Source organism: Brevibacillus daliensis (genome assembly GCF_021245735.1).
Lineage (GTDB): Bacteria > Bacillota > Bacilli > Brevibacillales > Brevibacillaceae > Brevibacillus_B > Brevibacillus_B daliensis.
Map to the genome: position 1 here is coordinate 57,672 of NZ_JAJISB010000012.1, position 57,494 is coordinate 115,165.

Annotated in this window: 61 protein-coding genes and 1 riboswitch (2 of these 62 cut by a window edge); of the genes, 36 read left to right on the top strand and 25 right to left on the bottom strand. The window is 41.0% G+C overall.

The genetic code is table 11. From position 1 onward, the window contains the following. Positions 1-629 carry the 3' portion of a TetR/AcrR family transcriptional regulator gene (locus LM917_RS11635; RefSeq protein WP_232697681.1) on the top strand. Its footprint begins 67 nt before the window's first position, so the window shows 629 of its 696 coding nt (coding positions 68-696); the start codon falls outside the window, past its left edge; it ends in the stop codon at positions 627-629. Between the two features lie 213 nt (positions 630-842). Here LM917_RS11635 and tatC read toward each other — a convergent pair whose 3' ends face one another. The 3 genes from tatC to LM917_RS11650 form a co-directional block, all read right to left on the bottom strand. Next, on the bottom strand, positions 843-1,595 hold the full coding sequence (gene tatC, locus LM917_RS11640; RefSeq protein WP_232697682.1) for a twin-arginine translocase subunit TatC: 753 nt from the start codon (positions 1,593-1,595) through the stop codon (positions 843-845). A 129-nt stretch (positions 1,596-1,724) separates the two neighbouring features. Next, entirely contained in the window at positions 1,725-1,958 is a 234-nt protein-coding gene (gene tatA, locus LM917_RS11645) for a twin-arginine translocase TatA/TatE family subunit (protein ID WP_232697683.1), read from the bottom strand. 51 nt (positions 1,959-2,009) lie between these two features. After that, on the bottom strand, positions 2,010-3,653 hold the full coding sequence (locus LM917_RS11650; RefSeq protein WP_232697684.1) for a PhoX family protein: 1,644 nt from the start codon (positions 3,651-3,653) through the stop codon (positions 2,010-2,012). 277 nt (positions 3,654-3,930) lie between these two features. Here LM917_RS11650 and LM917_RS11655 point away from each other — a divergent pair, with 277 nt between their 5' ends. The 10 genes from LM917_RS11655 (at position 3,931) to LM917_RS11700 (ending at position 13,450) form a co-directional block, all read left to right on the top strand. After that, positions 3,931-4,728, top strand: a complete 798-nt coding sequence (locus LM917_RS11655; RefSeq protein WP_232697685.1) for a GNAT family N-acetyltransferase — start codon at positions 3,931-3,933, stop codon at positions 4,726-4,728. A 223-nt stretch (positions 4,729-4,951) separates the two neighbouring features. Beyond that, positions 4,952-6,151, top strand: a complete 1,200-nt coding sequence (locus tag LM917_RS11660; protein WP_232697686.1) for an acetate kinase — start codon at positions 4,952-4,954, stop codon at positions 6,149-6,151. A 520-nt stretch (positions 6,152-6,671) separates the two neighbouring features. Beyond that, entirely contained in the window at positions 6,672-7,481 is an 810-nt protein-coding gene (gene pdxK / locus LM917_RS11665; RefSeq protein ID WP_232697687.1) for a pyridoxine/pyridoxal/pyridoxamine kinase, read from the top strand. Positions 7,482-7,985: 504 nt separating this feature from the next. Then, positions 7,986-8,312, top strand: a complete 327-nt coding sequence (locus LM917_RS11670) for a PadR family transcriptional regulator (RefSeq protein WP_232697688.1) — start codon at positions 7,986-7,988, stop codon at positions 8,310-8,312. A gap of 12 nt (positions 8,313-8,324) precedes the next feature. Continuing rightward, positions 8,325-9,242: a permease prefix domain 1-containing protein gene (locus tag LM917_RS11675; RefSeq protein ID WP_232697689.1), complete on the top strand. Its 918-nt coding sequence runs from the start codon at positions 8,325-8,327 to the stop codon at positions 9,240-9,242. Between the two features lie 233 nt (positions 9,243-9,475). Continuing rightward, positions 9,476-10,927, top strand: a complete 1,452-nt coding sequence (locus LM917_RS11680) for a right-handed parallel beta-helix repeat-containing protein (RefSeq protein ID WP_232697690.1) — start codon at positions 9,476-9,478, stop codon at positions 10,925-10,927. Next, positions 10,924-11,478, top strand: coding sequence for a nitrous oxide reductase accessory protein NosL (locus tag LM917_RS11685; RefSeq protein ID WP_232697691.1), 555 nt, complete (start codon positions 10,924-10,926; stop codon positions 11,476-11,478). The genes LM917_RS11680 and LM917_RS11685 overlap by 4 nt, the downstream gene beginning before the upstream one ends. A gap of 31 nt (positions 11,479-11,509) precedes the next feature. Next, entirely contained in the window at positions 11,510-12,328 is an 819-nt protein-coding gene (locus LM917_RS11690; protein WP_232697692.1) for an ABC transporter permease, read from the top strand. Further along, entirely contained in the window at positions 12,321-13,070 is a 750-nt protein-coding gene (locus LM917_RS11695) for an ABC transporter ATP-binding protein (protein WP_232697693.1), read from the top strand. The genes LM917_RS11690 and LM917_RS11695 overlap by 8 nt, the downstream gene beginning before the upstream one ends. Next, the gene (locus tag LM917_RS11700) at positions 13,067-13,450 is read left to right on the top strand and encodes a hypothetical protein (protein ID WP_232697694.1); all 384 of its coding nucleotides are present in this window, start codon (positions 13,067-13,069) and stop codon (positions 13,448-13,450) included. Before LM917_RS11695 ends, LM917_RS11700 begins: the two co-directional genes overlap by 4 nt. Before the next feature lie 82 nt (positions 13,451-13,532). Here LM917_RS11700 and LM917_RS11705 read toward each other — a convergent pair whose 3' ends face one another. After that, complete coding sequence (locus LM917_RS11705) at positions 13,533-14,027, bottom strand: GNAT family N-acetyltransferase (protein WP_232697695.1); 495 nt, start codon at positions 14,025-14,027, stop codon at positions 13,533-13,535. A 186-nt stretch (positions 14,028-14,213) separates the two neighbouring features. Between LM917_RS11705 and LM917_RS11710 the strand changes: the two genes are divergently transcribed. The 4 genes from LM917_RS11710 (at position 14,214) to LM917_RS11725 (ending at position 17,913) form a co-directional block, all read left to right on the top strand. After that, positions 14,214-14,438, top strand: a complete 225-nt coding sequence (locus tag LM917_RS11710; protein ID WP_232697696.1) for a FeoA family protein — start codon at positions 14,214-14,216, stop codon at positions 14,436-14,438. Beyond that, a complete protein-coding gene (gene feoB / locus LM917_RS11715; protein ID WP_232697697.1) occupies positions 14,438-16,459 on the top strand; it encodes a ferrous iron transport protein B in 2,022 nt (673 codons plus the stop codon). The genes LM917_RS11710 and feoB overlap by 1 nt, the downstream gene beginning before the upstream one ends. A gap of 46 nt (positions 16,460-16,505) precedes the next feature. Then, on the top strand, positions 16,506-16,661 hold the full coding sequence (locus LM917_RS11720; protein ID WP_232697698.1) for a FeoB-associated Cys-rich membrane protein: 156 nt from the start codon (positions 16,506-16,508) through the stop codon (positions 16,659-16,661). Between the two features lie 160 nt (positions 16,662-16,821). After that, a complete protein-coding gene (locus tag LM917_RS11725) occupies positions 16,822-17,913 on the top strand; it encodes an HD-GYP domain-containing protein (protein WP_232697699.1) in 1,092 nt (363 codons plus the stop codon). Positions 17,914-17,916: 3 nt separating this feature from the next. Here the strand turns inward: LM917_RS11725 and LM917_RS11730 are convergent, their stop codons facing one another. Beyond that, the gene (locus LM917_RS11730) at positions 17,917-18,738 is read right to left on the bottom strand and encodes a VanW family protein (protein WP_232697700.1); all 822 of its coding nucleotides are present in this window, start codon (positions 18,736-18,738) and stop codon (positions 17,917-17,919) included. A gap of 445 nt (positions 18,739-19,183) precedes the next feature. Here LM917_RS11730 and LM917_RS11735 point away from each other — a divergent pair, with 445 nt between their 5' ends. The 3 genes from LM917_RS11735 (at position 19,184) to motB (ending at position 23,119) form a co-directional block, all read left to right on the top strand. Beyond that, on the top strand, positions 19,184-21,388 hold the full coding sequence (locus LM917_RS11735; protein ID WP_232697701.1) for an exo-beta-N-acetylmuramidase NamZ domain-containing protein: 2,205 nt from the start codon (positions 19,184-19,186) through the stop codon (positions 21,386-21,388). Between the two features lie 152 nt (positions 21,389-21,540). After that, positions 21,541-22,344, top strand: coding sequence for a flagellar motor stator protein MotA (gene motA, locus LM917_RS11740; RefSeq protein ID WP_232697702.1), 804 nt, complete (start codon positions 21,541-21,543; stop codon positions 22,342-22,344). Continuing rightward, positions 22,337-23,119, top strand: coding sequence for a flagellar motor protein MotB (motB, locus tag LM917_RS11745; protein WP_232697703.1), 783 nt, complete (start codon positions 22,337-22,339; stop codon positions 23,117-23,119). Before motA ends, motB begins: the two co-directional genes overlap by 8 nt. 349 nt (positions 23,120-23,468) lie before the next feature. On the opposite strand, the gene LM917_RS11750 is transcribed toward motB, so the two are convergent. Further along, a complete protein-coding gene (locus tag LM917_RS11750) occupies positions 23,469-24,077 on the bottom strand; it encodes a LysE/ArgO family amino acid transporter (RefSeq protein ID WP_232697704.1) in 609 nt (202 codons plus the stop codon). A 119-nt stretch (positions 24,078-24,196) separates the two neighbouring features. On the opposite strand from LM917_RS11750, the gene LM917_RS11755 reads away from it, so the two are divergent. Together LM917_RS11755 and LM917_RS11760 are read left to right on the top strand one after the other, a co-directional pair. Further along, positions 24,197-25,720 (top strand): aminotransferase-like domain-containing protein, encoded by a 1,524-nt coding sequence (locus tag LM917_RS11755; RefSeq protein WP_232697705.1) that lies wholly within the window; start codon positions 24,197-24,199, stop codon positions 25,718-25,720. A gap of 86 nt (positions 25,721-25,806) precedes the next feature. Continuing rightward, positions 25,807-26,037, top strand: coding sequence for a DUF1450 domain-containing protein (locus tag LM917_RS11760; RefSeq protein ID WP_232697706.1), 231 nt, complete (start codon positions 25,807-25,809; stop codon positions 26,035-26,037). Between the two features lie 77 nt (positions 26,038-26,114). On the opposite strand, the gene LM917_RS11765 is transcribed toward LM917_RS11760, so the two are convergent. The 4 genes from LM917_RS11765 to sspK form a co-directional block, all read right to left on the bottom strand. Next, on the bottom strand, positions 26,115-27,317 hold the full coding sequence (locus tag LM917_RS11765; protein ID WP_232697707.1) for a site-2 protease family protein: 1,203 nt from the start codon (positions 27,315-27,317) through the stop codon (positions 26,115-26,117). A 60-nt stretch (positions 27,318-27,377) separates the two neighbouring features. Then, positions 27,378-27,677: an iron-sulfur cluster biosynthesis family protein gene (locus LM917_RS11770; RefSeq protein WP_232697708.1), complete on the bottom strand. Its 300-nt coding sequence runs from the start codon at positions 27,675-27,677 to the stop codon at positions 27,378-27,380. A gap of 247 nt (positions 27,678-27,924) precedes the next feature. Continuing rightward, positions 27,925-28,242, bottom strand: coding sequence for a DUF3905 domain-containing protein (locus tag LM917_RS11775; protein WP_232697823.1), 318 nt, complete (start codon positions 28,240-28,242; stop codon positions 27,925-27,927). Positions 28,243-28,321: 79 nt separating this feature from the next. Then, positions 28,322-28,453 (bottom strand): small acid-soluble spore protein K, encoded by a 132-nt coding sequence (gene sspK / locus LM917_RS11780; protein WP_232697709.1) that lies wholly within the window; start codon positions 28,451-28,453, stop codon positions 28,322-28,324. A gap of 90 nt (positions 28,454-28,543) precedes the next feature. On the opposite strand from sspK, the gene LM917_RS11785 reads away from it, so the two are divergent. Together LM917_RS11785 and LM917_RS11790 are read left to right on the top strand one after the other, a co-directional pair. Then, positions 28,544-28,825, top strand: coding sequence for a DUF3886 domain-containing protein (locus LM917_RS11785; protein ID WP_232697710.1), 282 nt, complete (start codon positions 28,544-28,546; stop codon positions 28,823-28,825). Next, positions 28,822-28,977: a hypothetical protein gene (locus tag LM917_RS11790; protein WP_232697711.1), complete on the top strand. Its 156-nt coding sequence runs from the start codon at positions 28,822-28,824 to the stop codon at positions 28,975-28,977. Before LM917_RS11785 ends, LM917_RS11790 begins: the two co-directional genes overlap by 4 nt. Before the next feature lie 437 nt (positions 28,978-29,414). On the opposite strand, the gene LM917_RS11795 is transcribed toward LM917_RS11790, so the two are convergent. Genes LM917_RS11795 through LM917_RS11805 form a run of 3 tightly spaced genes read right to left on the bottom strand, consistent with a single transcriptional unit; the run spans position 29,415 to position 32,602 of the window. After that, positions 29,415-30,605 carry an ABC transporter permease gene (locus LM917_RS11795; protein WP_232697712.1) on the bottom strand — a complete coding sequence of 397 codons (1,191 nt, stop codon included), beginning with the start codon at positions 30,603-30,605 and terminating at the stop codon, positions 29,415-29,417. Continuing rightward, complete coding sequence (locus LM917_RS11800; RefSeq protein WP_232697713.1) at positions 30,602-31,324, bottom strand: ABC transporter ATP-binding protein; 723 nt, start codon at positions 31,322-31,324, stop codon at positions 30,602-30,604. The genes LM917_RS11795 and LM917_RS11800 overlap by 4 nt, the downstream gene beginning before the upstream one ends. A 12-nt stretch (positions 31,325-31,336) precedes the next feature. Further along, the gene (locus LM917_RS11805; RefSeq protein ID WP_232697714.1) at positions 31,337-32,602 is read right to left on the bottom strand and encodes an efflux RND transporter periplasmic adaptor subunit; all 1,266 of its coding nucleotides are present in this window, start codon (positions 32,600-32,602) and stop codon (positions 31,337-31,339) included. Between the two features lie 216 nt (positions 32,603-32,818). Between LM917_RS11805 and LM917_RS11810 the strand changes: the two genes are divergently transcribed. The 3 genes from LM917_RS11810 to thiO all read left to right on the top strand — a co-directional run bounded on the left by LM917_RS11810 (position 32,819) and on the right by thiO (position 35,768). Then, positions 32,819-34,177 (top strand): glucose-6-phosphate isomerase, encoded by a 1,359-nt coding sequence (locus LM917_RS11810; RefSeq protein ID WP_232697715.1) that lies wholly within the window; start codon positions 32,819-32,821, stop codon positions 34,175-34,177. A 5-nt stretch (positions 34,178-34,182) separates the two neighbouring features. Beyond that, complete coding sequence (locus LM917_RS11815; protein ID WP_232697716.1) at positions 34,183-34,413, top strand: MerR family transcriptional regulator; 231 nt, start codon at positions 34,183-34,185, stop codon at positions 34,411-34,413. 21 nt (positions 34,414-34,434) lie between these two features. Beyond that, positions 34,435-34,547: riboswitch (TPP riboswitch) on the top strand. 93 nt (positions 34,548-34,640) lie between these two features. Then, the gene (thiO, locus tag LM917_RS11820) at positions 34,641-35,768 is read left to right on the top strand and encodes a glycine oxidase ThiO (RefSeq protein WP_232697717.1); all 1,128 of its coding nucleotides are present in this window, start codon (positions 34,641-34,643) and stop codon (positions 35,766-35,768) included. 143 nt (positions 35,769-35,911) lie between these two features. On the opposite strand, the gene LM917_RS11825 is transcribed toward thiO, so the two are convergent. The 4 genes from LM917_RS11825 to LM917_RS11840 form a co-directional block, all read right to left on the bottom strand. Next, on the bottom strand, positions 35,912-36,568 hold the full coding sequence (locus LM917_RS11825; protein WP_232697718.1) for a GAP family protein: 657 nt from the start codon (positions 36,566-36,568) through the stop codon (positions 35,912-35,914). An 11-nt stretch (positions 36,569-36,579) separates the two neighbouring features. Beyond that, positions 36,580-37,338 carry a MerR family transcriptional regulator gene (locus LM917_RS11830; RefSeq protein WP_232697719.1) on the bottom strand — a complete coding sequence of 253 codons (759 nt, stop codon included), beginning with the start codon at positions 37,336-37,338 and terminating at the stop codon, positions 36,580-36,582. Positions 37,339-37,378: 40 nt separating this feature from the next. Further along, positions 37,379-37,525 (bottom strand): hypothetical protein, encoded by a 147-nt coding sequence (locus tag LM917_RS11835; RefSeq protein WP_232697720.1) that lies wholly within the window; start codon positions 37,523-37,525, stop codon positions 37,379-37,381. A gap of 231 nt (positions 37,526-37,756) precedes the next feature. Next, positions 37,757-38,806, bottom strand: a complete 1,050-nt coding sequence (locus LM917_RS11840; RefSeq protein ID WP_232697721.1) for a glycosyl hydrolase family 18 protein — start codon at positions 38,804-38,806, stop codon at positions 37,757-37,759. Between the two features lie 232 nt (positions 38,807-39,038). Here LM917_RS11840 and LM917_RS11845 point away from each other — a divergent pair, with 232 nt between their 5' ends. Together LM917_RS11845 and LM917_RS11850 are read left to right on the top strand one after the other, a co-directional pair. Further along, positions 39,039-39,848 carry an NAD kinase gene (locus tag LM917_RS11845; RefSeq protein ID WP_232697722.1) on the top strand — a complete coding sequence of 270 codons (810 nt, stop codon included), beginning with the start codon at positions 39,039-39,041 and terminating at the stop codon, positions 39,846-39,848. 96 nt (positions 39,849-39,944) lie between these two features. After that, positions 39,945-40,820 (top strand): hypothetical protein, encoded by an 876-nt coding sequence (locus LM917_RS11850; protein WP_232697723.1) that lies wholly within the window; start codon positions 39,945-39,947, stop codon positions 40,818-40,820. Between the two features lie 67 nt (positions 40,821-40,887). Here the strand turns inward: LM917_RS11850 and LM917_RS11855 are convergent, their stop codons facing one another. Beyond that, positions 40,888-41,739, bottom strand: a complete 852-nt coding sequence (locus LM917_RS11855; RefSeq protein WP_232697724.1) for an arylamine N-acetyltransferase — start codon at positions 41,737-41,739, stop codon at positions 40,888-40,890. Between the two features lie 262 nt (positions 41,740-42,001). Here LM917_RS11855 and LM917_RS11860 point away from each other — a divergent pair, with 262 nt between their 5' ends. Next, positions 42,002-42,337 (top strand): toprim domain-containing protein, encoded by a 336-nt coding sequence (locus LM917_RS11860; RefSeq protein ID WP_232697725.1) that lies wholly within the window; start codon positions 42,002-42,004, stop codon positions 42,335-42,337. Positions 42,338-42,883: 546 nt separating this feature from the next. On the opposite strand, the gene LM917_RS11865 is transcribed toward LM917_RS11860, so the two are convergent. After that, positions 42,884-43,666 (bottom strand): undecaprenyl-diphosphate phosphatase, encoded by a 783-nt coding sequence (locus LM917_RS11865; RefSeq protein WP_232697726.1) that lies wholly within the window; start codon positions 43,664-43,666, stop codon positions 42,884-42,886. Between the two features lie 191 nt (positions 43,667-43,857). On the opposite strand from LM917_RS11865, the gene LM917_RS11870 reads away from it, so the two are divergent. After that, entirely contained in the window at positions 43,858-44,916 is a 1,059-nt protein-coding gene (locus LM917_RS11870; protein ID WP_232697727.1) for a CvfB family protein, read from the top strand. Positions 44,917-45,100: 184 nt separating this feature from the next. Here the strand turns inward: LM917_RS11870 and LM917_RS11875 are convergent, their stop codons facing one another. Genes LM917_RS11875 through LM917_RS11885 form a run of 3 tightly spaced genes read right to left on the bottom strand, consistent with a single transcriptional unit; the run spans position 45,101 to position 48,564 of the window. Then, positions 45,101-47,047 carry a TRAP transporter permease gene (locus tag LM917_RS11875; protein ID WP_232697728.1) on the bottom strand — a complete coding sequence of 649 codons (1,947 nt, stop codon included), beginning with the start codon at positions 47,045-47,047 and terminating at the stop codon, positions 45,101-45,103. 5 nt (positions 47,048-47,052) lie between these two features. Further along, a complete protein-coding gene (locus tag LM917_RS11880; protein WP_232697729.1) occupies positions 47,053-47,577 on the bottom strand; it encodes a DUF1850 domain-containing protein in 525 nt (174 codons plus the stop codon). Positions 47,578-47,586: 9 nt separating this feature from the next. Further along, positions 47,587-48,564 carry a TAXI family TRAP transporter solute-binding subunit gene (locus LM917_RS11885; RefSeq protein ID WP_232697730.1) on the bottom strand — a complete coding sequence of 326 codons (978 nt, stop codon included), beginning with the start codon at positions 48,562-48,564 and terminating at the stop codon, positions 47,587-47,589. Positions 48,565-48,767: 203 nt separating this feature from the next. On the opposite strand from LM917_RS11885, the gene LM917_RS11890 reads away from it, so the two are divergent. Continuing rightward, positions 48,768-49,832, top strand: coding sequence for a tetraprenyl-beta-curcumene synthase family protein (locus tag LM917_RS11890; RefSeq protein WP_232697731.1), 1,065 nt, complete (start codon positions 48,768-48,770; stop codon positions 49,830-49,832). Here the strand turns inward: LM917_RS11890 and LM917_RS11895 are convergent, their stop codons facing one another. Then, entirely contained in the window at positions 49,833-50,018 is a 186-nt protein-coding gene (locus LM917_RS11895) for a DUF5325 family protein (RefSeq protein ID WP_373688784.1), read from the bottom strand. A gap of 326 nt (positions 50,019-50,344) precedes the next feature. Between LM917_RS11895 and LM917_RS11900 the strand changes: the two genes are divergently transcribed. The 3 genes from LM917_RS11900 (at position 50,345) to LM917_RS11910 (ending at position 52,323) form a co-directional block, all read left to right on the top strand. Then, positions 50,345-50,785 (top strand): Rrf2 family transcriptional regulator, encoded by a 441-nt coding sequence (locus tag LM917_RS11900; protein ID WP_232697732.1) that lies wholly within the window; start codon positions 50,345-50,347, stop codon positions 50,783-50,785. 78 nt (positions 50,786-50,863) lie between these two features. After that, the gene (locus LM917_RS11905) at positions 50,864-51,505 is read left to right on the top strand and encodes an NAD(P)-dependent oxidoreductase (protein WP_232697733.1); all 642 of its coding nucleotides are present in this window, start codon (positions 50,864-50,866) and stop codon (positions 51,503-51,505) included. A gap of 203 nt (positions 51,506-51,708) precedes the next feature. Continuing rightward, on the top strand, positions 51,709-52,323 hold the full coding sequence (locus LM917_RS11910) for an immunity protein Imm33 domain-containing protein (RefSeq protein ID WP_232697734.1): 615 nt from the start codon (positions 51,709-51,711) through the stop codon (positions 52,321-52,323). Positions 52,324-52,554: 231 nt separating this feature from the next. On the opposite strand, the gene deoD is transcribed toward LM917_RS11910, so the two are convergent. Both deoD and LM917_RS11920 read right to left on the bottom strand, forming a co-directional pair. Beyond that, on the bottom strand, positions 52,555-53,265 hold the full coding sequence (gene deoD / locus LM917_RS11915; RefSeq protein ID WP_232697735.1) for a purine-nucleoside phosphorylase: 711 nt from the start codon (positions 53,263-53,265) through the stop codon (positions 52,555-52,557). Positions 53,266-53,446: 181 nt separating this feature from the next. After that, positions 53,447-54,157, bottom strand: a complete 711-nt coding sequence (locus LM917_RS11920) for a Crp/Fnr family transcriptional regulator (RefSeq protein WP_232697736.1) — start codon at positions 54,155-54,157, stop codon at positions 53,447-53,449. Between the two features lie 102 nt (positions 54,158-54,259). Between LM917_RS11920 and deoB the strand changes: the two genes are divergently transcribed. The 3 genes from deoB to LM917_RS11935 form a co-directional block, all read left to right on the top strand. Then, on the top strand, positions 54,260-55,450 hold the full coding sequence (deoB, locus tag LM917_RS11925; RefSeq protein ID WP_232697737.1) for a phosphopentomutase: 1,191 nt from the start codon (positions 54,260-54,262) through the stop codon (positions 55,448-55,450). A 300-nt stretch (positions 55,451-55,750) separates the two neighbouring features. Continuing rightward, positions 55,751-57,010, top strand: a complete 1,260-nt coding sequence (locus LM917_RS11930) for an NCS2 family permease (protein WP_232697825.1) — start codon at positions 55,751-55,753, stop codon at positions 57,008-57,010. A 327-nt stretch (positions 57,011-57,337) separates the two neighbouring features. Next, positions 57,338-57,494, top strand: the beginning of a protein-coding gene (locus LM917_RS11935) for a hypothetical protein (RefSeq protein WP_232697738.1). It continues 191 nt past the right edge of the window; 157 of the gene's 348 nt are visible here — the first part of the coding sequence; the start codon lies at positions 57,338-57,340; the stop codon falls past the right edge of the window.

A 57,494-nucleotide genomic window follows, 5' to 3' on the forward strand; every position in this document is an offset into this window, starting at 1 on the left:
AAGATGTAGAGGACATGACAGAAAAGCAGCGCAGGATCATGCAGGCTTCTGTTAAGCTATTTGCTTCAAAAGGATTTCATGCCAGTTCAACGTCAGAGATAGCAAAGGAAGCGGGCGTAGCAGAAGGGACGATTTTTCGTTATTACAAATCAAAAAAGGATATCCTGATCGCTGCTGTGGCACCTGTATTGATCAAGTTTGCCAAGCCCTTTATCTTTCGGGATATCTTTAAAATCTTGGAAGAAGCAAACAAGGATAACAAGCCATTTGAAGAAGTTTTAATCAAATTGATAAACAACCGATTTGAGCTACTAGCGATGAACATGAAACATTTTCGAGTTTTGCTACAAGAAGCATTTTTTCATGAAGAGTTGAGGGAAGCCGTTCTTACATCCATTAGTCTTGAAGCGAAGAAATTAGGGCAGCAGTTTGTGAAGCAACGAATTGATAGCGGTGAGTTGCGTAACCTGCCTCCTGAAATCATTATTCGGGTGGCTGTATCTAGCGTGATGGGAATTTTGCTGTTTAAGCATGTGGTGGACCCTGAGGAATACAGTCAGTACAGTGATGAAGAGCATATACGGATGACAGTCGATATCTTAATGAATGGTATCAAGGCAAGGTCATAACTAAGCCGTAGTGGAAACAAAATCGGATATCTGAATGCGGAAGAATTATGGGAATATACGAGGAAAGTTTTGAATCGGATACGATAAAAAATAGCGGTTGGCTTCACTGGCCAGATGCTAGTAGAAGCCAACCACAAAGTATCTAACGAATCAATTTACTACCTATATAAGACACCGCCCAAAAGTCCATTCAAATTAATGGCAACCCTCAACTTAACTCACATTTGCTTGTAACGACAGTTCTTCTCCCTCTTTCTCTTTTTTTCGATATATCATTTTAGAAATCCCCACACTAACCTCATACAACCCAAGTAAGGGTACAATCACCAGAATATCCGTCACCAGATCAGGAGGTGTAAGCGTAATCGAGATGATCGACAGGATAAAATAAGCAGGTTTGCGCCATTTGGCTAACCGATGAGGATTGACGATACCAAGATGGCTGAGAAAAAGCACGACCAGGGGCAGTTCAAACAAAAACGAAAAAGGAAAACAGAAAGCAAGCATGAACGAAAAGTAATCTTTTGCTGTTATGAGTAACTCAAAGTTATTATTGGACAAGCCCAATACGAACTTATATACCATTGGGAACAATACGAAGTAAGCAAACAGTGCTCCGCTTATAAACAACAGAAACAGCGCAGGTATGTACATCAGCGTAATCTGTCGTTCTCGTTTCGTTAAAGCAGGCACGACAAAACACCAAATTTGGTGGGCCGCGAACGGAATGGTAAGGGCAATGGCTGACCAGCTTGCCAGTTTCATATAAATAGAGAGAATGTCGGTAGGGCCCAATATAGCCAGTTTTTCTTCTGCACGGCTCGATAGGAACAGATAGATATGATCAACAAAGAGAAAGCTCACGATAAAACCAAGCACAAAGGCAATCACGACATGAATAATCCGCTTGCGCATGTCAGTGAGATGACCGATGATGTGGGTCTGATCAGACGTGGGCATAGACATAGGTCGAGACCTCCTTTAAATCGTACAGATACCAGGTACAAAGCTAATGTGTATTTCCTGCATATCGACACAACATACAGAAAAAGACAGTGACACTATCCCCTCACCGCCTTTTTCCTTTGTCACTTTTTACTTGTCAACGGTTGACGCTACCGCAACTTGCGAAGAGCTACCTTCTTGCTTTTGCCGGGCAGCATCCTGCTGTGGCTCCTCGTCTTTCGTCAGATCCTTGGCAGCTGATTTGAATTCCGTCAGTGTGCGCCCAAATGCTCGACCGATCTCTGGAAGCTTGCTAGGACCGAATATGACAAGGGCAATGATGAGAATCAGAATGAGCCCCGGTATTCCGATGGTTGATAGCATGTGTGTCCTCTCCTTTCGTGTCGAAAGCTAATCCGTATTGTAGGTTTTCTTTTAGAAACCTGTGATTGCGATAACGCCAGGAAGGGCATGAGCTGCCTTACCATGCGGCCATTTGCTGGTTGGTTTATCGTAGGAAGTCAGGTTTTCACCAGGATGCTGAACAGCCATGAATAACGTTTTTTCATCTGGAGTGAACCAAGGTCCGGTCATTTCTGCGCCGACTGGTGCGGAAGCGAATTGACTTGCTACGCCTTTTGCCTCTCCTGATGTTGGGATAAAGAATACCCCATTGTTACCAAAGGATTTATAAATACCCTCATTGGTTGAAGTAGAAGAAATGTCCGTTACAACCCATAGGTTACCAGCACTGTCGAATGCCATGTTATCTGGGGCTGCGAAGCCACTCTGTGGACCGCCGGTAGCAAAGATTTCAAAACTGAATGCTTCACCAGCATGGTTATTATCTTTTTCAAACATACGCATGATATGACCGTAAAAATTACTATGGTTCTTGTTATTAGTTAGGGCGATGAAAATGGAGCCATCGATTGGATGAACCTCTACATCTTCTGGGCGATCCATCGGTGTACCACCAACAATTTTAGCTGCTATACGACAATTAATCAGTACATCTGCTTGTGAGGTGAAGACTGTTTTTTTCTTGTCATCTACAGCTTTTTGTAAGGCTTCCGACTTGGTATAATCAAGAGCAATCCATTTACCTTTAGAGAAGTTGGCAACATAGAGCGTTCCTTCTTCCAGAAGCTTGGAGTTGGCTTTACCTTTTGCTGCATCATATTTCCCTTTGGAAACATATTTGTATACATATTGATCGGTAGCATCATCACCCATGTAGACAACCAATTGACCAGTAGTAGCAATCGTCATAGCGGTATTTTCATGAGAGAAGCGGCCAAGTGCTGTATGTTTTACAGGTGTAGATTTTGGATCGAATGGATCTACTTCGATCACCCAGCCATAATGAGTCGGATTAGTGAGCTTACAATCGCCAACGACGTCCATATAATTCTCTTCACAGGATAAAATGGTGTTCCACAGCGTCACACCGCCTGAGCAATTGGCGAAGGTTCCAATTACTTCTTTTGCAACGCCGGATGCAGGGCCAGTCAGCTTGAGAGGAGTAAGTCCGCTTACACGACGACCATACTTGGAGCTTTCTACCAGTTGCCATTTTCCGTTCTCATTCTTGATTTCAATAATGGAGCCGCCTAGCACATACAGGTATTTTTTGATCTGCTCGGCTGTGCGTAAATTTTTATCTGGATCACTCTTAAGTGCGTCATATCCATTTACATAAAACTCAAGCTCACCGCAATATTCATGGTTAACCCACAATAATCCGTGATCTTTTTTTCCTTCAAAAGGAAGAAAACAGGTGAAGTCTGCATTGAAACCGAATGTGTCGCCACTTTGATTGATTTTGTCCCCATATACGGCAATGACATCATAACGGTATCCATCAGGTAGGACTACATCATCCTTGTTGGTAGATGCAATTGGATTAAATTTTGCCTGAAAGGTTTGAGGTGCTTTATCTAAACCAAAAAGATGATCTGCCGTTTTACCAGAAATACTTTCTCCTTTTGCCAAGGCAGGAATACCTGTTGCTAAAGATGCAAGAGCTGCGGTTCCAGTACCGAGAAAGGTCAAAAATTGACGACGGTTTACTTCCATTTAGGGTATCGCTCCTTTTAATTAGAAGGATTGTTTTCAGTTCCATTCTAACTTTCCAAATTTTTAAAAGGGTTAAGCGAGGATGAAGAGTTGTTTAAAAGAAGACGATAATTACTAAGGAATGATGAAGGTAACTTTACGTAAGAATGGTAAATTTGACTAAAAAAACGGTAGTTTTTGTAGGTAAGTATTGGACCTATAATCTTTTACAAGGCAAAAACAATTTGTAAAGAATATTAAGAAACGTACCTTTAGTATGGAAAGGAAGAATAATCACATGAAATCGTGGTACTCCCAAAAACTAGCCCTTGATCAAGCATATAAAAATAGTATTTCCCAGCGAATTGAACGTGAGTGGGGAGCTATTTTTTGCAATGAAAGTAATCCTAGCTTCTATGATGCCAATCATGCTGAGATAATGGCGCCCGTAACGAACGCCGAAGAGGTTGTTAGGGAGGTTATTTCTTTTTTCGAAAGTCGCCAAATCATTCCACGTTTTTACATATATCATCCTGAACAATGTGCTGACTTACTTGGGAGCTTATCTTCCCGTCACTTTACATTTGAGGAATTCGAAGATAGATTACTGGTATGGAATGGGCTGGTAACGATTCAACCTCCAGATATGAGTGTGGAAATTGAGCGAGTAATTACTGAGAATGAACAAGCGGCGTGTCAGGTTATTAGCGGTACGCCAGAGTTAGGCAGTGAGGATATGCGTAAAATTGCATTTGCTGCCGAAAGAAGTAACCCAGTATATTCTCATTACCTGCTTCGCTATGAGGGAGAGCCTGCTTCTTGTGCTTGTCTGATACGTTCTGAGGACGCTATCAGTTTGGAAAATGTAGCCACTTTACCTGCTTTTCGGGGAAAAGGATTGATCCGGCACCTCATTTCTTACATGCAACAAGAGGTAGCGAAACAGGGAATAAACTCATTTTTTGTCTCACCAATTAATGAACGTGTGGGAAGGGTTTATGAGAAATGTGGATTTGAGCCAATAGGGGAGACTTTACGAACGGCGCATGCTTTCCGAGGTGGGAAAAGTGTGAGTGAAATAAGAGGGAATAGTTGAATAATAGAAGTAGCACGCTCATTCTACAGAAAAGTAGAGTGAGCGTATTTTTTTGGGCATACTAAAAGAGAGACTTATGGGAAAAATCTGAATAACTTGAGACAAATTCACATAATAACTATTTCGTGCTAATGTATATTAGGTTAGGTAATTATTAGTGTCTTTTTTGCTAATAAATAAGAAATGTTAATAAAAAGAAATTAGGATAGGTGAAGGTGATCATATGGCAATTGTATTATCAGTTAACTCTGGAAGCTCTTCTCTAAAATACCAACTATTCGACATGCCGTCTGAGCGTGTGTTGGCAAAAGGTCTAATGGAGCGTATCGGCATGAAAGACTCACTGTCTTCATTCCAAGTAGGGGAAGGCGAAAAAATTAAAGAAACGCTGGACCTAGCTGACCATAATGTAGCAGTAAAAAAACTGATCTCCCTTTTGACTGATCCAGAAAAAGGTGCGATTAAAGATATTAATGAACTAGATGGCGTTGGTCATCGTGTCGTTCATGGTGGAGAAACATTTAAAGATTCTGTTTTGGTAAGTGACGAGGTGTTGGCTGAACTTGATACGTTGTCTGAACTAGCTCCGTTGCACAACCCTGCAAATATCATGGGTATTCGTGCATTCCAGGCACTTATGCCAAATCTGCCAGCTGTAGCAGTATTTGATACAGCTTTCCATCAAACAATGCCAGAAAAAGCATATATGTACAGCATTCCTCGTGAATACTATGAAGAGTACGGTATCCGTAAATATGGTTTCCACGGTACTTCTCACAAGTATGTCATGCAGCGTGCGGCAGAAATGTTGGATCGTCCAGCAGAAAAACTGCGTCTGATTAGCTGCCACTTGGGTAATGGAGCTTCTTTGTCTGCGATTTATCATGGTGAATCTATCGATACATCCATGGGTTTCACACCGCTAGCTGGTCTTACAATGGGAACTCGTTCTGGTGATATCGACGTAGCGCTAATTCCTTACCTACAAACAAAAACAGGAAAAACTGTTGAAGAGCTTGTAGATGTATTGAACAAGAAAAGTGGTTTGTTAGCAGTATCTGGTCTATCCAGTGACCTTCGCGACATTGAGTCTGCTGCTGAAGAAAATAATGAACGCGCAGAGCTTGCGCTTCAAATTTTTGTAGAAAAAATCCGTAACTACATCGGTTCATATGCGATGCAAATGAACGGTGTTGATGCGATTATTTTCACTGCAGGTATCGGTGAAAATAGCTCTACCATCCGTGACCGCGTATTGGATAAGCTTGAGTGGATGGGTGTTTACTTTGATCGCTCTAAAAACAATGTTCGCGGTGAAGAGACTGATCTAACTTTCGATCACTCCCCAGTAAAAGCGTTCATCATTCCTACTAACGAAGAGGTAATGATTGCTCGCGATACAATGAAATTTGGTAATCTGTAAAACTAGCGTTAGGTAAAACAAAGCCTGAATACGGACATCACGTCTGTGTTTGGGCTTTTTTGTGTTGATACGTATGAAAAACAACCTTTAGTGGTCTTGCAAAAGAAGCACACTTTTTGTCTGTGAACTTGTTAAGGTCCCGCAAGGAACGAAGGCTGTCCGCTACACAATAAAGAGTGCGGAAAGTGCAAAATGATGGGAACGCTACGCAGTATCTCATAGGTTGCACTATTTATTCCGCACTCTTTATTGTGTAGCTAGGTAGGACCTTAAATAGTTCTGGACAAAAATGTGCTTCTTCTGCCAAGGGCTGTAGAGGATAAATAAAATCAATAGCTTTTAGAAAATAATCTACAGCATGAAAAGAGAAGCTGGTTTTCTCCACGATAGCAGGAAGAATTCGACCAAACTTCTAAACTGAAAAATTTAGACTTCTATGTTTTTACATTTAGGTTTACAATAAAGAGAAATTAGTTTACTTATTTTTGAGAACCAGCAGTTTGAGGAGGCCAATCACAATATGAACATGCACAAGGCACTAACCATAGCAGGATCAGATAGTAGTGGTGGAGCAGGAATTCAAGCGGATCTTAAAACGTTCCAAGAACGTAATGTATATGGAATGTCATCTGTTACTGCCCTGGTATCAATGAATGAGAACTGGGCCCACCTGGTTCACCCGATCCCTTTAGAAGTAATCGAAGCACAATTGGAAACGACTCTTCACTACATTGGTGTAGATGCGCTAAAGACAGGAATGTTAACATCCAAAGATGTAATTGAACTGGCTGCACGCAAGATCAAAGAATATAACGTAACGAAGGTAGTAGTTGACCCTGTTATGATTTGTAAGGGTGATGACACGGTTCTTCTTGATGAGGAGTCCATCAAGGCAATGCGCGAGGAGCTGATTCCAACAGCAATGGTAGTAACGCCTAACCTGCCAGAAGCAGCGTTTTTGAGTGGAGTAAAAATTACAACACTGGAAGATATGAAAGAAGCAGCGAAAAAGATTCATGAAATGGGTGCCAAGTACGTCTTGATTAAAGGCGGTGGACGTCTGGAAGACGCACAAGCAGTAGACTTGTTGTTTGATGGTGAGAGCTTCGAAATATTGGGGACAGAAAAAATCGATACTACTTATACACATGGTGCAGGTTGCACGTACTCTGCTGCTATCACAGCTGAACTAGCTAAAGGAACTGAGGTAAAAGAAGCAGTTCGTACAGCTAAAGCATTCATAACAGCAGCTATTAAAGATGCTTTCCCACTAAACGCACATGTTGGTCCTACTTGTCATGCGGCATATCGTTTAATTGGAACCAAATAAGAAACGAACAAAAGACTAATAAATGTGTACAAACCCTGTTTTCTCCCATTACGGAGGAAGACAGGGTTTTTTTACTGTATCATAGAAGTTTTTCTTACTGGTTCAGAAGGTTTCATTACTATTTTCAAAGAATGAGTGCAGAGAACTTTTTCTTTAAAGATATAGTACGTGATAAAAAATAGAAACTATCCCCCATATATAGGACATCTCGGCTGGGTGTCTATTCAAAACCCGCGTGAGGGAAACTGGGACGAACTGACCGAACTGATCCAAGAAGCATATTTACGCGCCGCACCAAAGCGTTTGGTAAAGGAATGGATTGAGCGTAATAAGAAGTGAGTTTTTACTAACTACGAGGAAGAGAGTCACTGATTGGTTACAATTTTATTTAACCCCGTCCTTACTTGGACGGGGTTATTCGCATTTGAGATTTTACCATTGATCATCACATTACTTTGACAGTAATAGTAATGTGATATATACTGTATTTCAGGAGGTGTAGTAATGAAGGGTAAGATATCCTCTGATCTATTAAGAGGACATACAGATACGATTGTTTTGGGCATATTAAAAAACTCAGATAGTTACGGCTACGAAATAAGCAAGATCATTACTGAAAAAAGTGAAGGTCAGTATGAGCTAAAGGAAGCGACCCTCTATTCAAGTTTTCGTCGATTAGAAAAGGACGGATATATAACTTCTTATTGGGGTGATGAAACCCAAGGTGGAAGAAGAAAATATTATAAAGTTACATCAGCTGGAGAAACACTTTATCTCAGAAATAAAGCGGATTGGGAATTTACCCAAAATATTATCAACAAATTATTATAGGAGGTGTACAACATGAATAAAAAAATTCAGGGATATGTGGATCAATTGTTTGATGGGTATCAAGAATCCCAGCAATTACATGAGTTGAAAGAAGAGATCATGGCGAATCTCTTGGCACGAATTGAAGAGTCAGTTGCTAACGGAAAAACGGAGGAAGAAGCTTTTCAACTTGCTATCAAAGAGTTAGGGGATATAAGTGAGGTAGCAGAAGAAATTAGCCTGAATAAAAAATACGAAGTAATTGATGAAATGTTTAATCGGAAACCATTAGAGAAAAAATTTGCATTTGGCTATACAGTGGCAACAGGAATACTGTTATTTGGAATGATCGTGAGCCTTGGTTTATATTTTCAGAAGGGCGAGCTGTTTCTCGCAGTTTCATCCCTGTTTCCATTTGCGGTTGTTTCGATCTCAGCATTTGTCTTTTTAGGATTAGTACAAGAAACAAGCCACCAATATGGTATGAAACCAATACGAGCAATCTTTTATACCCTTGCAGCAGCGCTGTTATCTGGAGGCGTCTTCATATCATTTATCGCCTACCTTGAAAAAATGGGCCTAAAGGGAAGGATAGACTCGTTACAGGACATACTGGCTTTTCATAATGAACCGTTATTTTTAGCTTTAGCTGTGTTAATGCCATTTGTACTACCAGCTATTTGTTTGCTGATCTTTTTAGGCTTAACAGAAAAAGATCGTACAAAGCCTTCCGTATTTACTTCTTATAACTCAAGTCACCACACCGATACGAAAGAAATGATGGTATATGGCAATTTATCAGGAGCGATTTGGATTTTCTCGGTCGGGATTTTTATCGCACTAGGCTTTCTATGGACCTGGAAAATATCTTGGATTGTATTTATCTTTGCTGTGGGTTTCCAGGTATTATTAGAAGCATATTTTTCAAATAAGCGAAAATCACATACGTAAAGGGTTCGTTATCAAAAAAATAAGCTGAGTGCGAAAATGCGATAATGTGTTTTCTCACTCAGCTTTTTTATGTAAAAATGTCAGATTTATCAATTTTTCGTGGTTTTTAGCACATTGGAGGCATGTTGTAGCCCTTTTGAGTCATGTTGGAGTGTAGTTGCAACCATATGATTAGGATTGAAAAAGAAAGAAGATCATTTCTATCTTCAAAAACCTCGAAAAGGAGGTAAAAAATGAACAAAAAACTGCGCTTGGGTAAAAGGCTCGGGCGAGTATGGGGAATAAGGTTCGGGCTTATCCTCTTTATCGGTGGGATCATCATTTCCTCTCCGTTTCTGCAAGAAACCGTCCATGCAAATGATGGTACTAAGAGTCGAGCTGCGAAAGATATTCTTGTACAAAATCAGGAACCTGTGATTCCAGCATCAGAAATTCAAAAGTTGATTGATCAGGCAGAAGAAGGATCTCATTTGCAATTGAAGTCGGGAGTATACAGAGGGTCTCTGAAAATATCCAAGACGATCCAATTGTCAGGTGGCAATCAGGTCATTCTCCAATCTGAGGGTGATACCCCATTACTTACGCTTACTGGAGATGGAATTCAAGTCGAGGGAATTCAGTTTCTGGATAATCGCACCAATGTAGAGACAGCAACTATTCAGGTTACAGGGAAACAAAATTCGTTACGCAATCTTACTATCCACACATTTGGAACAGGTATTGCTTTACGTCAGTCTACCAACAATCATATTGTAGATACCCAAGTTCTAGGTAGACAGACAGAAAAACCGGTTGCAGGAGCCATTAATGAAGAAAGAACTCCTGGTAAGAAAGGGAACGGGATTGACCTGTTTGAATCTTCCAATAATCAGGTGGCGGGTAATCTGGTTACGAACATGTTTGATGGAATCTATGTTGAGAACAGTCATAATAACATGCTTACTAAAAATGAGATCACGGATTCGCGTTATGGAATTCATATTATGTTTAGTGAAAATAATCAGCTTATGCACAATAAAGGTGATCGAAATGTAACGGGTGCGATGCTGATGGGGTCGGATGGAAGTATCGTAGCGGATAACCGTTTTACGAAACAGACAGAGAACGTTAATTCTCAAGGGATTCTTCTCTATGATGTGCAACGAACACAAATCCTTCGAAATCATGTAGAAGGGAATCGGGTTGGCTTGTATGTGGAGACATCAGAGAAAAATTATTTTACCGAGAATCAGGTGTTACAGAATTTTATTGGCTTGCAATTGATTGAATCAAAAAATAATAACTGGGAACATAATCAGTTTATCGGAAATGTTTCGCCTGCTCAGGCCAAGGATAGCGCTGATAACCAAATGAGCTATAACTACTGGGATACTGCTCAGGTGGTGGACGTTGATGGAGATGGTACGAGTGATATCACCTATCCAATCAATCCGTTTTTTATTGAGGTAACTGATCAAGTAGAGGCATTCCAGATATTCTTTCAATCACCAGGGATGGCTTTATTAGAAAGTATGTTTGAGGATCATGAGGGGACTTTCTTACGGGATACATCTCCTGTGGCCCAACCGAATGATCTTACGCAGTCTGAATCTAATTCACAAGTATGGATTGTTTTTGGCATAAGTCTAATCTTCTTAGCAGTCAGCACATCCATCATCTATATTATGGGGGTACGAAGAAAATGAAAAAACACAAAGGTATGTTATTGACAAGTTTACTTCTGACAATGGCACTAGTTACAGGCTGTGGTTCGAAGGAGGTTCAACCGGTAGCGATTCAAGAAGGCGTAGACAAATGTGCAGTATGTAACATGCAGGTTTCTGATGATCATAATGCTACACAAATCATTACAAAAGACGGTAAGTCTCTTAAGTTTGACGATATTGGAGACTTGTTTGTCTGGACCAAAGAGCATGGTACAGAAAATGTAGAAGTACAATTTGTACGTGATTATCATTCAAAAGAATGGATGTATTTAGATCAAGCCACTTTTGCATATGACAAAGACTTTAAAACACCAATGTCTTACGGTGTCTATTCCTTTAAAGATAAAGAATCTGCAGAAGCCTTTGTAAAGGAACAAGGTAAAGGGAAAGTCATGACCCAAGCAGATTTAACCAGCCATTCTTGGGAGCGTAACAAGTCCGAAATGCATCACTCGAAGGATGGAATGAAGAGTGGACATGGAGATCAAGGCAGCTCAGGTCACGGAGATCAAGGTAGCTCTGGTCACTAAAAAATAAATAAGGAAAAGAGGAAGTGGCTACATGCAAGCAATTCAGATTGCCAAGCGAGAAGTGCGTATCGGCTTTCGCAATCCGTGGGCTTACTCGTTTCTTGCCCTTTTCTCCGTCTTTAGTTTAGCGTTGTTGCTCATACAGGCGCAGGCTTATATGGATGGATATACGCATACGACGGGTGCCATGCTAACCTTGATTCTATACCTGCTTCCTTTGATGACAATATTATTGGGTTCTTTTTCGATTACGACAGAAAAAGAGGAAGGCAGCTGGCAATTACTCTCTACCTATCCGCTGTCTACTTCTTCCTTCTTGGTAGGAAAGTATCTGGGCTTAGCATTAGTATTACTCGTTATCATCAGTTTTGGATACGGTTTGTCTGGAGTTGTAGGGCTCTTATTTGGAAAAAGCTTTTCTTTATCCGTTCTGTTATTTTTCTTTATGTTTTCGCTTTTGCTTGTCCTCTTGTTCCTAGGCATTGCCATCTGGATTGGAACCCTTTGTCAAAATCGCTGGCAAGCCTTAACTGTTGGGGTGAGCGTATGGTTCCTATTCATTTTGGCTTGGCCGACCCTGTTGATTGCAATCCTTGGATGGTTACCTTATCCATTCATTAAGCCTGCTGTTCAACTCCTTACTATATTAAATCCGGCAGAATTAGTCCGCATTTTTATGGTAGTAAAAATGGGTGGAGGTTCTATTTTTGGTCCTGAGTATTATCAATGGGTAACATGGTTAAAAGGTGGTTTAGGTACATCTATGTTTTACCTGTTTTGCCTGTTGTGGGTATCCCTGATGATGGTAAGTGCGATCCTGGTTTGGGAAAGAAGGCGATACCGTGGATAATAACAGGCTTATTGTAAAAGAACTAAGTAAAAAGATTAAGGGCCAAACATTAGTGGAGCCTGTGAACATAGAGCTGCCAGCGGGTGAAATCATGGCGCTATGCGGTGGGAATGGTGCAGGGAAAAGTACTATCTTGCGGATGATTGTCGGGCTAATGCGTCCAACCACAGGAGAAATAACAGTAGACGGTATGAGCTGGCAAAAAAATCGTACCGAGTATGCCAATCTAATCGGGTACATGCCCGATCAGTTTCACTTCGGAACTGGTTTAACAGCGGATGAGACCTTGAGGTTTTTTGCATCTCTACGCAATCTTTCTTCTGACCGAGTAGATGAAGTATTAGAGCTGGTGGGACTTACTGATGTACGGAAGAAACGGGTAAATACGTTTTCAAAAGGTATGCAGCAACGTCTGCTATTCGCACAGGCGATCATTGCGAGTCCAAGACTTGTCGTACTGGATGAACCAACGAATGGGCTTGATCCATATTGGATGGACGAATTCGTTCAGCTCGTGAAAAAAATTAAACAGACCGGAAGCAGTATCATATTCTCCACACACCAGTTATCGGTTGCAGAATTAGCGTGTGACTCAGCAATTTTCCTGCAAAAGGGTCAAGTTGTACAGTCAGGAAGTATCGCTCATTATCGCGAAAAATATGGCGCCCAAGGATTGCAGGGTGCTTTTGATGAATGGTTTCTCATGAATAAACAACAAGAGAGAAAGGCGGAGATATCATGACAGCGACAGTGACGAGAAACCGATTGTTTGTCCTGCTCTTTTTGATTGTTGCGCTAGTGGTGACTTCAGGATGCACATTACAGAGAAAAATCATCGTTACGTCTGATTTTGCAAGTGAGCCCGCCACACCAAAAGTAGGAGAAGCGACCAAGCTAACAGCAAAATTGGGTGGTCTAGAGAGTTATGAAGAGGTATATGTGGATTTTGAGATGAAGATAAAGGACGAACGTAAACGTGAACTGGTGAAGGGAAAACAGACAAGCACGGCTTTCTATGAGGGAGTGCAAACATTTTCTAAGCCAGGAACGTATCTGATAGAAGTACACGTTTACACACCTAATGACCATGATACCTTTAGATCGGAGCTTGTGGTGGAATAAGCGTTTAAAAATAGCATCTGCTTGTTGGATGCTATTTTTTGTTGCCTCATTGTATTATTTGTTTTAGCTTGTCAGCCCTTCGTTAAGACTCTACCAAGGAAAACTCCACTTCATCTGTGATGGCTATGCCATTTTCTTCATTAATTAACGGGATTTCCGGCTTTATTTTACGTGCTTCCGTTATAGCATTCGGGTACACGGCAGTCATTGTAAAACCCAGCTTTCGATAAAAACTCATGGCATGCCAGTTATCATTGGAAGTAATAAGCCAGATACGTTTAAGATCTAATTCTTTCGCCTTCTTGATAGCGAGCCTCACCAAATTACTACCAATCCCTTTCCCTTCCTTAAGACTGTCCAGAGAAACGATCTCCATTTGCTCATCCTTGATTTGATAAGTAAGTAATCCAATAATGTCTCTCGTATCTTTTAGGGTACAGATATAGCCTGGAAGCTGATCAATCTGGTGAATGTGACCTCTTGATACCATCTGGGAGGAGCCCCAGTTCTTAATGATTAGCTCAGTTAACGTAGGCTTATCTTCATGAATCTCACTATATTTATAAGAATGTATCATGACAAAAACTCCCTTCTAAATAGGTATTTCTAGCTAAGCATATTTTCAGATAGAAAGGAAAGCATTTTGTTAAAAATGTGATTTATTTCACATTGATTTTACATATACATTTGATATAATTACATCAGATGAAAATGATTATCATTAGATTGATTTCAGTAGATTAATACACCGGAGTGATGAGAAGTGGTATTGACTGATGTGAAAAAGGGGCAGAAAGTACAAATCGTTGATATTACCAATGTAAATGCGTTAATACGCCGTCGTTTGATTGATCTGGACGTCGTGGAGGGCACGATGGTAAAAATCAAAAGAGTGTTGCCTTTTGGAGGACCATTTACTTTGGAAGCTGGTGGACAGCTCTTTGGTATACGTCGAAGAGAAGCTAAAATGATTGAGGTTTCTTATTAATGAATACTGTTGCCTTAACTGGAAACCCCAACACTGGAAAAACTACTTTATTTAATCTTTTAACAGGCTCTTATGAATACGTGGGTAACTGGCCAGGAGTTACGGTTGAGAAAAAAGTGGGTCGGCTAAGAGGAATGCAGGGCTTACTCGTTGACTTGCCTGGTATCTATTCCTTGACTCCCTTATCAAAGGATGAAGGAGTCGCGACAGGATATCTGTTGGAAGAGAATCCTGATCTTTTGCTTAATATCGTGGACGCTTCACAATTAGAACGTAATCTCTACCTAACATTACAGTTAATTGAGTATGGCAAACCTATGGTTGTTAGTCTGAACATGGTAGATGTTGCTAAGTCGAGAGGCTACGAGATTGACGCAAAAAAATTAGCGGATAAATTGCAACTGCCAGTCTTACCGATAGTGGCAAGAACAGGTAATGGCTGTGAGAAAGTAAGAGAAGCAATCAAGCACGGAGGTGTGACACCATCTGATTTACAAATCAACTATGGGGATATTATCGAACAAGCTATCGATAAGCTTAGTTTTGCACTTTCCTTTCAAACAGACCTTACTATGCCAAAGCGTTGGTTAGCACTACAATTCTTAGAAGGTAACGAAGTAGTTACCACTTTTTTGGAGAAGCGAATTGATATCGGTTTGCTGGATCAAATTTACCAGCAAACAGTAGAGCAGTGTAGAAAGACTGGACTTGTTAAAAATCATAGCTCATTGCAACCCTATATGAGGCAAATAAGAAGTAAAGTCATTTCAGAAATAATTGCTTCATGTCTTACCCAAAAACATCGGGTAGAAAAGACCTGGACGGATCGAATTGATAACATTGTTACGCATAGATTGTGGGGCCTTCCGATTTTCCTGCTGTTTATGTTTTTGGCATTCAAGCTGACGTTTGAATGGGTAGGTGTACCGCTTTCAGATCTGTTAGACGGATTCCTGGGAGGTCCATTCACGGATTGGCTTCGAGTTGGTATGGAGAGCATTAGCTTGTCTAGTTTTTTGCAAGCAGCAATATTGGACGGTGCTGTGGCAGGGGTAGGCGGAGTGCTTGTCTTTGTACCGCAGATATTCGTGTTGTTCCTGATCATTTCATTTATTGAAGACTCAGGGTATATGGCTCGTGTTGCCATGGTTATGGATAAAATCATGGAAATGATCGGGCTAAATGGGAAATCATTTATCCCGATGATTATCGGTTTTGGTTGTAATGTTCCTGGAGTTATGGCAGCACGTTCCATCGAACAACCTAAAGAACGATTACTTACAATCATACTGACACCACTTATGTCATGCTCGGCACGATTACCGATATATAGTTTGTTCGTGGGGACGTTTTTCGCACAGAATCAGGCAATCATTGTTTTGTCCATCTATGTACTAGGTATTGTGTTATCTCTCATTCTGGCAAAACTGTTCTCTATATTCCTGTTGCGGCATGAGAGCTCTGTGTTTTTCATAGAATTACCTCCTTATCGCATGCCACAGGGTAGAACGCTAATCCGAAGTACATGGGAAAAAGGAAAGGGATTTATCCGCAAAGCGGGTACATTCATTTTTGGTGGTTCGATTGTCATCTGGTTCCTCAGTTATGCAGGACCGGGTGGGTTAGATGTTAGCATGAATGACAGCTTCCTCGCCATGATTGGTGGTGTGATAGCTCCTTTGTTTACACCGCTTGGATTTGGTAGCTGGGAGGCAGGAGCAGCATTACTTACTGGTTTCCTGGCGAAAGAAGTGGTTGTCTCAACAATGAATATCATCTATGCTGCACCAGACGCATTATCTTTGCAGAGTTTGCTGGAAAGTCAGTTTACCGCATTAGGTGCCTATAGCTTCATGGTATTTGTATTGCTATATGTTCCATGTTTGGCGACGGTTGCAGTTATACGAAAAGAAACGGGTTCAGCAAAATGGACTTGGTTCTCGGTCGTATATGGATTGGCTATTGCCTATCTGGTTTCATTCCTTATTTATGAAGGTGGCAAGCTGCTCGGTTTTGCATAGTTCGCATATAGCATAATGGACGACACATAAGAATAGAGGCGAGAACATGCTAGGAATACTGTTAAATTGGCTGGTAGGCTTGCTTGTTTTCGGGTATGCCGGATGGTCTATCTATCGCTATTACAAACGAAGCAAGAAAGGCAAGTGCGCAGGATGTAGTGTAGAAAAAAGTTGTAGCTCCGGTTGCAAGCCGAAATCGTAATCATACAGAATCGAATTAAAAATTAGCAAAAATAAGAGCTCGAATCAACATGAGATGACATTCTTGATTCGGGCTTTTTTGTGTGTAAAAATAATAATATAAACAATGGTATTTTTTGCCGATATATGTAAGAGAAGAAATAATTAGGGGGGACGGGGAAGTGGCGCAGGTATACTTGGATTACACCCTTGAAGGAAAAGTTCTGGCTGAGGACGTTTTCAATAACTTTGGAGTCCTGTTGCTGTCAAAAGGTTCAGTACTGACAACACGGGACATCATCAAGCTAAAAAGCAGTGGTCTTCGTTATGTGGGAATTGTTGATAAGATGCCCTCTGGAAATGAAAGTATGATGAAAGAGCAATGGGAGCGTATTTCTGCAGATAAAAAGCTAGTCGCCAATTATATGGAAGCCACAGGTATGCTACGAGACATGTATGATACGGTATCGAGTCAAAACAAGATTCCAACTGTAGAGGCATGTGTAGAAGTGTATGAGAAGGTTTGTTTAAAAGAAGTAGGTTGTAAAGAGTTATTACGATCACTTTACCTTATTGAGGGTTCAGATCATTATACATATCGTCACTCTATTAATGTCTCTATGCTTTCTTCGACGATTGCTACTCTTCTGGGGTTACCGGATGAAGAAGTAGAAATCATTGGGTTAGCTGGGCTCATGCATGATATTGGCAAAATGAAAATCCCCGCAGAAATCATTCATAAGCCCGGTAAATTAACAGATGAAGAATTTGAAATCATGAAATTACACACGGTCTATGGATATGACCTGATTAAAAGGGCAGGTTCATTTCCCGAGATAGTAAGAGATGTTGCCTTGTTACACCACGAGCGATTGGATGGCGGTGGTTATCCTGAGAAGAGAAAAGGCGATGCCATTCCACTACCTTCTCAAATCGTGGCAGTAGCTGATATGTATGATGCAATATGCTCGGATCGGATTTATCGGGAGCGGACCTCTCCTTTTGAAGCTGCCAAAATTTTATGGGACGATGCTTGTTCAGGTAAGCTAAGCCCTAAAATTGTAGGTACGTTTATTTACTCCATCGTCTCGATGTATGTTGGTTCCAAAGCGTTACTTTCGAATGGTGAAAAAGTGGAAGTCGTAATGATCCACCAGGATGAACCTATGCGTCCGTTTGTCAAAAAGGATGACGGAACTTGTATTGATTTACGATTAGTAAGAAATCTTAATCTTCAAAAACTTATTTCAGAAAAGAATCACGCAGAAGTATGATCCTCATCCGTGATGTGGCAACAAGGGTTCATACATCATCAATGCATGATTTTCCGTAATAAACTGGTCATCGATTAAGAAGCCGTCGAAAGAGTAGAGGCGACGAAATAACTGATTAGATCGAATATATCCTCCCCAGAATGCTGGCTCGATAAGGTGGTTTTTTTCATATATTTCATATTGATAAGAAAGCGGTTGCATGGCTCTCCATTCGCCTACCAGATGACCGTCTGTAATGGTAAGGATGAGTTGATAAGGCTGATTAGTCTCATTTTTTATCCGCAAATCCAGATAATTAAATGCACAGGTAGCACCACTGCCAAAGGGCTGAGTACGATTTGCATCAGGAAATACATCGTAGCTGTGGCGGTATCGTTCTGTAACGGTGAGCGGTGTATGCAACGTCATCCAATAAATCAAATTGGATAGTTGACATAGACCGCCTCCGACACCAATTTTTACTTTTCCGTAGAATAACTGCATTCCTTCTACATAACCCCTCCGCCTTGAAGGATTCTTGATAAGCCTCCAGTATGAGAAAGTCTCCCCAGGTTGAATCACAATTCCATTCAAAGCTTGCATGGCAATGCGTAGATTATGTACTTTATTATGCTGCAGCCACATGTCGACGTTTTGTAGTTGTCGTAATAGCGGTGTGCGATGTGTGAAAATCAGGGCAGGCAGCTCGCTCTCTTCTTTTTGTAATGCGAATTCAATTTGACTAAAATACCATTCATAGTAACGTTTGAAACGATAGTATTTAGTCCCAAGCCAGATTCGCAGAGGGCTACGCTTAATCGGGCGAAGTGAAGGTGGGATCGACACGATGAAGTTCTCCTTTCCGGACAAACAGTCTTATTAGATCTAACGTTTATGGAGAGGAAAAGTTACTCATCCAAATAAAAGACCCCTAATATTTTCTTACTATTATGAACAAATTGCCTCCTTCTTTCGTATATTTTACCAAAGGAAAAAATGTTTCAGGAACCAAAAAAATTGCCTGCTTCCAACTAAGGAGGAACAAGTCGATGTTGAAGGAGCGATATGAACGTTTTGTCATTGTTTTTCTGGTGGTCCTATGCTGTATCCTTGGCGTTTAACTGCACGAAGGTACAAAAAAAGCGATTGCCACAACATGAATGGGGCAGTCGCTGGTTTATTTTATTGAATTAACAAATTTCATTACATTACGAAACATTTTAGACATATAAGAGTCTCACTTACTATAGAGATAATAGCGAAGAGACCACTGGGAAGGATACTGGAGCTAATGCGAAAAGGACTATTATTTTTTTCTTTATTACTTATGTTAATGCTTGTCTCCGATAAAAATTCATTTGCGAAACCATTAGCCGTTAAACTAGGCGACGATGTGTTACTTGCAAAGTATTCGCAGCTAATTGATGGGAAGCGTGTCGGACTCTTTACGAATCAGTCTGGATTAAATGGAAAAGGACAGAGTATGGTAGATGTCCTTTCGTCATATAAAAATGCAACGTTAACGACTCTTTTTGCGCCTAGATACGGTTTAGTTGGAAGTGTACCAACGGAAATATATGTGAAATCATATAATCATGAGCAATTGGGTATTCCTGTTTACGTTTTGGACGATGATACTCAGAAGCCTACTCCTGCTATGTTAAAGAACATAGATGTACTTCTGTATGATATCCAGAGTGCGGGAACAAGCTGGGATCCTAATCTATATAGCTTCTATGATGCAATGATGGCTGCGATGGAAAATAACAAGCCGATCATTATCCTTGATCGACCAAACCCAATTGGAGGAATTACGGTAGAGGGACCTATTCAACTTCGAGATGTGGATTCATATGGAAATATTGTAGGAGAAGTGACGAAACTTCCACATGCCCATGGGATGACAATTGGGGAATTAGCCCTTTATTTTAATCAAAAAATTGGAGCACAAGTAACAGTTGTTCCCATGGATTATTACGAACGTGGCATGATTTTTCAGGATACAGGATTAACATGGGCGCCGATTTCACCTAATCTTCCTGACATAGCCTCTGTCTTCAGCTACCCGGCTAATAGAGAAAGAATAGGAAGTGTATGGGGAAAAACGGATGCTAAGTGGATTGGTATTGAGGGAGCTAGTGGGAAGAACTATGCTGCAATGTTAAATAAGGCCGAGCTACCCGGAGCTACATTTTCCCCGGAAATACGTGATGGAAAAGAAGGCGTTACCCTGACGATAACGGATTACCATACCTTTAATCCGGCTCGAACAGGATTGTATACCTTCATGTATGCAAAAGAGCTCACAGAGCTACATAGGGTAGAGGGGAACTTAACTGTAGAGCAGGTAAATAGTCTCGCTCTAAACGCGAATAAACAAATACAAGAGATGGAAGAATTGTATGCCAAAGATCTGGAAACGTTCAAACAGGATCGTATGAAGTATTTGATCTATAGTAATAAGGGAAAAGAGAATCGTGCAGCCATTGTTAGTACGGGACCAGTTGAAAAGGAACAGGTTAAAGAAAAACCTGTAGAGACTGGTAAGCCTTCACCTTCAACGCCAGAGCTGGCGCCCTTACCTACTTACCCGTTTCCAGTTCCAAAATCAGACCTAGAACCGGTGCCAACTCCCAATCCTGCTATACCTGGCAAGGAGTCAATAACTAAGCCAGATACTACACAGACGCCTGGGATAACTGATCCAAAACCAGAACCGAAACCAGAACCAAAACCGAAACCAGAACCGAAACCAAAACCGAAACCAGAACCAAAACCAAAACCGAAACCAGAACCGACGCCAACACCAACACCTAAACCAACGCCAACACCTGCACCTAACCAAAAAGTAGCGTATCTGACGTTTGATGACGGTCCATCTGCCATCACACCACAGATTTTGGATACTTTGAAGGAACATAATATAAAAGCTACTTTCTTCCTTTTAGGAAAAAACGTAAAAGGGAATGAAGCGATTATAAAGAGAATGGTCCAGGAAGGGCACGCTATTGGCAATCATTCTTATTCGCACAATTACAATCAGATTTATAAGAGTCCAGAGGCTTTTTTTGCAGATTTGAAAAAAGCAGAGGATGAGATTAAGCGAGTCACGGGTCAAAAAACCCTCCTTGTTCGTTTTCCAGGTGGAAGCAATAACAATGTGAGTAAAGATGCACAAGACCCCAAACGATACAATGCGAAAAAATGGATTATGCCTGAATTGGTTAAAGGGGTGAAAGAACGCGGGTACAGCCATTTTGACTGGAATGTTAGCTCAGGGGATGCGGAATCCAAGACATACTCCGTTTCACATGTATTAAACAGGGTAAATAACGGGATTGGCAACAAAAAAGAGATTGTCGTACTCATGCATGATGCCGGTTCAAAGGCAAATACAGCTAAGGCGCTTCCACAGATGATTGCTAATCTGAAAAAACAGGGCTATACCTTTGCAGCACTGCAACCAACCAGTATACCTGTGCAGTTTATAAAATAAGTAAAGTGATACCGTCAGCCAACGAGAGTGATATTTTGTTGGCTGACGGTTTTTTGTCAGTAATCTCGTTAAGTTATACTCATAAATTCCCTCGTGTTTACCGAAATAGATTATAGAGAGTGTTTATTTTTCGGGGAATAGGAAGTGTCTTAATGGATAAGTCGACTATTATAGGGGTTATTCTTGGGGTGGTGGCAGTATTTGTAGGGATGTACCTAAAAGGAGCAAGTCTTTTAGCCTTGATCAACCCTGCCGCCATTCTTATCATTCTTGTAGGTACGATTGCCGCAGTATGCATTAGCTTCCCTATGGCAGAGTTAAAACGGGTTCCAACACTGTTTGCCATTCTGTTTAAAGAAAAACAGGAGCATAACAAGCGTGAATTGGTATCTCAGTTTATGAATTGGGCTGGGGTAGCTCGTCGAGAAGGATTGCTTGCTCTGGAGAATACGGCTGATGAAATTGTAGACCCGTTTTTGCGTAATGGCATGAAAATGATCATTGATGGCGGGGAGCCTGATTTTGTAAGAGAAGTATTGGAAGAAGAAATTAATGCGATTGAAGAGCGTCATGCCAGTGGTGCTTTGATCTTTTCGCAGGCAGGTACATATGCTCCTACACTAGGGGTATTGGGAGCCGTTATTGGTCTTGTTGCCGCTTTGGGTAATTTAGCTGATATTGATATGTTGGGTCTTTCTATCTCAGCTGCCTTTATTGCTACACTATTAGGTATCTTCACTGGATATGTGCTCTGGCATCCATTTGCTAACAAACTAAAGCGTAAATCTGCTCGTGAAATTGAAGTGAAAAAAATTATGATTGAAGGATTGTTATCCATCCAGGCTGGTGTTTCTCCGACGGCTATTGAACAGAAGCTACTGGTATACATTCCTCTAAGAGAACGGAGTGTGGCTAAGAACGCAGCGAGGGAGGAAGGAGCAGAATTAGATGGCTAAACGTAAGAAAAAGCATGACGAACATATTGATGAGTCCTGGCTCATTCCATACGCGGATATTCTTACTTTGCTGCTAGCCTTGTTTATTGTTCTATTTGCATCGAGCTCTGTGGATTCACAGAAATTCCAACAGATGATGAATTCATTTAATTCAGCACTTACTGGTGGTGTTGGGGTTCTCGATATGCCTTCACCAGTAGATCCCGTCAATCCAGTTTCCACCTCACCAATAGGGGGAAATGCTGATATTCAACTTGTTGAGAAAAAGAAGTACGAACAACAGATGAATTTTTTGCAGGAAACGGAGAAGCTGGAACAATTAAAACAACAATTGGACATATATCTGGAAGAAAACAGCCTGACTGGCAAGCTACATACAAAAGTAACAGAAGCAGGTCTCCTTATTACCATTATGGATAATGCCTTGTTTGCATCAGGTAGTGCACAGGTTCGAGCTGACGCCAAGGAACTTGCTAGTGAAATATCCAAGCTATTGGAGCCGGATGGAAGACGTGTAACAGTCTCTGGACATACGGATAATGTTCCTATACGTAATAGTCAGTTTTCATCCAATTGGCAGCTTAGTTCCCAGAGGGCTCTTAATTTTATGACTATCTTATTGGAAAATAAAAAACTGGACCCACGCAATTTTAGTGCCATTGCTTACGGGGAGTATCACCCGACAGCTTCAAATGACACAGCAGAGGGAAGAGCTAAAAACCGTCGGGTTGAGTTAGCGATCCTGCGTAATTTTGAAAAAGAGAAAACGGAATAACATAAAAATCAGCCCGTTTCACTTCTCTAATAGTGGAACGGGCTGTTATGTTGGTTGGCGCACAAAGCTTGGCAAATCTATATTTTCTATCTATGATAGTAATAAATCAACTCTACATGAAAGAGTACAGGGGCGAGAAGTTATGTGGTTTTTATTTTTTCTGGTCTTTTGTCTTAGTACACTGCATTATGTGTATCGCAAGCGAAAACCGGTATCCTATACCTTTTTTCAAGAAAGCTTATATCTTTTGTATATTGTTGGTTGTCTCGAAGTTGGAATCTACCTATTGTTTACCACTCTGTTCTAGTAAACAGGTATGCCCGTGAGCGATAATCAACTGTATGAATCACTAAAGTGAAAAGAGAAGATAAATAGCAGCCAACCAAATAAGAATAGCAGCCAGGCGGTTTAACATAAACATGATTCTACCACCAGAATCCATCTTGCCTACTATTCTTCCTGCCCATGAAAGTGCAAAAAACCAGATCCACGAAACTGCAATACAACCGAAAGCAAAGGCGTACACAGCGCTTTCACTGTAAGTTAAGGCACTGATCCCGATTACACCGATTGTATCAAGAATGGCATGTGGATTAAGAAGAGAGACCGAAGCAGCAAACATCATCTGTTTGCCAGCAGATAATGGTTCTTGGGTTTGCTGATTTTTAGCATGCCCGCTGGATTTCCAGGTAAAGTAGCCAAGATACAGTAGAAAACAGGAACCAATGAGAATAAAGGCGGTTTTTAGCCAGATTACGTTCCAGAGTAAAACTGAGACCCCAAGAATTGCGATTATAATGAGAAAGGTATCGCAAAGTGAAGCCGTAAGAATGGCAGGAAGTGCATGTCTAAATTTCTTTTGAACTGCTCCCTGATTAAATATAAAAATATTTTGTACGCCTAATGGTAAGATTAGTCCGAATGCAAGTAAGACTCCGTGAAAGAAAGCGATTGCCACGTGTTGTCGACCCCCCATATTAGATGATCCCATCTTACTGAAGAACCGATGAAATGTCTTCATCCAATTGGTTGGGTATAAAGCCAACCAAGTTGTGCTTTTATCTTAGGAGGAGAGAGATGAAGAAGAGGCAAATTTCGCACCGATTTCAAGCAACTGCATCACCGTCCCCCATTGATATTGGCGACTGGCAACCATTAAGGGGGAGCAAACTCCCCTTGTATCGTCAGATTGCTTATTATATGACCGAAAAAATCAGTAAAGGTGAATGGCCAATCGGCTATAAAATCCCGACTGAACGAGCTTTGGCAAGTGCTTTCCAGGTTAATCGGAGTACGGTGGTTACAGCCTTCCAGGAGCTTGCAGCAGCAGGTCTAATCGAAGGAAAGAGTGGGAGGGGCACGATTGTGGTAAGCCAGCCAAGTATTCTATCCTCCCTTGATTGGCGAAGTTACGTGGATGCTGGCTTGATTCAGCCTAATCTCCCAACGATCCAGCAAATAAATCGGGCAGAATTTCTGCCAGATATGATTCGACTTGGTACAGGTGAGCCCTCTCCTGAATGGTATCCGCATAAGCAGATGACACAAATTTTAGGATCACTCAGAGATCATATACATAGCATGGGGTATTTGGAGCCAAAAGGGCTCTTAGAGCTTCGTATACAGATCAGCAAACATTTGGAGAGGATAGGCATACAAACAGACCCTTCTTGCATTCTGATTGTTTCAGGTGCGCTACAAGCCCTTCAGTTGATCGCTATTGGCTTATTAAAACCTGGGGCAACCATGTTAATTGAACAGCCAAGTTACCTTTACTCACTAACCCTACTGCCTTCTGCAGGTATACATATGCAAGGGGTAGCAATAGATGGAGAGGGTATTTTTCCAGATGATGTAAGGGAAAAGGTAAGGAGTAAGGTCCGATGTACAACGAATACTAACGATCATGAGACCTCTATGTTGTATACGATCCCATGCTTTCATAATCCAACAGGCGCTATGATGAGTGTAGGACGTCGTCAGGAGCTTTTACAGGTCTGTCAGCAGGAGAGACTAGCCCTGATTGAAGATGACGTGTATCGCGAACTGTGGCTGGATGAGGAGCCTCCTCCTCCTATGAAAGCGATGGATGAAAAAGGCGTGGTCCTCTATGTAGGGAGCATGTCCAAAACGTTAAGTCCAGGTTTACGTATCGGTTGGATCGTTGCACCTCCTACGGTAGTGGAAAGATTAGCTGATTTGAAGATGCAAACAGATTATGGGGCTAGCACTCTTTCACAATGGGCAGTTACAGAATGGTTGTCTAGTGGTTTGTACGAACAGCATCTGGATGAGGTTCGTAAGCAGCTTCGAATCAGACGAGAATGGATGCTTTCGCTGTTGGAGGAGAATTTTACTGACCTGGCTAGCTGGAATAAGCCTGCAGGCGGTTTTTATATTTGGCTTCAATTACGTAAACCAATTCCACTGCACAAATTATTTGAGGAAGCAAAGCAGGAAGGGTTACTGCTTAATCCTGGTAATTTATATGATCCAGCTGATGGCTGTCATTTGCGGCTTTCCTATGCTTACGCGGGCATTGAGGAGATGAAGCAGGGAATGGGGCAATTAGCTCTTTTACTGAAAAAATATCTCTATTAACAAAAGGCTTGTTGCGACAAATAAAAAAACGAGCTATAGTGGTTACTGTTATGATTGGCTTTCGTCTGGAGAAAGGAACATGCTTAATGTCAAACGATTTGCGTATCTGTGATGAATGTAAGGGATATAATGCAGAAGAATTTGCCAAGCGTCTGAAGGAATTAGTTCCTGATGCAACGGTAGATATCGGCTGTCAAAATATGTGTGGCCATTGCTTGAAACGAGCATTTGTCTATGCGAATGGACGCTGGTTTATTGGGGCAAACGAGGAAGAATTGATCAAGAAAATGATGCCTCATATTAAAAAGAAAAAATAATTGATATGACAAAACCGCTACCCGATTGTGAAGGATAGCGGTTTTTGTTTTCTCAAATGTGAAGGTATTACTGGGCTTTAGGGCATTATACTGCGAAGTACGACATCTAACTGTGTATTGGAATAGTAGTAGAAGCCTGCGAGAACAGTAGATAGTAGCACGTAGGTAATCAGTACCTTCCAACGGGTTGAGGAAGAGGCCTTGTAGTAATTCTGGATATGAGAGAGTTCTTCATCCAGCTTCTTACTCTTCTCATTTGCTCGTTGTAATTCTTGTTGTAGGACGGTTGGTGCAGGATTCTCTGTATTCTCAGTTTGTAGTTGTTCCGTATCCCCATCCGGTCTGTAAGCATATTGATTCCAGGCAGACATGTATTCTTCTTTTTCGTGTTTCGTCAGAGTTTCCCATTTATGAAAGAGGAAAAATCGGTCCATCACAAGCTTTTGGTGCTCAATTTTTTTATCTTCACCGAATAATGGAAAAGAAAATGGCTTTTTCAACTCAGTTTTGGAACATTCATTTACCTCTCGTTGCAAGACAAGTCGCTCCTCAGAAGAGAGTGGTGATTCCATCCAAGTAGTCAAATCCTTTTTCCACTCCAGCCACTTATTCCGTTCGTATTCCATGGTTTCTGCTTGAGATGTACTCTTAAGATGATTGTACCAGGTAAACAAGCCCATGATAAAAATCAGAATCATAAGCGGGTTTGGTGAGTAGAAAATGAAAACAGCCATAATTAGCAAGCCCAAAAACCATAGGTTAGGTGAGAGGACTGCTACGATGCGACCACCATCTAGAGGCGAGACTGGCATCAGGTTAATCAGGTTAATAAATGACCCCAGATAAACGACCAGTAACCAAATCGGCTCCTGCGTATAGTAATAGAGCGGAATGGCAGGCAAGAAGGATAACAGTCCAGCGAATGGACCACCTAAAGCAAGAAATGATTCGGTTTTGGCATCACGAGGTAGTTCCTTTAAGTTAATAAAAGCTCCGACAAATGGGATAAAGAAAGGCATGGAGACCTTGATTCCCTTTATCCTGGCAGCAATGACATGACCTAACTCATGAATCATAATTAAATAAATCAAGGCAACTCCAAATTGCCAGCCAAAAAACACTGCATATACATAGAGGGCAACACCCATACTGATGAAGGTAGCACCGAACTTAGAAAATTTTAGCAAGGCAAGTAATGTTTTTGCTTTCGTAAGTAAAAACAAACCAATTACGATGAAAATCGAGCGATTGGCTTTTTTGGTTTTAGGATTTACGGACATCTTTCTCCTCCTGAATGATTCACTTCATGATTGGTATACGAATGATCGGGTAATTGGTTTCTACTCGGGTATACCGGGGTTGTGAAACATAAATCCGTATTCACCCAATACTTCATCATAAGAGAGTGTTCCTCCGTCAAAATACCAAAAATCAGTGGGACGAATAACAAAGCGGATACCTTCTACATCAAAAAAGGCATCGTCTTTATGCCTATCATCTTTATCAACAGCATAGAATAGGCCACCTGTTCCTGGGCCTGCTGTTCTTACATAAAGACGAATGGTTTCACCTGGTTTAAAGCCGGCATATTTTTGATACGCGAGAGAAAACTCAGGCGTAATAGTAAGCTGGAGAGACATGCTTATCGGTCCTTTCCATATTGTCCTTATATTGTAACACAGGTGAGGCAATGTAAAAGTGGTTGTGAGTATACGAAAGCTTTGTTCATAAGAAAAACTTCTATCAAAGTCTTTCGAAGAAGCTGGTTCTTCTTTAGTGGATGTTTTTCATACTGTATCAGGAAGTAGAGCCCAGAAGCTTATACGTTCTGATACAGTATGAAAAGACCGAGGTATTCACTAGAAGTGAACAGCCCGGTCTAGGTGATCAATCTGTCTTGTACCCGACATCTTTATCAGGGTGCTGAAATGGTGAATCAGCTATCTCTCTATTCTTCTCAATCCGTGCCCGATTCTCAGGTGTATTCCAGCCAATGTCATTGGTTGGATGCACCCATTGTTCTCCTGCCATCACAGATGGATCTACATTGGTTGACCAATTTTCCAGGGGAGACTGAGGAGAACGATAGGAGCTGTCTCCAATGATTACCCCATATTCATTACGAAAAGGAGCCTGCATGGGAATATCTGCTTTCTTAAAATCAGGTGCATCAATCTGATGAGGCAAGGTAGCATCTATCGCCATAGGATTGAAGGACGCGATAACTGTACCTGACTGAGGTACATGAGATTTCTTGCTCGTTTTCTTCCTTGGCATGGATCGCCTACCGATTCTCTTTCATGCGTTCCTTTGGCTCTGCATTAATGGAACCATCCGAGCGAATTGCCTCTGACTGAGACTTTGGCCCTCGAATTTCTGCTGTTTTACCAAAATCTCTTGATTTATTACGGACCATGTGATTCCCTCCTAAGATTTTAATCGCTTGTAGTATGACCAAAAATGGTACAATACATGAAGAAGTAAGGATGAAAGTGGGAGGATCAATATGGCTAAAAAACGTGGAAACCGTACACAATCGAATACAAGACAACCCCATAACACTCCTGAACTGGAGCAAAAATCAGGGAACAGTTTAAAGGATATGTTAGGGGCAGCTGCTCTGGATAAATTAAAACAGATGGAAAAACAAATAAAAGCAACAAAAGAACAAGAGGAACAAGCAGAAAAAGAACGTCGTATAAAAGAGAAAGAGGAGCGCGAAAAAAATAAGAGCTTCGCAGAACTTCTAGCCGATTACGATAAGAAAGGCAGCGGAAAATATTCGTGAGACAGGAAGAAAAACGCCCTGACACCTCCAAAAACGGCATGCTGAAACGAAATCAGCTACAGCTTCGTGAAGAAAGCGTAAAAGAACGTGGACGTTCTGTAGTGGACCGCTTGAATGCAAGGAAGAAGAAAGCAACAAGTAACAATGAATAAGTAATAATTAATAATGAATAAGAAAGCCCTCTTAATCCATTTATACATGATTAGGAGGGCTTTATGTTTTTGGTTGTGCTAGTGCTCTGACTCCTGTGAACTGGCTAGCATAATTTTTGTGTCCACCTCAACAGCCTGTAGCAGAAGAAGCATATTTTTTGGGCAGAAACCTTTAAGGTCCTACTCAGCGTAGCAACACAGAGTGAGGATAAAAAAGTGCAACCCATGAAATACAGCGTAGCTTACGCTACTTTTTGCACTTTCCGAACTCTGTATTGCGAAGCGGACAGAATAGTCTTCCTTGCATGGACCTTAACGAGTTTACAGCCAAAAAAATATGCTTCTTCTGCCTCCACTACAGATGGTTCACCACAAATCAAAAAAACGCCCTCCTTTCAGAAAGGAAGGCGTTTCTCAAACATATAACAAAAAACTATCTACTCATATCGCAACGCATCAATAGGATCAAGCTTCGCCGCTTTATTCGCCGGATACATTCCGAAGAAGATACCAATGGCACTGGAGAAGCTAAAGGCAATAATAATACCCTCCCATGAGGTTACAGATGGCATACTAGCAAAGGACATAATAATCGCTCCCAAGCCTGTACCTAACAAAATACCAATGAAACCACCGATTAGGCAAACAATGACTGATTCGATCAGGAATTGAATAAGGATATCTCGCTTCTTGGCTCCCAATGCTTTTCGAATACCAATTTCGCGAGTACGCTCGGTTACAGAAACAAGCATGATGTTCATAACCCCAATTCCTCCAACCAGGAGGGAGATACCAGCGATAACAGCAAAAACCATTGTAAGAATAGACAGCATATTATTAATTTCTGCGAATCCTTCAGCCACACTTCTGACTTCATAATGGTCTTCATGCTTATGCACGCGGTTCAAATATTTTTTGGTAAAATCCATGGCTGGTTGCAACATTTCTTCAGATTTTGCCATTAAGTCTAACCTCTGAACATAAGGATGTTCCATCGTTGATGCCATTGTACGAATAGGCATATAGAGCAAAGTTTGTTCAAACCCACCACCGACAAAGCTCATCGTATCACCGACAACCCCAATGACCACATAGGATTGATCTGACATTCTAATACGCTGTCCGATAGCATTCCCTGATGGGAACAGCTTATTGGCGAGTCCTTTATCCAGGACGACAACATTTCGTTCACCCTTGTTATCCTCTTCATTAATAAAACGCCCTTGTTGGACCTTAATTGTAGAATTCATCTCCAAATAAGAAGGGGTGACAGCCATGATGTCCGTGTTAATATCCTTTTTCTTATCTTTTACCATATCGCCAGATCGAATCATCCCGCCAACATTACTTACATATGGATTAAGCTTTTGCAACATATCAATGTCTTCTATCGTCAAATCATCAGAACTACTTGGCTCAGTAGAATCCCATTTTACATAAGTATTAAAGTTGGTCTTTCCTAACGCACCAAACTGGCCTTCCACCATAGCTTGACCGCCTTTTCCCAGGGTCATGATCGTAATAACGGAGGCGATCCCGATAATAATACCTAGCATGGTAAGGGAAGATCGTAGTTTATTGGACCATATACCGCTGACGGCAAGACGGAAGCTTTCCATTAAATTCATGTCTCCATCACCTCATTCTCAGCGGGAGTAGCAAAAATACGGTTTTTTACTGGTTCGTCACTTACGATTACACCATCTTTAAATATAACAATTCGCTCAGCGTGATCTGCTGCTTCCTGCTCATGCGTAATCAGAATAATGGTAACACCTTGTGCATGCAGTTGTTGAAAGATTGCCATGACCTCGTTCGTTGAATGGCTATCTAGGTTACCTGTAGGCTCGTCAGCAAGCAGAATAGCCGGTCTGTTTACAAGTGCACGGGCGATCGCTACACGTTGCTTTTGCCCACCTGACATCTGTGGAGGTTTATGGTCAAGCCGGTCTTTCAAGCCGACTTTAGTCAGTGATTCTATGGCGCGTTGTTTGCGTTCCTTTGCTGAGACTCCGGCATATAGCATGGGTAATTCCACGTTACGTGTTGCTGAGACTCGTGGCAACAGGTTAAATGCCTGAAAGACAAAGCCGATTTTCTGATTGCGAATAGCAGCCAGTTGATTATCATTCTGCTTCGTAACTTCTACATCTTCCAGTATGTAAGAGCCAGATGTAGGACGATCTAAACATCCAAGCATATTCATGAAAGTAGATTTACCTGAACCAGACGGACCCATAATTGCTACGAATTCTCCTTGGTTAACCTGAAAGTTAACCCCTTTAAGGATGTGTAGGTCAGTATCACCCGTTTTAAAGGTTTTTTGCATATTGGTAACGGTTAGCATGTCAGTCCCTCCTTAAGGCGCAACGGGCATCTCAGCAGAGGAGATAACAGGTGAACCTTCCGTAATAAAAGGGGTTGGATTGGTGATTACTTGATCCCCTTCTTGTAGACCGCTCTTTATTTCAACAAGAATATCGCTTTCCATTGCGGTTGTAATTGTACGCTTCTTCGCAATACCATTTTCTGATACCCATACATAGGACGTTTCTCCCTCTACCACAAGTGCAGTAAATGGAACAACAAGAATGTTTTCTTTGTTTTCAACCATAATATCTACATCTACATTAAAACCAGGTTTTAATATCGAAACGGCTTTGTCTAGCTCAAGTGTTACATTTACTTTTGTTTTACCAGTTGTTTCTCCCTTTTGTTCCTTAGAAGCCATAGGAGAAATTTTAGTAACTGTCGCAGAAGCTGTTTCTTTTCCCATAGAAGTACCTGAAACAACTGCTTTTTGTCCCAGCTTTATATTTGGAATATCTGATTCGCTTATCTGTGCTTCAATACTTAATTTGTTAAGATCACCCAATGTAAGAACTTCGGAGCCTTTGCTTACCATCTGTCCGTTTTTGGCAACTAAACTAAGGACTGTTCCAGCAAAAGGTGCAGTAACGCTGCTATTATTATCTTTTTTCATAAGTTCAGCCTTGCGAATTTCAAGTTCTTTGATTTGAGCTTGAACGGAAGCCAAATCAGCCTGTTTAGGACCCTTAGTTGTAAGTGCCATGTCGTTAACAGCTAGGCTGAGCGATGAATTTGCTTGTTGCAGTGCTTCTTTTGCCTTGTCATAATCCTGACCTGGGACAGCACCAGCATCTAACAGGGCTTTCATTCTGTCATGTTCCCGTTGTGCGGAAGCCACCTGTGCTTTAGCTTGATTAATTTTTTCCTGTTGCTGTGCGATCAACTCAGGTTCTTTGCCACCGGTCAGTTTGCTCAACTCAGCCTGTCGTCCCACTATTTGTGCATCAATGGTTGCCATTTCACTAGTTGTATCAGTTATATCCAATTGGCCAATGACTTGTCCCTGTTGAACGCTGTCTCCTTCTTTAAGTACCATATTTTGCAGGGTTCCGTTATTAGGAGAGAAGATTGTAACTTCTTGTTTTGGTTTAACGATTCCAGAAGCAAAGATCTTATTTTCAATTGCTCCTTTTGTAACGGGTGCAGTAGCTACAATTGGGCCTACAGGTCCCGCGGAGGACATCTTCCAGAAAAATCCACCACCAGCTAGTACAATAACACCAACTGTGATTAACCCCCACCATCTTTTTTTCATTTTTATCATCCCCTTGTGAACATCATACATGAAAGTCTACGGATCAGAATGAAAATAGTTACAGTTCTGCACCAATCTTATTAAAGATTTCTTAATTTTATTATTTTCTGAGTAGGAAAGTACTGTTTTACATGGAACTAGAGTAAGAATAAATGGAATTATTGGATTGAAATTACATATTGAGATTCCGCTTCAGTTGTGGGGAGGTAACGAAATATGAATCAAACAATTCGGTTCCGTTATGACAAGGCAACTCCTTTTTTAAACGAACATGAGCTGAAATATATGGAGCCTGCAATTCGGATGGCACATGATCTGTTACATACAAAAAAAGGACCGGGGAGTGATTATCTCGGGTGGGTTGATTTACCGCACCAATATGATCGAGCAGAATTTATACGTATAAAAATGATAGCAGAAAAAATTAGGAATGATACAGACGTCTTGCTGATTATCGGAATTGGTGGTTCCTATCTGGGGTCGAAGGCAGTAATCGATGCACTTGGACATACGTTTTATAACTCAATTCGAAAAGAAAAACGTAAAGCTCCGGAGATTTACTATGTGGGAAATAATAGTAGTCCCAGTTACCTTGCTGATTTGGTAGATGTACTGGAAGGAAAAGAGGTCTCTATCAATGTGATATCTAAATCGGGAACGACGACTGAACCAGCCATTGCCTTTCGCATTTTTCGTGAGTATCTGGAAAAGAAATATGGAAAAAAGGAAGCACGTAAGCGAATATATGCTACCACTGATCAAACGCGAGGGGCCTTAAGACAGATAGCAGATGAAGAGGGATATGAGACATTTGTGATTCCTGATGATGTGGGAGGTCGTTTTTCCGTTTTGACAGCGGTTGGTTTACTACCAATTGCTGTGTCAGGAGTGGATGTCGACCAATTAATGAAGGGGGCTCAACATTCTTGCGATCGCTTTCGAACTCCAGATCTATGGGATAATGAGTGCTATCAATACGCAGCACTCAGAAACCTATTACTTCGAAAAGGGAAGCAGATCGAAATGCTGGTCAACTATGAACCCCGACTTCATTATTTGAATGAATGGTGGAAACAGCTATTCGCTGAATCAGAAGGAAAGGACGGAAAAGGAATTTTTCCAGCTTCAGCTGATCTCTCTGCTGATTTGCACTCCCTCGGTCAATTTATTCAGGATGGGACTCGCAATTTATTCGAAACGGTGCTCTCCATTGACAAATACAGGTGCGATGTAGAAATAGAAGAAGCTCAACCCGATCTGGATGGACTCAATTTCCTCAGTGGAAAAGGCATGGAATTCGTCAATAAAAAGGCGATGGAAGGTACGATCTTGGCACATATTGATGGGGGAGTTCCTAATCTAGTGGTTGAATTGCCGGAGTTGTCAGCGTATCATATTGGTGAGCTCTTATATTTTTTTGAAAAAGCATGCGGAATCAGCGGCTATTTGCTCGGAGTAAATCCATTTGATCAACCAGGCGTAGAAGCATATAAGACTAATATGTACGCCTTGTTGGGAAAACCGGGATATGAAAAGCAAAAGAGAGAGCTGGAAGCGCGTCTGCAAGGGAAGTAATTGATATGTACTTAAATGTAGCTGAAACAGCAGCTTATCTAGAATTGCCTGAGTGGTATATCCGTGAAAAAATTGCGGATGGACAAATTCGAGCCGTCCATAATGGAGAAGAGTACTTCATGAATAGGGACCAATTTACTCATACACTCGATGAATTAAAGCGTCTGCGAGAGTTCGAGGACATAGAGAAGTTCGAGCCTGTACCAGAAAGCTATGATTACAAGGATGAAGATTAAAAAAGTACCTGCAACCAAATAGAAATCTGCTGGGGGAGTCCTAACAATACGGGGCTGAGAGGACAGAGCTAGTCTGTTGACCCTTTTTACCTGATCCAGATCATGCTGGCGCAGGGAAGTGGTGTTCGTTCTTAACCTTGGTATCGTTACCCCACCCTTCTCTTGTGAATGGTGGGTTTCTTTTTGGCTGTTTATTTCACCTAAGCAGCAAGGAGAGGACGATAGAGATGAGAGAGAACCAGAGTGATTTTGTTATCATAGGTGGAGGAATAATCGGATTATCCATGGCGGTAGAATTGGCTGAACAAGGTGCGAGTGTCGCAATTTTTGATCAGGGGGATTTTGGTGGGGAGGCATCGGTGGCAGCTGCTGGCATGCTTGCTCCGCTAAAGGAATTTATGGAAGCAGGTCCTTTACTCAACCTGGGAATAAAATCGTTAGAAATGTATCGTAGCTGGACCGCCAAACTAGAGCAGCATACAGGAATTAACGCCCAAATGTCCTCTAATGGTGTGTTGACCATAGCACTGGACAGAGTGGAAGTAGAGTGGCTTCTTTCTCGATATGAGTGGCAAAAAAGAGCAGGATATGATGTCCATTTACTCGACGAGCATGAATTACATGAAGCGGAACCAGCTCTCACGAAAGAGGCAAAGCTTGCTATCTGGTCCCCACAGGAGGCAGATGTAAACAATCAATTGTTACTGCGTTCCCTTGTCAGAAGATGCATGCAATTAGGAGTATTCATGTATAAGAACACGATGATTACGAACGTAATAAAAGAATCAGCAACTCGGGTTTCGGGTGTTGATACAACTGCTGGAAAATGGAGAGCGAACCATGTTGTTGTGACGGCAGGGGCTTGGTCTTCTATTTTGCTAAGAGATGTAGGTATTGAAACTAGTGTACATCCAGTGAGGGGTCAGATTGCTGCTGTATCTTCTGAACTTGTATCGATTCGTCATGTGATTTTTGGAAAAAAAGGATATCTTGTTCCCAAACAAGATGATCGCATTATCATAGGGGCAACGGAGGATTTTGCGGGTTATGAACGGGCGGTAACAGTAGATGGGGTAGCTAGTGTACTGCATGGGGCAACTACCTTGATTCCAGCGACCCAGCAAGCCAGGTTTCTGACAGCATGGGCGGGACTTCGACCTGCAACTCTGGATGGTTTACCTCTTTTAGGACCTGTTCCGAATTGGCAAGGATTATCTATTGCAACAGGGCATTATCGTAATGGGATTCTACTGGCTCCCATTACTGCATATGTAATGGGAGAATGGTTGCTTCATGGAAAAAGAGAGCCACTCGAACCATTTTTACCTGAGCGATTACGTTCTTTACCTGTATAGAATTAATAAAGTAATATAACTCTACTTTGAATAAGATTATAGGCGATGCTATCTTAATTGTAGTATCGCCTTCTAAATTTCTTTAAGATATTTCTATTTTCATGCATAGTCGTACTTCCACTTTTATTCTCTTGCCAAACACATTACAAATAATCCAGGCTATTAAAAATCAGGATCAGTCCAACAATACACATAATCCAAGAAAGTGCCGATCCTGTACTAGTAGCGATCTTCGTCCGAAGTTTTTTGAGAGGATTTTGCATCCACCGACCAAATAGGAGATAGAAGATATACAGTACGAGTGAAGGCAATACCATGATAAAGTTGTATCCAGCTAAAATAAATGACCATTCCATCCATGATAGATTAGATGTAGTCATAATGCCAATTGCTGCAAAATAAGGAAATGCAGTACCTACTTCAATTAATGAAGTAGTAAATCCCAGAGCAACCATTGAAAAAATGCTGGTTGATTTTGGTACAGGTAGTTCTGGATTTTTCTTTGTTGGAACATAAAAACTTGCGATGAATAATATCGCTCCAATTATAAAGACCGTCCAGCTTACGATTCGATTTTGAAATATGTCAGAAATAATCTCAAATAAAAAACCTAAACCTAACATGAGTGAAACTCCAACAGCAAAATAAAACCCAGCTACCGTCAATAAATAAACCAATAAACGTTTTGTAAGTCTTTCTTTATCTGTTAATAGCAGATACACTGTTACTCCCAATATGGCAGGACTTAACATGTCCAATAGAGCCAATCCCCCTATCAGGAGAAGTGGTTCTGTACTCATCATTCTCCCCCCTATTCCGCTTGAGGATTATTCTTTTCAGCCAAAAAAAATGCATATGCCTGTTCCATAAACTCAAGCACATTCTGATCAATTGGATATAAGCTAAGTTTTTCTGATTGTTTTGGCGACATCCTTATTTTCCACAACTTTTCTAAAAATTCATCCTCACCTTCAAATTCCTCTAAACGTTTTTCATCCATTCTTCTAATGATATTTTGGACTTTGGGTGCTTTTGGACCTTCCATCATATAACGCTTTAGCTGTCCGATTAGAGCAATCCATTCGAGTGAATCAGGGCTGTCACTTGTCATATTGGGAACCTTTTTCCATAGTTTTATTTCTCTGGGTTTAAATACAGATTCTCGATAAAGCTGTTTCATTTCCTTATCTTTACTGGATAATTGCATGGTCTTCTGAATTGCGACCCAATTTTCTTCACCTTCTAAAGCAATTCCATGAATCAATTCCCGTAACGATAACTCAATTTTCTTTAAATTTTCCTGTTCTTTTAATACAAAAGATAATTGACTCTTTAAACTTTCTGACCAATCCCATTCACTAGAAGTGAGCATATTCTTAATCTCATGTAATGGAAATCCAATCTTTTTTAAAAATTGAATCTGCTGAAGTTTTTTTATATCTTCATTTGTATATAAACGATGGCCGCCCTCTGTTTTGGATGCGGGTTTTAATAAACCGATTTTATCGTAGTAACGTAGTGTTCTTACGGTAACACCTGTCAGATCTCCAACCTTATTAATATGTATCAACTGATAAACCTACCTTCCTAAACGCTAGCCATAATTTTTTTCATGTATTCTTTTTTACGAAAGAATTACGAAGTAAATATCCTACTCCTAAGCCAATCAGTACACCAGGAAATGCATGATCAAGTATCAGTCCAATACCCGCACCTATAATGACACATCCATAAATAATAATATCTCCTTGTTTCATCTAAAAACCTCCTATTGTAATTCTCATATCTTTCGAGGATGATTGAAAAAGCTGTTACTAAACATTATATAAAATGACGTAACGTAAGCTTCAAGTATTTTTAGCCTCTTTTAAATTTTTTAATAAATTTAGTAATCAGGGAATATATCATTGAAATAACTAAAAACGAGATCCGATGGTTTCTACGACCAAAGGGATCTCGTTTTTTTGCAGGATCTATTAGGGTAATTCCTACGGAGCTAGGCCTTTCCAAAAATCGGCATTCTCAAATCCAAGTCTCCAAACGGCAAAGCCTGCCAATTTATTCGTCTCAGCTACCTGACGCTTGGCACGTATACTATGTTCGTTTTCATACCAGATTGTACGGGAGACACCATCTTTTTTGTATGAAATAGTAGGAGATTGTGCAGGTGAATTCCATACCGCTTTGACGGGGGCATTTTTCAACAGGGAAGGCATTTGTTTAAAGGTTACAGCTCGGTTCCCGGCACTGCTCCATTCATAACCGTAACTAGGAATACCCATCAAGAGTTTATTTGCGGGAACTTGCGATTTGCTATATGCAACAACATCCTTCACCCATTGAATGGATGCGACTGGGCCTGTTTCGGACCAAGGACCATGCTGATCATATGTCATCACTTGAACATAGTCTGCTTTTTTCCCGATTGCGTTCAAGTCATATCCATACGTCCAAAAAATAGCAGGATCGTCATTTTCTTTTGCTTGTGTACAGACAATCAGTTTTTTCTTATGTTTATGAAGCTCATCAGTTAATTCTCCAACAAAGCGGGAGTAAGCATCTCGATCGTTGGCAGGAACGCTTTCAAAATCTAGATTAATTCCTGTAAGCTGATTCTTATTTGCAATAGAGACGAGTTCTGTAATTACTTTTTTCTTTTTAGCAGAATCCGTAACGATTGCATGAACGATTTCTTTATCAAACAACTTTTCTCCATGATTCGTGACTAAAATGTAGCTGCCTTTTTTTGCTTGGTGCACAAGTTGCAGTCCATCTGCTGGAATCGTCCCGGTAACATCTCCATTTTTAGATACGTTAAATTGGGAGAAGGAGACATCTGTAACCTTGCTCAAATTTTGTTTGAGAGAGTTGTAAGAATTTTTATCTCCAGCGTAATTTTCGGCATAGTAACCCAAAATAATGGGTTTCTTTTTTTGTTCAACTGGCGGTTTGACGGTAGTAGCAGCAGGAACCTGAGTGAGATTCCAGCCGAAGACTGCTACAGTAACCAGCATGCATGTAAGTAAGATTCGTTTCACCTGATGTAAGTCCCTTCTGTCTATCTAGTTGTATAAGTTTGTCTACACTATTTCGACAAGAACTTATGAATTCCTTTATAGGTAAACTAATGAAAATAATGGAAAATAATCACACATACTATTTTTATTCGATCTGTTATAATCGGCTTTTACATTTGCTGATAGACAGACACAATAGTATGATAAACGTGAGGAGAACTATGTTGACGCAGAAAAGAGAGGGTTTAATACCATGAAAATAGCAACGGTTTTACGTGACGATCATCATACGAGGAACGTGGACCAGGAATTACGCAAGCTACTCGCGCAAAAAACAGAATGTCCCCATATATTCATTGAACCAGGCGGGGATGAAAAGCCCGATATGGTGTTTTCAATTGGTGGAGATGGCACGATGCTGGAGGCAGTTCATCAATACGGATTTGAACCTTTTTATGTAGGGATACATACAGGACATCTTGGATTTTATGCGGATTGGCATCCAGATGAGCTGGATGATCTGGTAGAAGCCTTGGTTAATAATGAACCAGTTTTGGCAGAGTATCCAATTGTTTCTTGCCACATTCGTACGAAAGACGGTCAGTCTATCGAAAAATGGACACTAAATGAAGTGGTCATTCGTAATGCTACGCTATCTTCATTGGTCGTTTCTGTTTGTATTAATGATGCCGAATTTGAAAATTTTCGTGGAGACGGCTTAATTATCTCATCTCCGTCAGGAAGCACAGCTTACAATAAAGCAGTTGATGGAGCGTTGTTACATCCTTCCATTGAAGCAATTCAAGTGGCAGAGATAGCATCCATTAACAATATGTCATACAGAACCATCAACAGTGCCTTGGTGCTACCAAAGCATCATCATGTTGATTTGAAAATCAGCAATCCACAAATCATGCTGGGCCTCGACCGGGAGCATGCTGTATGGGAGAACGTCGATTCCATCACATGCAGAGTTGGCGCTAATAAAATCAAGTTTGCCCGATATAAAAAACTTACTTTTTGGGGAAGAGTGCGTAAAGCATTCATTGTAGGACAAGAGTAAGTATAAGTGAATAATTCCCTTCACCTAACAATCATGGTATCATTTACCGATAATATAATGGGAAGATAAAATACAGATTGAAGATGGAGGAGAAAAATGAGACTTTTACAAAAGAGCAAGTGGTTAGCGGTTATTGTAACGGTTTGTCTGGGATTAGGTGTTACCGTACCTGTGGAAATACAGGCTGCACCTGTAAAGAGCCAGACTAAACCTGATGATAAAGTTCTGTCTTCTTTGAATATTTCAGCTTCAACTTTGGCTTTGCAAGCTGGGGAAAGCAAAAGTGTAACCTTAAAAGCAGTCTATTCTAACGGATCGACAAGTAGTGTTACTACAAAAGCAGCCTGGACTAGCTCCAACTCTTCTGTGGTAACGGTTAAAAATGGTATGCTAAAGGCAGTGGCCCCTGGAACAGCGGTTGTTACGGCTAGTTATATGGAAAAAAGCATCTCTACAACGGTAACGGTCGAGAAAAAACTGAAAACATTAGAAATAAGTGCCCGCTCGATAGCCTTGCTTTCTGGCGACACCGCTAAACCAAAGGTTACAGCGGTGTATACAGATGGCAGTAAAGTAGATGTGACAGATAAGGTGAAGTGGCAAAGTAAAGGCACTGCTGCTGTAATGTCGAATGGAACCATTACAGCAAACGGATCAGGCTCTACAACGTTTACAGGTACCTTTGGAGACAAGAAAGTTACCATTGCTGTGAAAGTGGACGAGATTTCTAAAATTGTAGTTGCTAGTCAGCAGCTTACTCTTTTCCCAGATGACCGAATTGATCTCCCGACGCGCGTAATCTACAAAAATGGAGTTGTGAAGAATATTGTCGAGAGAGCAACTTGGACAAGCAATAACAAGGCAGTTGCCAGTGTAAAAGATGGTCAAATTATTGCTCATAAAAAAGGGAAAGCAACCATTACAGTCAGTTTTGGAGGAAAGAAGCAAACGATCTCAGTGACTGTTATGTAATATAGCGAGTAAGGTAACCCTTTATAAGGAATGCCAGTGAAATGTGTAATGCTTCCAGCGACACGGGTCACTGGCTTTTTTGTGCAAAAATATCGACACCCAATTCTTGAAGAATCCGGGTCGCCTCTCGTACGGGGATTTTAGGCAATAAAAATTCTTCAGCAAGGACAGCTTCTATCTCGCAGATACGATGCAAGTTGATTTCTTCACTTGTTTTATCTTCGTATGTAATGGTAAGTAGATTGTTTTTCAGAAAGAGGTGACGTTGTTTGTCTCTTTGGAAAAGCTGGCAGATCAGAGAAGACATGAAATTGGTTTCTAGCTGATATGACTTGGCAATGGTATCATTGAAATAGGGGAGATTCTTAGTTTTAGCGGGATTAAAGCTCCATTTATCGCTGACCAATTCTCCCAATCTATAACGTTTAAAGCGGTATATGCCTGTCTCTGTCTCATCAGGTACAAGACGGACATCGATTCCAGCAAACGAAGAGCAATTATCATGCTGGCGTGTGAAATCAACGGGCTTAAAGAACGGGGCTGCAGATCCCATATCTACATATAAAGGAACTCCAGGTTCTTCTGGATGGTCAACTAATATGGCAATATGACTATCTCCTACAGGTATTAATGTAGCAGAGAATCCAAGCTCCAGTAATAATTGTTGTAGATTAGGATTTAAAATATAACAGGTTCCACCAAGCTGCATGGTATAGAGATGATGAACAAAAATATCAAGTGGCGGTACGTTAAATCGATTACGTTCCCGTTCTCGCCAGTAAATCAGTTTACTGATATTTTCAAAGGGAATCGTAAAAAGGTGAGCCTGACAAATTCTTTCCAGATAGGATATAGATGGTTGTTCCTGAGGTAATTGCAGCTTATGAAGATAAGATTGAACCCACATGGGATTTTTCATGAAAAGACCCTCCTTACTTTTCCAAGTGAGATATGATACTGAGCAATGAAAGAAAATTGTAGCTAGGGGAGAGAAATTAACCCTGCCAATGTAGAAGCATCGTATTCATAAATGACTATGAATGGTGTTTTTCCTAATATTATGAAATTTTTAGGATCTCTTTATTTTACGAATAAAGATTACACTTGTCTATTCATCCGTTAGGCGGATTCTTTTCCATTTGAAGCATATTATATCTAACACCTCGATAGGGGGGAGTTATATGACAGGATCGCTGATTATTGTGGAAGGAAAAACGGATAAAGCTCGTCTGGAAAAAGTGCTGGCTGAACCAACTCAGATTTACTGCACGCATGGTTCGTTCAGCTTTGAAAAAGGGGAAAAGTTGCAAAGCATTATTGAGGAAGCAGAAGAGGTTTATATTTTCACAGATGAAGATTATGATGGTAAAAAGCTCCGACAGCAATTAAAAGAGGAAATTCCTTGGGCTCACCATTTGCACACACGTAAGGTTTTTGCTGAGGTTGCCAGAACACCACTGGAGGAACTAGCGATGATTCTGGATGAGGCAGGGTTTGAGACGATTAAGTATCAGTAAAAAAAAGTTATGAAAGCTTTTCTAATAATGACTACTGAAGTGGGTTCGCAGAAAAAGCACATTTTTTGTCTGCAAACTCGTTAAGGTCCCGCGAGGGAGCGAAAACTGTCCGCTACACAGCAAAGAGTGCGGAAAGTGCAAAAGGTGTAGATGCTACGCAGTGTCTCATGGATTGCACTTTTTTACCCGCACTCTTTGCTGTGTAGCTAGGTAGGACCTTAAATAGTTCTGGACAAAAAATGTGCTTCTTCTGCAAAGGGCTTAAGTGGATTAATAAGACTAGCATTAAAACCAAAAGCATGAAAAACAAGATTCTCTTTTCACACAGAGCGACTTGGCGAAGCCCAACCCAGCGGAGCAATAATTATCGGGAAAAAGAAGCGAAACCCAGCAAGTCTTACAGTGAAGACATCGTTTTGAGCTTCCCCGATAAATAGTGCGGAGCGGACAGTCTAACCCCTTACGGGGCGAAGACTTTTAGCGAAGGGTGAAAAGAGAATCTGGTTTTTTCCACTGAAGTAGGATCAAGAAAACCTTTAAAATCTGTTACCAATAACCAAATGCTTGTAAAACGAGTATGATGGCACCTAACGCCCCTACATAATAAGCGAAGATTTTTAATGATCCTTGGCTAATAATCTTCATCATCCAACGAATGGCGATATATCCGGTAATGGCAGCAAAAAGTGTCCCTACCAGCATAGGAGTTATTTCCGTTAAGAGTAGAGGGCTATCAAATAATTCCTTTGCCTGTAGAACACATGCCCCAAGAATAGCAGGCAGGGATAACAGGAATGAAAAACGAGCCGCATCCTCTCTAGCAATTCCTCGTAACAAGGCTCCTGCAATGGTCAAACCAGAACGGGATATAGCAGGTAAGATAGCTGCACCTTGTAAGGTACCCATCAGGAGCGCATCTGTGTATGTAATGTCGGTAAAATTGCGAGTTCCTTTTCGAAGAGAATCAACAGCAAAGAGAATGATGCCTGTAGCAATAAATTCGAAGCCGATCGTCTGACCTGTCTGGGAAATCTGCTCAAAGTAGTCTTTAAAGGTGAGACCAATCACACCAGTAGGGATGGTTCCAACAACTAGGAGTCTAGCAAGTTTTCCGAATGGTTGCTTTAGTACATGCAAAATTTCCTGACGAAATACGATCAGAACAGCTATCAGCGTTCCCAAATGGAGAAGGGTATCAAAAAAAAGACCTGCCTCCCGAAGACCAAATATTTTTCCGAACAGAACGAGATGACCTGTGCTTGATATAGGCAAGAATTCGGTAAAACCTTGCACAATTCCTAAAATGATTGATTCCAGATAAGCTAGCATACTTATTCGCTCCTTATCAACACAAAAGTCTATGTAGACAAGTGTATGCTACAGGTAAGACGAATTTGCTCGAATTCTTCTTCTTTTGTACGAGTAATCAGCAGAAGCTGGTTTCTTTTGTGTATAATGAACGGTGGGAAGGAAAACCTGACCAATAATGAGGAATGTATTTGAGAGTAGGAAGTGACGACATGAACAATCGATATAATAACGATAGAAAAAATGGGGCAGGTAAAGGGTACGGACAAGGGGGGAACCGCTATTCCTCACGAGGTGGATATAATGGGCGAACACCATTTGGACGAAATCAAGCTCATAAGGAAACCAAGCCAATGCCAGCACAATCCTCCTGGCTAAAAGCAGGCATGATTGCCACGCTACCGGTTGCTCGTGCAGAGGAGTTCGGGTATTTTCTAAGTGATGGGGAACAGGAATTCTTGCTTCATAAAAATGAAGCAGTTGGTGAAGTCCATGCAGGCGACGAAGTTAAAGTGTTTATGTATCACGATCATGAAAATCGGCTTGCAGCTACAATGGAAATGCCGATTGTTCGTGAAGGAGAGTTCGGTTGGTTAGAAGTGGTAGATATTTCGCCACGTGTCGGTGTATTTTTGCATAATGGAATCAATAAAGATTTACTTCTGTTTCAGGACGATTTACCAAAAGAGCACTCAGAATGGCCACAAAAGGGAGACAAACTCCTCGTTACGTTAAAACACGATAAAGTAGGACGCCTGGTTGCTCAACCTGCGACAGAAGAGGATATCTGGGATATGTCCCGTAACGCCTATGACGAGATGAAAAACCAATGGGTAGAAGGAACCGTATATAAGCTCTTCCCAGAAGGTGCATTTGTGTTTACTGATGAAAAACAGATGCTGTTTATCCATCGTGATGAAATCACGACAGGTCTGCGAATGGGACAACGAGTGCGCGCACGCATCAGTTTTGTACGGGAAGATGGCAGACTAAATGGCTCGATGCGTGAACGCAAAGAAGTACAGTATGGTGTGGACGCTCAAGTATTGCTTGGTTACCTAAAAGAACGAGGTGCCATGCCATTTACGGACAAATCTGATCCTGAAGAAATCAAGGAGCAGTTCCAGATGAGTAAAGCAGCCTTTAAACGGGCATTGGGCAAGCTGTTGAAAGAAGGGTTAGTAGAACAGGAAGAAGGGTGGACCCATCTGAAAAAGGATGCCTACCAGCGTTATCAAGGTGAGAATAACGTGGAAGACAGCGAAGAGTAGGTATCTGTTAGACAAATATGTATTGAAAAACAGCCTGTGAACGGGAATTACTCTAAGAGTAGTGCCCGTGCTCATAGGCTGTTTTTTTGTGATAAACGTCTCGACGTTTTTCATAAAATTGGATGTAACCGCTTGCGGTCCAACAAAACGGTCATGACCGTTTTGTTAATACAAAGTGCTAGTATTACCCTTGGACAGGTAGTTTTTTCTCTTTCTTGCCAACATAGGTGGAGTAAGCAAAAACTCCAGCCAACAGCACAAAACCTATAATATCAGTTGTTAGTCCAGGAATTATTGCGCATATACCACCAACGATAGCCAGAATACGCAAGACAATAGTAAGTCTGGACATCCAGAATCCAATTAATCCAGCACCTACACCAATCATTCCGATTATAGAGGTACACATAACCCAAAGCGCTTCCATAAAGGTCGTATCAATTAATAAGAGCTGTGGTGACATAACGAAAATATACGGAGCCAAGAAGGCGGCAATGGCTAATCGGGTAGATTCAACCCCGGTCTTCATCGGCTTCGACCTCGCTATCCCCGCGGCGGCAAAGGCGGCTAGTGCCACTGGCGGTGTTATATCTGCTACAATCCCAAAGTAGAAGGTAAACATATGAGCAGCAAGAACAGGTACATCAAGCTGGACGATAGCAGGTGCGGCAATCGTTGATGTAATAATGTAATTGGCTGTGGTTGGCGTACCCATTCCAAGAATCAGGGATGCGATCATGGTAAAGAACAGAGTCAGGAACATGTTGCCGCCAGATAGGCTTAACAATCCGTTTGCTAACTTGAGACCAATACCTGTTAAGGTTACCGTACCAACAATGAGTCCTGCCGCAGCAGTTGCCGCTACAACGCCAAGCGCCATTTTGGCACCAGAAGCAAGGGCTTCGCAAATATCGGCAAAGCTCATGCGAGTTTCCTTGCGAATTGCACCTACTAGAACGGTAGAGATGATCCCGATAATAGCTGATTGCTCAGGGCTGAATCTGTCAGACATGAGCGCAAGGATGATGATTACAATTGGAAGAAGCAGATAGGATCGTTTTAATACATCTTTTTTGTCTGGAATCTCTTCACGAGTTAATCCACGTAATCCTAATTTCTTTGCCTCAAAATGGGTCATGATCCAGATACCAACGAAGAACAGGATAGCTGGAAGTGCGGCTGCTTTTGCAATATCCCAATAAGGTATACCGATGAATTCCGCCATGAGGAAGGCAGCAGCACCCATGATAGGAGGCATGATCTGACCACCTGTAGAGGAGGAGGCTTCCACAGCAGCTGCGAATTCCGAGCGATATCCCAAGCGTTTCATCATGGGAATGGTAAATGCTCCGGATGTAACAACGTTTGCTACAGAACTACCGCTAATCGTACCTTGCAAGGCACTAGAGAAGATAGCTACCTTGGCTGGTCCACCGATACGGCGACCGGCAATAACGAGTGAGAGATCGTTAAAATAATCGCCTACGCCTGTTTTCTCCAGGAATGCTCCGAAGAGAACAAATAGGAAGATAAAGGTAGCTGAGACGCCAAGTGGTGTCCCATATACTCCTTCCAAGGTGAAATAGGCATGGCTGATCATTCGTTTCATACTAAATCCGGAATGCTCAAGGAATCCAGGCATATAAGCTCCGAAATATGTGTAAAGAAGAAAAATCGCTGCAATCGTAGTAATTGGCCAACCTACAACACGTCGGGCAGCTTCTAAAACAAGAACAATTGCCAATCCCCCAACAAACATGTCCAGAGACGTGTAATTCCCTGCACGGGTAACCAGTGATTCGTAATTGACTACCCAATAAAGGGTGACAAAGAGTGAGAGAAAGCAGAGTATGAGATTGACGATACCTAATTTCTGCTTATTACCTTTGGTGGTTGCTGGAAACAGAAGATAAATGAGCCCTAGTCCAAAGGCAAGGTGAATGGAACGATGTATTTGTACGGGAAGGATAAGAAATAAACTGGTGGACAACTGATACAGAGAGAATACAATCAGACCAATAAAAGTGATCCACTTTAGAGGTCCCTGATAGTTGCGGACAGCAGATTCTTTGTCATATTTTTCAATCAATTCTTGTACCTCTTGTTGATTCAGCTCCGAATTAACGCTCATATTTGCTATCCTCCCATCATCTGAATGAGTGATCTTCTTTCTACCTGGATGCTGACAGGCGTTCCAGGTTTGGCGATACTGCCAAACGGAATAGAACGTCCTTCATAAAGCAACGTATGATTAGCCCGAACTTGTCCAATAAACAGGTGGATAGCGGGATACTTTCGGTTCATATTTTCAATAAAGAAGGTTCCGTTTTTCATAACCAGCTTTTCATTTGCCTGTAAACCACTATCTACTCCTATTCCGTAATCTTTAAAAGAGACTTGTTCCAGAAGTAGCTGATCTCCTTTGGCTGCGTAGTATTCCTCAATAGGTGTACCATGTATAGAGTGAATCCAACGAATGGAAAAGCGCTTGTTCCCTTTGAGTGTGTCCTGCCAAACCAATTTCTGCGTACGATCATCGCGAACAACCAGCATGTCCTGATAAGGAAAGAACAGGACTGTGACTATCAACATAAGCATAAGAAGGAAGAGGCGGAACTGTTTCCGCCCCGTTTCTCCATTCACATGTACAAGCGTTTCCATAAGTAAGTATTACTTCACGCCTTTTTCATCATAGTATTTTTTCGCACCAGCGTGGATTGGTAGGCTAATTCCAGCTTTTGCCTCTTCTACTTTGATGGATTTTGCTTTTGCGTGACCTAGTTTGTCAGCGCTTTCAAAAATCGATTTAGTCATTTTGTACACAACATCTTCAGCAAGATCGCTACGAACAATTAGTACAGCTTTAACTGCTACTGTGTTCACATCTTCTGTTAGAGTTTGGTATGTGCTGGCAGGAACTGTTTCTTTTACATAGTAAGGATACTTTGCGATGATTTGATCGATAACACTATCTTCAATCGAAATAATTTTTACGCCACGAGTTGCCGCTAACTCTGTAATAGCAGCTGTTGGTGTTCCAGCTGTTTGGAATGCTGCATCCAATTGTCCGTCTTGAATCGCTTTGGAGGAATCGCCGAAAGATAGACGTTGTAGTTGCAAGTCATCAAATTTAAGGCCATGAGCTTCCAGGATTTGTTGTGCATTTGCTTCAGTACCACTACCTGGAGCACCTACACTGACACGTTTTCCTTTTAAATCTGCTACGGATGAAATATTGCTGTCTTTGGAAACTACGATTTGAATGGTTTCATTATAAAGAGCACCTAACACATTAAAGCTTTCAACCTTTCCATCTTCTTTAAACATGTTGGAGCCTTCATTTGCATATTGGGCAATATCCCCTTGAACAAAGGCCAGTTGTGCATCATTATCACGAACAAGACGAATGTTTTCTACAGATGCACCAGTAGATTGAACGTTGGTTGTAATACTAGTACCTGTTTTGATATGCTCAGCCATACCGCCGCCGAGTACATAATAAGTACCAGATGTACCACCGGTTGCAATATTGATGCTGCTTGGAGTTACAGAACCAGAACCACTACCGCCGCCTGATCCACCGCCACAAGCTGTGAGAGCCAAGCTGACTGCTAACGTTAGGGAAAGAAAAATACCTGATTTCTTCAAGATAAATGCCCCCTTAATTGATATATGTTTGATGTTGAGATATTACCAACTTCATATTCATAAATTGTACACATGTGTTAGGCGATTCTACAGAAATCTACAGGAAGTTGGTATAAAGAGAGAAAAATGCCGAGTGGTAAAAAAGATTTTAGTAGCAGAGTATGATAAGATACGGATAATCAAACCAAAGGAGGAGCTTTCGCTTGCAAGCAAAACCCATTAGACATTCCTGGCAATTGCTTTATCGTGTGTACCGATACATTTTGCCCTTGCTAGAGCAAGAGTTCGCTTATTGGTATAAACGTGCTGAACAAATACCAGATGAAGAATTGCGTAAACAAGCCACAGCTAGCATGAATTCCAAAAAGTTTCATTGCCAAGGTGGTTCCGTATATGCAACTCAAGTTCTTGACCATAAAGAAATTGTAGTACCACTCATTGTGGCCTATCAGACCATCAGTGATTATCTGGATAATTTATGCGATCGGAGTACATCGCTTGATCCAGTCGATTTCAGGCAGCTACATTATTCCATGCAGGATGCGCTAACACCGGGAGCGCCATTACGAGATTACTATATGTACCGGGATGAAAAGGAAGATGGAGGGTTTCTTGCAGGACTTGTTTTGCGCTGTCAGGAGATGGCAGGTAAACTGGCCTCATATGGTCAAGTACAAGAAGAGATTCTTACGTTGTCCGTTCTCTATAGTGATTTACAAGTGCATAAGCACATCGCAAAAGATAAAAGAGAAGCAGCTTTATTTGCATGGTGGGATTCCTATCAGGATAAATATCCGGAGATTAGATGGCAGGAATTCGGTGCTGCGACAGGATCAACAGTGGGGATATTCGCTTTATTTTGTCTAGCAACCCAAACGGAAATAGAAAAGTCAGAGGTGGATGCCTTACTGAACGCCTACTTTCCGTGGATTGGTGGCGTTCATATCCTGTTAGATTATTTGATTGATCTGGAAGAGGATAAAGAAGGCGGAGATCTTAATTTTGTCAGCTATTATCATTCGGATGAAGAAGCATATGAGCGGCTGCAATTTATTATCGAACGTGCGAAAGAGAGCATTGCTCAATTACCACACCCCCAATTTCACCGTCTAATCGTGGACGGGCTCATAGCCTTCTATCTTGTAGATGAGAAGGTGAATAAACAGCAGCCGCAAATCTATATGATAGCCAAGCGTCTGTTGAAGAAAGCAAGCGGATTTACCTCTATTCTCTTTTATGTAAATAGCATGGTTGTCCGCCGTCAGTAACTACTGTTTTTGACGGGTTTGTCTCTTTTTATATGAAAAGCCAAAGCCCATTAAGAGAAACGCAGCAGCAATACAACCAATAACGCCAAGGGTACTACCTTCGCCAATTGATACACCGATGCCCATGAGTGAGAAAGCAACAAGAGTAGCGATAACTAACGTAACCAATTTATAACGACGATCCACAGTGGAATGCCTCCTTCGATGATGGTGTTCCTATTATAACTCAATTTGTTGGTTTGTTTTACATTTTCAGAATTTGAGTGATAAAAAGAGCAACCTCATGATGTCTGATCAAGATATTGTGAGGTTGCTTTTTTTTGCACGAGAGCAGGCTCCAGCTGCATGTAAAAGAGTTGCAGATGAAACTATCGTACAAAGGACTTTGCAACAAAAGCTTATTCCTACTTGAATCATGAGGAGGAATGATTTCCGAGTGAAAGGAAATTCTATTCCTTAGGTTGACTTTTCCCCTCTGTTGTAACTATAATGTTTACAACGAGGTGGGACCAATGAAAATTAGTAGTCGATTCACCATTGGCGTTCATATTTTGTCACTCTTATCTATCGAAAAGGATAGTCATTGCACATCGGAGTGGATTGCTGGAAGTGTGAATATCAATCCAGTAACGATCCGGAGGGTATTAGGACAACTCAAAAGAGCGGGATTGGTGAAAGTACGTTCTGGAACAGGAGGAGCGTATCTCCTTAAGGAACCTGCGGATATCAATTTATTGGATATCTATCGAGCTGTAGAAGTGGTAGAAGAGGGGCAACTCTTCCATTTTCACGAAGAGCCAAATCCCGAGTGCCCTGTTGGAGCTAATATCCAAATCGTCCTCCAATTGATCCTAAGTCGTGCCCAAGACGCAATGGAGCAAATATTAAAGAATATAACGTTGAAGGATTTGGTCACTGAACTTAATCAACAGATTAACGTGAGAGCAAACTAGTTTTTTTTGATTATGTTGTAATGATGTAAGTTACAACATTACAACTGTGAAAATAATAAAAACGAGGAGGAACCAATCATGAAAATTGGTATTATTGGTGCAAGTGGTAAAGCAGGAAGTTTTATTATGAAAGAAGCAATCGACAGAGGACATGAGGTTACAGCTATTGTAAGAAATGCTTCTAAGCTATCGGACCAAAATGTAGCTGTAATCGAAAAGGATGTATTTGAATTGACTTCCGAGGATCTACAATCATTCGATGAAGTAGTAAATGCATTTGGTGCACCTTTTGGAGAAGAACACCTGCATGTGGATGCGGGGAATGCGTTGATTGACGCACTTAAAGATGCTCCTGATACACGATTAATCGTCGTGGGCGGTGCAGGAAGTTTATTTGTAGACGAAGAAAAAACAATACGGGTATTTGAAACTCCAGAGTTCCCTAAAGAATTTTATCCGACAGCAGAAAACCAAGGGAAAAACCTGGACATTTTACAAAAAAACGATTCGATTACTTGGACATTTATCAGTCCTTCTGCTTTTTTTGATCCACAAGGACAAAGAACAGGTTCCTATCAAAAAGGAAAGGATCATCTGCTTGTGAACTCTAGTGGGCAAAGCTACGTTAGCTATGCAGATTATGCAATAGCGGTTTTAGATGAGATCGAGAATCCGCAACACAAAAATGAACGGTTCACGGTTGTTTCTGAATCAAAATAAACAGGATATGTTATACATGCTGGATAAGATGGTTGGATTCGTCTGACTGTTTCATCCAGCATTATTTTGTTCGGCACTGATTACTACCACCCTTAATCCTCTATTTACACACAAACCCTATAAATGTTATTTTTTGAATGTAATAAAGATATTCCATATATAAAACCTGACCAGAACATCATATACCAGAAAGGACCAATTCAATGATTCAACAATCTAAACAGATCAGAAATAGGCTTTTCAAAGTATCATGTAAGGAATATTTATCCAAGCAAGCTGAATCTTTGCTAGATTTAGTTGAAGAGATCGATAAAGAAGAGGGACCAATTAAAGATGGAGCGAACATCCAATTTGGGTGGATAATCCTGACTGTATGTGAACGAGAAAGTGACTGGGTAATCGTAGCCCCTGATTTTACGAACAATCCTTTTATCGATAAGACTGAGGATATTACGATCTCTCTTAATGTACTGGTGGGACAAACCTACAATCTAAATAAGATGCAGGTTGAAGGGGAAGCGACGTTATTCCATGATAAGATTGTTGTTGCTAAAGGGGTTTTTGACATGGAGCATGTTTATCTGGAGCGCTCACAGAAGAGCGGCGATGGAGACTCGGGATGGTATGTTGGTCCAGTTGAAAAGCCAGATGGTGAAATAGAATTAGAATCGTATTATGTTTATCAATTATTAGCATTGCGACCGTCATTACTACAGGCCCTTGCGCTTCCAACAGGGTATATGGTTGTATTTGACGGGAAGGAAATTGAAGTTGTATTAGACCCGTATGATGTGAATGTGTGGTCGTTTGAGAAATGATGTCATACACGCCAACTCTTGATGACAGAGTACTGGATATTACTTTCTGGAGAATGGAGAGTTTGAGAGTGTATACCACTTACTAAACGAATAACGATACAAAAAAGTAAGCATCCTGCCCCACCTTCAAAAGAAGTGGTGAAGCAAGATGCTCTTCTTATTTCTCATGAGCAAACTTATCTAGAGCTGATTATGGTTAGATGGCCTATCAGATCTCGAATGTTGCCGAAATTATTTCGTTACCGTTTCAAGTGCCATAATAATCATGTCATTAAAGGTAGTCTGTCTTTCCTGTGCAGTAGTCTGTTCACCAGTCAGGATATGGTCACTAACAGTTAACAGAGATAGAGCACGGACACCGAATTTAGCTGCCAAGTAATATAAACCAGCTGTTTCCATCTCTACTGCGAACAAGCCATGTTCGCCCATGCGGATAAACATATCCTTGTGATGCTTGTCAGAATAGAAGATGTCAGAAGACAAAACATTACCTACACGTAGATTAAGTCCTTTCTCCACACCGATTTCATAAGCATCCTTCATCAGTTCAAAATTCCCAATTTGCGGAAAATCATATCCATAGAAATCGTTACGAATCATAGAAGAGTTTGTAGCTGCTGCCTGAGCAACAATCACGTCACGAATTTTGACATCCTGCTGAATGGCTCCACATGTACCGATTCTGATCAGGTTTTTAACGCCATAATCATTAATTAATTCGTGAATATAAATGGATGCAGATGGCATTCCCATACCGGTACCTTGAACAGAGACGCGTTTACCTTTATAAGTTCCTGTGTATCCTGACATACCGCGAACATTATTGTAACATACGGCATCCTCTAGGAATGTCTCCGCAATATATTTTGCACGCAAAGGATCCCCCGGTAGTAAGATTGACTCTGCAATTTCGCCTACTTTAGCTTCGATATGAATACTCATGTGTATATCCTCCATTCGCTTTTTGAAAACGTTTACACAAAGAGCATATCATAGACGTTAATTTCACTTCTGTTAAAAGAACAACTATATTTTTGTGAAACAGTTAACAAAATTACAGTGAAGGGGGTAACTGAAAGAAAACGCTTTCAATTGTTATATTTAGTGTGTGATAGGAGAGCTGCTACATATCATACCATCTGCGTAGCTCTGGAATTTCTTCCGTATCATCACAAAGAGTTTCCAGGCGCTCTATATCTAACAGATAGATTTGTTTTTGCTTTACGTCAATTAATCCTTCCGATTGGAAGTCGCTCATTGTTTTAGAAATCGACTCTCTAGTCACACCAACCATAGAGGCAAACAAGGATTGATTGATTTTAAAGTTAATGATAGTAGCGTTTTCGTCACCGAAATTACAGTACAAATCCATTATTAAATTGGCCGTCTTGGTACGTACGTCGCAAAATGTCATATACCGAATCATTCTATTAAGTAACCGAGATCGATTTGCTAAGGTTTTGTAAGCTTTTCGAATAACGGATGGGTATTCATTCACGATAAAAAGAAAATCTTTTTTGGTTAATAACCATGCCTTGATTGGTTCAAGAACTTCAATGGTGGCAACTCGATGTTCGCCATCTGAGAGCATCTCAATTTCACCAATAATATCGCCAGCTAAGGCTAATCCGAGAGTTACTTCCTTACCATCATGGATGCGATAAATTTTCACCATTCCTGAGCGAAGGATATAAATTTCCTCACAAGGATCATTTTCAAACATGAGGATATGGTTCTTTTTAAAGACACGTTCTTTAAAAAGGGGAGCTATTTTCTTCAAATCATCTTCGGGAATATCAGAAAAGACGGGTACTCGCGCTAGATCATTAATCATGGGACAAGTCCTTTCTAAGGATGGATTCCTAATAAATTCGTATTGTATCACAAATGTAACAATTAAAAAAATAAATTTAATTATTAATTAGGAGGCATTGAAATGAATTTCAAACGGATCAGTCTTGTTGTACTCGACAGTGTTGGGATAGGTGAATTGCCAGATGCGCCTGCTTTTGGTGATAAAGGATGTCATACCTTAGGGCATATCTGTGATGAGGTTCCAGGCATCGAGCTCCCACATCTTACTGAACTGGGATTAGGAAATATTGCGCCATTATCTGCTATTCCTGCTGTAGACAAGCCAATAGCCAGTGTAGGAAAGATGGCTGAGGTATCTGTTGGTAAAGATACGATGACAGGACATTGGGAAATGATGGGACTTAAAGTTGATGTTCCGTTCCAGGTATATCCGAACGGTTTCCCGCAAGAGCTGATTGAAAAATTCGAGCAAGCAACCGGACGCAAAGTTCTTGGGAACAAAACAGCCTCAGGAACTGGAATCCTGGACGAGTTCGGCGAGGAACAAATGCGCACAGGTGCCTGGATCGTCTACACTTCCGCAGATAGTGTGTTCCAATTAGCGGCACATGAAGAGATTATTCCACTGGAAGAATTGTACCGTGCTTGTGAAATTGCTCGCGAGTTAACGCTGAATGATCCTTATGTAGTAGGACGCATTATCGCTAGACCTTATGTCGGTGAGCCTGGAGATTTTAGACGCACTCCGAACCGTCATGACTACGCGTTGGAACCAATTGGAGAAACAGCACTTACCAGCTTGAAGAAAGCAAACTACGATGTAATCTCGGTAGGTAAAATCAATGACATTTTCACAGGTCAAGGGATTACGGAATCACATCCAACCAAGAGCAATCTGGATGGCATCGAAAAAACCATTTCATTGATGCAAAAAGATTTCCAAGGCTTACTCTTTACCAATCTAGTGGATTTTGACTCTTTATACGGCCATCGCCGCGACCCAGAAGGATATGCAGCATGTCTAGAAGAGTTTGATCAATATATCCCAGAACTTCTTAAACGTACTGGTGATGAAGACTTGCTCATCATCACAGCAGATCACGGTAATGATCCTACCCATTCAGGTACAGATCATACCCGCGAATATGTACCTGTTTTAGTCTATAACCCTGTACTAGCTGCGAATACACAACCAATTGGCACAAGAGCTACATTTGCTGATATTGCTGCAACGATTGCAGATAACTTCGGGGTAGAAAAACCAGCCATTGGCGAGAGTTTTCTGGGCGTTTTACAAAAAATCAATCCATAAGTCACAACCATCACAATCGTATTTTTCTCTCTGATTCATGATGTTGTATGTTCTAACCTTATTCGTGCTGATCAGTGCTGTTGGTAAGGCACGAGTACCAAAAGTATGGGTGAACCTTACGATTTAGGGAAAAGATAAAAAATATATTTGAGTAGATGATTGTCATTCGTTACAATCAATAAGGCTGGAAGTCATCAAGACCTCCAGCCTTTTACTTACCAATACTACGAAATCATTCCCTTTTTTACATTCAGCGATGAGGTGTTTCCCTTGAATACTCTATTTCAAAAATTGTTTTACATGAGTGATCAAAAAACGAATGTCCGCACTGAACTTTTGGCTGGTGTAACCGCATTTATTACTGTAGCCTATATTATTGTCGTTAACGGAGCAATTTTACATACTGTCGGAATGCCGTTTGAGGCGGCAATCATCGCAACGGTGATCTGTTCCTTCCTCGGTTGTATGCTCATGGCTTTTTGGGCCAATTCCCCAATCATTATTATACCGGGAATGGGAGATAATGCTTTTTTCGTCTATACACTGGTTCTTTCCCTTGGGCTTTCATGGCAACAAGCTCTTGCGGCTGTTTTTATCGCAGGGGTAGTATTTATGCTCACCACAGTAACAAAGGGAGCAGAATTTTTAACGAAGGCAATTCCAACTTCAATGATTCATGCAATGACAGCAGGTATTGGATTTTTCATCGCTTTTCTAGGGTTGAAGAATGGTGGAGTGATTGTAGCGAATGAGTCTACTTTTGTACAGCTAGCAAGTATCACTGATCCATATGCCCTGACGACTTTACTCACGTTACTCTTGGTATTGGTACTGTTCTTACGTAATGTAAAAGGGAATTTTCTGATTGGTATTATCGCTGGTACCTTAATTGGTGCAGTGCTTGGTATTGTAGATTTCTCCAGTTTGAAGGATTTTAGCTTATCTTTCGGTGGTTATTCAGAGCTATTCCTAGCTTTTGATTTTAGCGCTATCAATACTCTTAATTTCTGGACGGCAGTATTCTCTCTATCTATCGTCATTATTTTTCAAAACATGGGTGCCCAATTGGGTATGCTTCCAGACAAATCGAAGTTCAAAAAGTCGTTTCAGGCGAATGCATTCTCCGTCATTTCCGCAGGGATTTTTGGCTGTAGTCCTACGACGACAGCAGCAGAGACAGCAACTGGTGTCGCGGCGGGAGGAAGAACAGGGTTAACTTCTTTTACAGCAGGGATCTTGTTTATTCCAGCACTTTTCGTAATCCCCTTGTTAAAAATCATTCCAAGCAGTGCTATTGCACCTGTCTTAATTATTGTTGGATGTTTGATGATCCAGTCGATCAAAGAAATACCTCTTCAGGATTTTACAGAAGCTTTTCCTGCATATCTGATGTTTGCGATCATGCCGTTGTCCTTTAGTGTGGCAAACGGGATTGCTTTTGGATTTATCGCCTATCCACTTGTGAAATTAATTACAGGACGTCGTAAAGAGGTTTCGGTAACGATGTATGTAATTGCGCTTGTCTTCCTGCTGTATTTTATCTTGGGGTCGATATTATAAACGGATTGAAGAATATCAAGTGTGAATGAAAAATTAACCTTTTTATTTGTGAGAAATCTAGTCTTATCATCTACTAGGAAGAAAAGGTAGCCATGTTTAATAACGGGTTACCTTTTCTTTTTTTCGTTAGTAACGCTCTATACATACTAGCAGGAGGAAAATGATTGAATAACCATAAGGAAAGCAGCGTAATGATATGAGTGTAAGATATTTACAATAACAATTACTTGGACTAATCTATATATAAGAGGGAGAAAGTGAATGCTTCTGGGTTTTTGACAAATAAATGGATGCTCCGAAACCAGAATAAGGCGAGGGGGAAAATAGATGAACAATTTTATGAGAGGAATAGCAAGAAGATTAGCTCAATTGAAGAAACCTTTCTACGTTGGTTGTATAATCAATTTGATTATTGGAGCAATCGGGTTATTTAAACAGGATATAAATATGTATGTGTTATACTCTTTGATTACGACGTTTGTTT

Excerpts from the sequence above, each read along its gene's own strand:
- LM917_RS11755 (WP_232697705.1), top strand. The coding sequence starts at position 24,197 with ATGAAGAAGAGGCAAATTTCGCACCGATTTCAAGCAACTGCATCACCG.
- LM917_RS11795 (WP_232697712.1), bottom strand. The coding sequence starts at position 30,605 with ATGAATTTAATGGAAAGCTTCCGTCTTGCCGTCAGCGGTATATGGTCC.
- LM917_RS11880 (WP_232697729.1), bottom strand. The coding sequence starts at position 47,577 with ATGGAAACGCTTGTACATGTGAATGGAGAAACGGGGCGGAAACAGTTC.
- LM917_RS11800 (WP_232697713.1), bottom strand. The coding sequence starts at position 31,324 with ATGCTAACCGTTACCAATATGCAAAAAACCTTTAAAACGGGTGATACT.
- deoD (WP_232697735.1), bottom strand. The coding sequence starts at position 53,265 with ATGAGTATTCATATCGAAGCTAAAGTAGGCGAAATTGCAGAGTCAATC.
- LM917_RS11685 (WP_232697691.1), top strand. The coding sequence starts at position 10,924 with ATGAAAAAACACAAAGGTATGTTATTGACAAGTTTACTTCTGACAATG.
- LM917_RS11660 (WP_232697686.1), top strand. The coding sequence starts at position 4,952 with ATGGCAATTGTATTATCAGTTAACTCTGGAAGCTCTTCTCTAAAATAC.
- LM917_RS11845 (WP_232697722.1), top strand. The coding sequence starts at position 39,039 with ATGAAAATAGCAACGGTTTTACGTGACGATCATCATACGAGGAACGTG.
- LM917_RS11670 (WP_232697688.1), top strand. The coding sequence starts at position 7,986 with ATGAAGGGTAAGATATCCTCTGATCTATTAAGAGGACATACAGATACG.
- LM917_RS11930 (WP_232697825.1), top strand. The coding sequence starts at position 55,751 with ATGAGTGATCAAAAAACGAATGTCCGCACTGAACTTTTGGCTGGTGTA.
- LM917_RS11690 (WP_232697692.1), top strand. The coding sequence starts at position 11,510 with ATGCAAGCAATTCAGATTGCCAAGCGAGAAGTGCGTATCGGCTTTCGC.
- LM917_RS11680 (WP_232697690.1), top strand. The coding sequence starts at position 9,476 with ATGAACAAAAAACTGCGCTTGGGTAAAAGGCTCGGGCGAGTATGGGGA.
- motB (WP_232697703.1), top strand. The coding sequence starts at position 22,337 with ATGGCTAAACGTAAGAAAAAGCATGACGAACATATTGATGAGTCCTGG.
- tatC (WP_232697682.1), bottom strand. The coding sequence starts at position 1,595 with ATGTCTATGCCCACGTCTGATCAGACCCACATCATCGGTCATCTCACT.
- LM917_RS11700 (WP_232697694.1), top strand. The coding sequence starts at position 13,067 with ATGACAGCGACAGTGACGAGAAACCGATTGTTTGTCCTGCTCTTTTTG.
- LM917_RS11910 (WP_232697734.1), top strand. The coding sequence starts at position 51,709 with ATGATTCAACAATCTAAACAGATCAGAAATAGGCTTTTCAAAGTATCA.
- LM917_RS11815 (WP_232697716.1), top strand. The coding sequence starts at position 34,183 with ATGTACTTAAATGTAGCTGAAACAGCAGCTTATCTAGAATTGCCTGAG.
- LM917_RS11835 (WP_232697720.1), bottom strand. The coding sequence starts at position 37,525 with ATGAAACAAGGAGATATTATTATTTATGGATGTGTCATTATAGGTGCG.
- LM917_RS11785 (WP_232697710.1), top strand. The coding sequence starts at position 28,544 with ATGGCTAAAAAACGTGGAAACCGTACACAATCGAATACAAGACAACCC.
- LM917_RS11905 (WP_232697733.1), top strand. The coding sequence starts at position 50,864 with ATGAAAATTGGTATTATTGGTGCAAGTGGTAAAGCAGGAAGTTTTATT.
- LM917_RS11705 (WP_232697695.1), bottom strand. The coding sequence starts at position 14,027 with ATGATACATTCTTATAAATATAGTGAGATTCATGAAGATAAGCCTACG.
- deoB (WP_232697737.1), top strand. The coding sequence starts at position 54,260 with ATGAATTTCAAACGGATCAGTCTTGTTGTACTCGACAGTGTTGGGATA.
- LM917_RS11875 (WP_232697728.1), bottom strand. The coding sequence starts at position 47,047 with ATGAGCGTTAATTCGGAGCTGAATCAACAAGAGGTACAAGAATTGATT.
- LM917_RS11865 (WP_232697726.1), bottom strand. The coding sequence starts at position 43,666 with ATGCTAGCTTATCTGGAATCAATCATTTTAGGAATTGTGCAAGGTTTT.
- LM917_RS11870 (WP_232697727.1), top strand. The coding sequence starts at position 43,858 with ATGAACAATCGATATAATAACGATAGAAAAAATGGGGCAGGTAAAGGG.
- tatA (WP_232697683.1), bottom strand. The coding sequence starts at position 1,958 with ATGCTATCAACCATCGGAATACCGGGGCTCATTCTGATTCTCATCATT.
- LM917_RS11810 (WP_232697715.1), top strand. The coding sequence starts at position 32,819 with ATGAATCAAACAATTCGGTTCCGTTATGACAAGGCAACTCCTTTTTTA.
- LM917_RS11765 (WP_232697707.1), bottom strand. The coding sequence starts at position 27,317 with ATGTCCGTAAATCCTAAAACCAAAAAAGCCAATCGCTCGATTTTCATC.
- LM917_RS11825 (WP_232697718.1), bottom strand. The coding sequence starts at position 36,568 with ATGAGTACAGAACCACTTCTCCTGATAGGGGGATTGGCTCTATTGGAC.
- LM917_RS11675 (WP_232697689.1), top strand. The coding sequence starts at position 8,325 with ATGAATAAAAAAATTCAGGGATATGTGGATCAATTGTTTGATGGGTAT.
- pdxK (WP_232697687.1), top strand. The coding sequence starts at position 6,672 with ATGAACATGCACAAGGCACTAACCATAGCAGGATCAGATAGTAGTGGT.
- sspK (WP_232697709.1), bottom strand. The coding sequence starts at position 28,453 with ATGGTCCGTAATAAATCAAGAGATTTTGGTAAAACAGCAGAAATTCGA.
- thiO (WP_232697717.1), top strand. The coding sequence starts at position 34,641 with ATGAGAGAGAACCAGAGTGATTTTGTTATCATAGGTGGAGGAATAATC.
- LM917_RS11900 (WP_232697732.1), top strand. The coding sequence starts at position 50,345 with ATGAAAATTAGTAGTCGATTCACCATTGGCGTTCATATTTTGTCACTC.
- LM917_RS11720 (WP_232697698.1), top strand. The coding sequence starts at position 16,506 with ATGCTAGGAATACTGTTAAATTGGCTGGTAGGCTTGCTTGTTTTCGGG.
- LM917_RS11805 (WP_232697714.1), bottom strand. The coding sequence starts at position 32,602 with ATGAAAAAAAGATGGTGGGGGTTAATCACAGTTGGTGTTATTGTACTA.
- LM917_RS11775 (WP_232697823.1), bottom strand. The coding sequence starts at position 28,242 with ATGGCGATAGATGCTACCTTGCCTCATCAGATTGATGCACCTGATTTT.
- LM917_RS11920 (WP_232697736.1), bottom strand. The coding sequence starts at position 54,157 with ATGATTAATGATCTAGCGCGAGTACCCGTCTTTTCTGATATTCCCGAA.
- feoB (WP_232697697.1), top strand. The coding sequence starts at position 14,438 with ATGAATACTGTTGCCTTAACTGGAAACCCCAACACTGGAAAAACTACT.
- LM917_RS11655 (WP_232697685.1), top strand. The coding sequence starts at position 3,931 with ATGAAATCGTGGTACTCCCAAAAACTAGCCCTTGATCAAGCATATAAA.
- LM917_RS11860 (WP_232697725.1), top strand. The coding sequence starts at position 42,002 with ATGACAGGATCGCTGATTATTGTGGAAGGAAAAACGGATAAAGCTCGT.
- LM917_RS11850 (WP_232697723.1), top strand. The coding sequence starts at position 39,945 with ATGAGACTTTTACAAAAGAGCAAGTGGTTAGCGGTTATTGTAACGGTT.
- LM917_RS11735 (WP_232697701.1), top strand. The coding sequence starts at position 19,184 with ATGCGAAAAGGACTATTATTTTTTTCTTTATTACTTATGTTAATGCTT.
- LM917_RS11770 (WP_232697708.1), bottom strand. The coding sequence starts at position 27,677 with ATGTCTCTCCAGCTTACTATTACGCCTGAGTTTTCTCTCGCGTATCAA.
- LM917_RS11760 (WP_232697706.1), top strand. The coding sequence starts at position 25,807 with ATGTCAAACGATTTGCGTATCTGTGATGAATGTAAGGGATATAATGCA.
- motA (WP_232697702.1), top strand. The coding sequence starts at position 21,541 with ATGGATAAGTCGACTATTATAGGGGTTATTCTTGGGGTGGTGGCAGTA.
- LM917_RS11855 (WP_232697724.1), bottom strand. The coding sequence starts at position 41,739 with ATGAAAAATCCCATGTGGGTTCAATCTTATCTTCATAAGCTGCAATTA.
- LM917_RS11650 (WP_232697684.1), bottom strand. The coding sequence starts at position 3,653 with ATGGAAGTAAACCGTCGTCAATTTTTGACCTTTCTCGGTACTGGAACC.